Source organism: Methylophaga sp. F-2 (assembly GCF_056859315.1).
This window is the reverse complement of sequence record NZ_JBSXOF010000015.1, coordinates 1-57671: the sequence shown is the minus strand read 5'-3', so window position 1 is coordinate 57671 and position 57671 is coordinate 1. Positions and strand designations below refer to the sequence as shown.

The 57671-nt window shown below is 43.8% G+C and carries 54 protein-coding genes (1 of these 54 running past the window's edge); 31 read left to right on the top strand and 23 right to left on the bottom strand.

Annotation, left to right across the window (positions count from 1 at the left end):
- Both glmU and AC13DA_RS02585 read left to right on the top strand, forming a co-directional pair.
- Positions 1-46, top strand: partial view of a bifunctional UDP-N-acetylglucosamine diphosphorylase/glucosamine-1-phosphate N-acetyltransferase GlmU gene (glmU, locus tag AC13DA_RS02590; RefSeq protein WP_284451427.1) — the final stretch only. 1322 nt of this gene lie to the left of the window's left edge; only the last 46 of its 1368 coding nucleotides appear in the window; the start codon falls outside the window, past its left edge; its stop codon occupies positions 44-46.
- Complete coding sequence (locus tag AC13DA_RS02585; protein WP_139031820.1) at positions 16-885, top strand: FRG domain-containing protein; 870 nt, start codon at positions 16-18, stop codon at positions 883-885. The genes glmU and AC13DA_RS02585 overlap by 31 nt, the downstream gene beginning before the upstream one ends.
- Before the next feature lie 685 nt (positions 886-1570).
- On the opposite strand, the gene AC13DA_RS02580 is transcribed toward AC13DA_RS02585, so the two are convergent.
- On the bottom strand, positions 1571-1897 hold the full coding sequence (locus tag AC13DA_RS02580; protein ID WP_273179336.1) for a DUF1820 family protein: 327 nt from the start codon (positions 1895-1897) through the stop codon (positions 1571-1573).
- A 1369-nt stretch (positions 1898-3266) separates the two neighbouring features.
- Positions 3267-3749: a bacterioferritin gene (gene bfr / locus AC13DA_RS02575; RefSeq protein WP_284451430.1), complete on the bottom strand. Its 483-nt coding sequence runs from the start codon at positions 3747-3749 to the stop codon at positions 3267-3269.
- Positions 3750-3955: 206 nt separating this feature from the next.
- Between bfr and AC13DA_RS02570 the strand changes: the two genes are divergently transcribed.
- The 3 genes from AC13DA_RS02570 (at position 3956) to AC13DA_RS02560 (ending at position 7390) form a co-directional block, all read left to right on the top strand.
- Complete coding sequence (locus tag AC13DA_RS02570) at positions 3956-5293, top strand: ferredoxin reductase family protein (protein ID WP_284451431.1); 1338 nt, start codon at positions 3956-3958, stop codon at positions 5291-5293.
- Positions 5294-5377: 84 nt separating this feature from the next.
- The gene (gene corA / locus AC13DA_RS02565) at positions 5378-6331 is read left to right on the top strand and encodes a magnesium/cobalt transporter CorA (RefSeq protein ID WP_284451432.1); all 954 of its coding nucleotides are present in this window, start codon (positions 5378-5380) and stop codon (positions 6329-6331) included.
- A gap of 141 nt (positions 6332-6472) precedes the next feature.
- Positions 6473-7390, top strand: a complete 918-nt coding sequence (locus tag AC13DA_RS02560; protein WP_284451433.1) for a sensor domain-containing diguanylate cyclase — start codon at positions 6473-6475, stop codon at positions 7388-7390.
- Positions 7391-7432: 42 nt separating this feature from the next.
- On the opposite strand, the gene AC13DA_RS02555 is transcribed toward AC13DA_RS02560, so the two are convergent.
- A complete protein-coding gene (locus AC13DA_RS02555) occupies positions 7433-7786 on the bottom strand; it encodes an ester cyclase (protein ID WP_284451434.1) in 354 nt (117 codons plus the stop codon).
- Between the two features lie 251 nt (positions 7787-8037).
- On the opposite strand from AC13DA_RS02555, the gene AC13DA_RS02550 reads away from it, so the two are divergent.
- The 4 genes from AC13DA_RS02550 to AC13DA_RS02535 all read left to right on the top strand — a co-directional run bounded on the left by AC13DA_RS02550 (position 8038) and on the right by AC13DA_RS02535 (position 10519).
- On the top strand, positions 8038-8403 hold the full coding sequence (locus tag AC13DA_RS02550; protein ID WP_007144148.1) for a winged helix-turn-helix transcriptional regulator: 366 nt from the start codon (positions 8038-8040) through the stop codon (positions 8401-8403).
- Positions 8404-8465: 62 nt separating this feature from the next.
- Positions 8466-9461: a hypothetical protein gene (locus tag AC13DA_RS02545; protein ID WP_284451435.1), complete on the top strand. Its 996-nt coding sequence runs from the start codon at positions 8466-8468 to the stop codon at positions 9459-9461.
- Entirely contained in the window at positions 9458-9817 is a 360-nt protein-coding gene (locus tag AC13DA_RS02540) for a glutaredoxin family protein (RefSeq protein ID WP_284451436.1), read from the top strand. The genes AC13DA_RS02545 and AC13DA_RS02540 overlap by 4 nt, the downstream gene beginning before the upstream one ends.
- Before the next feature lie 57 nt (positions 9818-9874).
- A complete protein-coding gene (locus AC13DA_RS02535) occupies positions 9875-10519 on the top strand; it encodes a hypothetical protein (RefSeq protein WP_284451437.1) in 645 nt (214 codons plus the stop codon).
- Positions 10520-10633: 114 nt separating this feature from the next.
- Here the strand turns inward: AC13DA_RS02535 and AC13DA_RS02530 are convergent, their stop codons facing one another.
- The 4 genes from AC13DA_RS02530 to AC13DA_RS02515 all read right to left on the bottom strand — a co-directional run bounded on the left by AC13DA_RS02530 (position 10634) and on the right by AC13DA_RS02515 (position 14813).
- A complete protein-coding gene (locus AC13DA_RS02530) occupies positions 10634-12511 on the bottom strand; it encodes a TonB-dependent siderophore receptor (protein WP_482945845.1) in 1878 nt (625 codons plus the stop codon).
- The gene (locus AC13DA_RS02525) at positions 12465-13226 is read right to left on the bottom strand and encodes an STN domain-containing protein (protein ID WP_482945844.1); all 762 of its coding nucleotides are present in this window, start codon (positions 13224-13226) and stop codon (positions 12465-12467) included. Before AC13DA_RS02525 ends, AC13DA_RS02530 begins: the two co-directional genes overlap by 47 nt.
- Before the next feature lie 72 nt (positions 13227-13298).
- The gene (locus AC13DA_RS02520) at positions 13299-14291 is read right to left on the bottom strand and encodes a FecR family protein (RefSeq protein ID WP_284451439.1); all 993 of its coding nucleotides are present in this window, start codon (positions 14289-14291) and stop codon (positions 13299-13301) included.
- Positions 14292-14297: 6 nt separating this feature from the next.
- Positions 14298-14813, bottom strand: coding sequence for a sigma-70 family RNA polymerase sigma factor (locus AC13DA_RS02515; protein ID WP_273179360.1), 516 nt, complete (start codon positions 14811-14813; stop codon positions 14298-14300).
- Between the two features lie 355 nt (positions 14814-15168).
- Between AC13DA_RS02515 and AC13DA_RS02510 the strand changes: the two genes are divergently transcribed.
- The 5 genes from AC13DA_RS02510 to AC13DA_RS02490 all read left to right on the top strand — a co-directional run bounded on the left by AC13DA_RS02510 (position 15169) and on the right by AC13DA_RS02490 (position 19434).
- A complete protein-coding gene (locus AC13DA_RS02510) occupies positions 15169-17277 on the top strand; it encodes a TonB-dependent siderophore receptor (protein ID WP_284451440.1) in 2109 nt (702 codons plus the stop codon).
- A 113-nt stretch (positions 17278-17390) separates the two neighbouring features.
- A complete protein-coding gene (locus AC13DA_RS02505) occupies positions 17391-17729 on the top strand; it encodes a zinc ribbon domain-containing protein YjdM (protein ID WP_284451441.1) in 339 nt (112 codons plus the stop codon).
- 104 nt (positions 17730-17833) lie between these two features.
- On the top strand, positions 17834-18196 hold the full coding sequence (locus AC13DA_RS02500) for a nuclear transport factor 2 family protein (protein WP_284451442.1): 363 nt from the start codon (positions 17834-17836) through the stop codon (positions 18194-18196).
- Between the two features lie 12 nt (positions 18197-18208).
- Positions 18209-18634: a hypothetical protein gene (locus AC13DA_RS02495; RefSeq protein ID WP_284451443.1), complete on the top strand. Its 426-nt coding sequence runs from the start codon at positions 18209-18211 to the stop codon at positions 18632-18634.
- Complete coding sequence (locus AC13DA_RS02490; protein ID WP_284451444.1) at positions 18634-19434, top strand: DODA-type extradiol aromatic ring-opening family dioxygenase; 801 nt, start codon at positions 18634-18636, stop codon at positions 19432-19434. The genes AC13DA_RS02495 and AC13DA_RS02490 overlap by 1 nt, the downstream gene beginning before the upstream one ends.
- A 30-nt stretch (positions 19435-19464) precedes the next feature.
- On the opposite strand, the gene AC13DA_RS02485 is transcribed toward AC13DA_RS02490, so the two are convergent.
- Positions 19465-20643: an MFS transporter gene (locus tag AC13DA_RS02485; RefSeq protein WP_284451445.1), complete on the bottom strand. Its 1179-nt coding sequence runs from the start codon at positions 20641-20643 to the stop codon at positions 19465-19467.
- 101 nt (positions 20644-20744) lie between these two features.
- Between AC13DA_RS02485 and AC13DA_RS02480 the strand changes: the two genes are divergently transcribed.
- From AC13DA_RS02480 to AC13DA_RS02470, 3 genes are all read left to right on the top strand, one after another.
- Positions 20745-21614: a LysR family transcriptional regulator gene (locus AC13DA_RS02480; RefSeq protein ID WP_284451446.1), complete on the top strand. Its 870-nt coding sequence runs from the start codon at positions 20745-20747 to the stop codon at positions 21612-21614.
- Positions 21615-21697: 83 nt separating this feature from the next.
- The gene (locus AC13DA_RS02475) at positions 21698-22180 is read left to right on the top strand and encodes a hypothetical protein (RefSeq protein ID WP_284451447.1); all 483 of its coding nucleotides are present in this window, start codon (positions 21698-21700) and stop codon (positions 22178-22180) included.
- Positions 22181-22311: 131 nt separating this feature from the next.
- A complete protein-coding gene (locus AC13DA_RS02470) occupies positions 22312-23232 on the top strand; it encodes a DUF808 domain-containing protein (protein ID WP_284723479.1) in 921 nt (306 codons plus the stop codon).
- 37 nt (positions 23233-23269) lie between these two features.
- On the opposite strand, the gene gdhA is transcribed toward AC13DA_RS02470, so the two are convergent.
- Positions 23270-24595 carry an NADP-specific glutamate dehydrogenase gene (gdhA, locus tag AC13DA_RS02465; protein ID WP_284451449.1) on the bottom strand — a complete coding sequence of 442 codons (1326 nt, stop codon included), beginning with the start codon at positions 24593-24595 and terminating at the stop codon, positions 23270-23272.
- Positions 24596-24808: 213 nt separating this feature from the next.
- Here gdhA and AC13DA_RS02460 point away from each other — a divergent pair, with 213 nt between their 5' ends.
- A complete protein-coding gene (locus AC13DA_RS02460) occupies positions 24809-25396 on the top strand; it encodes a hypothetical protein (RefSeq protein WP_284723478.1) in 588 nt (195 codons plus the stop codon).
- A 41-nt stretch (positions 25397-25437) separates the two neighbouring features.
- Here AC13DA_RS02460 and AC13DA_RS02455 read toward each other — a convergent pair whose 3' ends face one another.
- Together AC13DA_RS02455 and AC13DA_RS02450 are read right to left on the bottom strand one after the other, a co-directional pair.
- On the bottom strand, positions 25438-26817 hold the full coding sequence (locus tag AC13DA_RS02455) for a DegQ family serine endoprotease (RefSeq protein WP_273179385.1): 1380 nt from the start codon (positions 26815-26817) through the stop codon (positions 25438-25440).
- An 18-nt stretch (positions 26818-26835) separates the two neighbouring features.
- Positions 26836-27726 (bottom strand): DnaJ C-terminal domain-containing protein, encoded by an 891-nt coding sequence (locus tag AC13DA_RS02450; protein WP_007144128.1) that lies wholly within the window; start codon positions 27724-27726, stop codon positions 26836-26838.
- A gap of 163 nt (positions 27727-27889) precedes the next feature.
- On the opposite strand from AC13DA_RS02450, the gene AC13DA_RS02445 reads away from it, so the two are divergent.
- Positions 27890-29959 carry a TonB-dependent receptor gene (locus AC13DA_RS02445; protein ID WP_284723476.1) on the top strand — a complete coding sequence of 690 codons (2070 nt, stop codon included), beginning with the start codon at positions 27890-27892 and terminating at the stop codon, positions 29957-29959.
- A gap of 67 nt (positions 29960-30026) precedes the next feature.
- On the opposite strand, the gene AC13DA_RS02440 is transcribed toward AC13DA_RS02445, so the two are convergent.
- Positions 30027-31502 (bottom strand): RimK family alpha-L-glutamate ligase, encoded by a 1476-nt coding sequence (locus AC13DA_RS02440; RefSeq protein WP_007144126.1) that lies wholly within the window; start codon positions 31500-31502, stop codon positions 30027-30029.
- A gap of 165 nt (positions 31503-31667) precedes the next feature.
- On the opposite strand from AC13DA_RS02440, the gene AC13DA_RS02435 reads away from it, so the two are divergent.
- From AC13DA_RS02435 to AC13DA_RS02410, 6 genes are all read left to right on the top strand, one after another.
- Positions 31668-32741, top strand: a complete 1074-nt coding sequence (locus tag AC13DA_RS02435) for a DUF2817 domain-containing protein (RefSeq protein ID WP_482945843.1) — start codon at positions 31668-31670, stop codon at positions 32739-32741.
- A complete protein-coding gene (locus AC13DA_RS02430) occupies positions 32719-33846 on the top strand; it encodes a GNAT family N-acetyltransferase/peptidase C39 family protein (protein WP_284451454.1) in 1128 nt (375 codons plus the stop codon). Before AC13DA_RS02435 ends, AC13DA_RS02430 begins: the two co-directional genes overlap by 23 nt.
- Before the next feature lie 46 nt (positions 33847-33892).
- Positions 33893-34354: a tellurite resistance TerB family protein gene (locus AC13DA_RS02425; protein ID WP_284451455.1), complete on the top strand. Its 462-nt coding sequence runs from the start codon at positions 33893-33895 to the stop codon at positions 34352-34354.
- A gap of 133 nt (positions 34355-34487) precedes the next feature.
- On the top strand, positions 34488-34979 hold the full coding sequence (locus tag AC13DA_RS02420) for a sigma-70 family RNA polymerase sigma factor (RefSeq protein ID WP_284451456.1): 492 nt from the start codon (positions 34488-34490) through the stop codon (positions 34977-34979).
- A gap of 3 nt (positions 34980-34982) precedes the next feature.
- Complete coding sequence (locus AC13DA_RS02415; protein ID WP_284451457.1) at positions 34983-35921, top strand: FecR domain-containing protein; 939 nt, start codon at positions 34983-34985, stop codon at positions 35919-35921.
- Positions 35922-36027: 106 nt separating this feature from the next.
- Positions 36028-38463, top strand: a complete 2436-nt coding sequence (locus AC13DA_RS02410) for a TonB-dependent receptor (RefSeq protein ID WP_284451458.1) — start codon at positions 36028-36030, stop codon at positions 38461-38463.
- 79 nt (positions 38464-38542) lie between these two features.
- On the opposite strand, the gene AC13DA_RS02405 is transcribed toward AC13DA_RS02410, so the two are convergent.
- Both AC13DA_RS02405 and AC13DA_RS02400 read right to left on the bottom strand, forming a co-directional pair.
- Positions 38543-38980: a hypothetical protein gene (locus tag AC13DA_RS02405; protein WP_284451459.1), complete on the bottom strand. Its 438-nt coding sequence runs from the start codon at positions 38978-38980 to the stop codon at positions 38543-38545.
- Between the two features lie 37 nt (positions 38981-39017).
- Entirely contained in the window at positions 39018-39683 is a 666-nt protein-coding gene (locus tag AC13DA_RS02400; protein ID WP_284451460.1) for a pyridoxamine 5'-phosphate oxidase family protein, read from the bottom strand.
- Between the two features lie 251 nt (positions 39684-39934).
- On the opposite strand from AC13DA_RS02400, the gene AC13DA_RS02395 reads away from it, so the two are divergent.
- On the top strand, positions 39935-40441 hold the full coding sequence (locus AC13DA_RS02395; RefSeq protein ID WP_284451461.1) for a sigma-70 family RNA polymerase sigma factor: 507 nt from the start codon (positions 39935-39937) through the stop codon (positions 40439-40441).
- On the opposite strand, the gene AC13DA_RS02390 is transcribed toward AC13DA_RS02395, so the two are convergent.
- From AC13DA_RS02390 to AC13DA_RS02350, 9 genes are all read right to left on the bottom strand, one after another.
- Complete coding sequence (locus AC13DA_RS02390) at positions 40416-40814, bottom strand: YbaN family protein (protein WP_284451462.1); 399 nt, start codon at positions 40812-40814, stop codon at positions 40416-40418. The genes AC13DA_RS02395 and AC13DA_RS02390 overlap by 26 nt on opposite strands.
- Positions 40815-40817: 3 nt before the next feature.
- Positions 40818-41426 (bottom strand): biliverdin-producing heme oxygenase, encoded by a 609-nt coding sequence (locus AC13DA_RS02385; protein ID WP_284451463.1) that lies wholly within the window; start codon positions 41424-41426, stop codon positions 40818-40820.
- A gap of 80 nt (positions 41427-41506) precedes the next feature.
- The gene (locus tag AC13DA_RS02380; protein WP_284451464.1) at positions 41507-42811 is read right to left on the bottom strand and encodes a tetratricopeptide repeat protein; all 1305 of its coding nucleotides are present in this window, start codon (positions 42809-42811) and stop codon (positions 41507-41509) included.
- Positions 42812-42823: 12 nt separating this feature from the next.
- Positions 42824-44332: a surface lipoprotein assembly modifier gene (locus tag AC13DA_RS02375; RefSeq protein ID WP_284451465.1), complete on the bottom strand. Its 1509-nt coding sequence runs from the start codon at positions 44330-44332 to the stop codon at positions 42824-42826.
- Between the two features lie 75 nt (positions 44333-44407).
- Positions 44408-45136 carry a Slam-dependent surface lipoprotein gene (locus AC13DA_RS02370; RefSeq protein WP_284451466.1) on the bottom strand — a complete coding sequence of 243 codons (729 nt, stop codon included), beginning with the start codon at positions 45134-45136 and terminating at the stop codon, positions 44408-44410.
- A gap of 80 nt (positions 45137-45216) precedes the next feature.
- A complete protein-coding gene (locus tag AC13DA_RS02365; protein WP_482945842.1) occupies positions 45217-48264 on the bottom strand; it encodes a TonB-dependent receptor in 3048 nt (1015 codons plus the stop codon).
- 199 nt (positions 48265-48463) lie between these two features.
- Positions 48464-49414, bottom strand: coding sequence for a FecR domain-containing protein (locus AC13DA_RS02360; protein WP_482945841.1), 951 nt, complete (start codon positions 49412-49414; stop codon positions 48464-48466).
- Positions 49411-50376 carry a FecR domain-containing protein gene (locus tag AC13DA_RS02355; protein ID WP_284451469.1) on the bottom strand — a complete coding sequence of 322 codons (966 nt, stop codon included), beginning with the start codon at positions 50374-50376 and terminating at the stop codon, positions 49411-49413. Before AC13DA_RS02355 ends, AC13DA_RS02360 begins: the two co-directional genes overlap by 4 nt.
- Positions 50373-50873 (bottom strand): sigma-70 family RNA polymerase sigma factor, encoded by a 501-nt coding sequence (locus AC13DA_RS02350; RefSeq protein WP_284451470.1) that lies wholly within the window; start codon positions 50871-50873, stop codon positions 50373-50375. Before AC13DA_RS02350 ends, AC13DA_RS02355 begins: the two co-directional genes overlap by 4 nt.
- A gap of 257 nt (positions 50874-51130) precedes the next feature.
- Here AC13DA_RS02350 and AC13DA_RS02345 point away from each other — a divergent pair, with 257 nt between their 5' ends.
- From AC13DA_RS02345 to AC13DA_RS02325, 5 genes are all read left to right on the top strand, one after another.
- Complete coding sequence (locus AC13DA_RS02345) at positions 51131-53527, top strand: TonB-dependent siderophore receptor (protein ID WP_284451471.1); 2397 nt, start codon at positions 51131-51133, stop codon at positions 53525-53527.
- 5 nt (positions 53528-53532) lie between these two features.
- On the top strand, positions 53533-54375 hold the full coding sequence (locus AC13DA_RS02340) for an alpha/beta hydrolase (RefSeq protein WP_284451472.1): 843 nt from the start codon (positions 53533-53535) through the stop codon (positions 54373-54375).
- Positions 54376-54713: 338 nt separating this feature from the next.
- Positions 54714-55367, top strand: a complete 654-nt coding sequence (locus tag AC13DA_RS02335; protein ID WP_284451473.1) for a competence protein CoiA family protein — start codon at positions 54714-54716, stop codon at positions 55365-55367.
- Between the two features lie 89 nt (positions 55368-55456).
- Complete coding sequence (locus tag AC13DA_RS02330) at positions 55457-56314, top strand: nucleoside 2-deoxyribosyltransferase (RefSeq protein ID WP_284451474.1); 858 nt, start codon at positions 55457-55459, stop codon at positions 56312-56314.
- A 141-nt stretch (positions 56315-56455) separates the two neighbouring features.
- A complete protein-coding gene (locus AC13DA_RS02325) occupies positions 56456-57649 on the top strand; it encodes an IS4 family transposase (RefSeq protein ID WP_482945840.1) in 1194 nt (397 codons plus the stop codon).
- Positions 57650-57671 lie beyond the last annotated feature (22 nt).

Below are 57671 nucleotides of genomic sequence, written 5' to 3'. Positions count from 1 at the left end.
GAAGACGGTTAGTGGGTGGCAGAGGCCGGTGAAGAAGAAATCATAATGATTACTAAACATATACGAACATGGAAAGGCTTTCTAAAAGCTATAGATGAAGTTCGTAGTATTTATTCGAAGACAATAAAAGAACTAGATAACGGAAAAAGATACGAACGTAATAATCTTATTTTGTTTCGAGGTCAGGCAAACACTAACTGGAAGTTAGAAACAACTCTCGAAAGAGCCACGAAAAAACAGTTTCATGTATTTGATTATGTTTTTGGTGCTATTCAGCAGTCACATGAAATAGAAGCATTTACAGAAAAAAATTGGAAGTTGCCGACTCATGAAGAACTCCAAAAAGACCTAAATGACAATATTGATCATTTTAAAGTAGATATACCAGCATATGAGTATCTGGTATATCTAAGACATCATGGTTACCCATCGCCTCTTTTAGATTGGTCAGAATCACCATTCATTGCGGCATACTTTGCATTGATTGAACGATGTACTGAGCCAGCAGCAATATATTGTTATATAGAGAGGCCGCATGGTGTAAAGGGTGGATTGGGAAGTAAACCAAAAATAACGTTACAAGGCCCATTTGTTAGAACTCATAAAAGGCATTTCGCTCAAAAGGCTTGGTATACAGTCGCAACGCAATGGGATTATGAGAGAGAAAGACATTATTTTTGCTCTCATGAATCAGTTTTTGATAATCAAACTCAGCGACCGAGCATTATTGAACAGGATGTACTGATTAAGATCGTTATTCCTGGCAGTTTGAGGAGTGAAATGTTAAAGAATCTAAATGATTTTAATATTAATCACTTTACACTCTTTCAAAGTGAAGAGTCTTTGATCAAGACTCTCGCAGATAAAAGGTTTCTTCAAAAGTAATCTTCCTCAAAGTTAAATATTTAGCACGGTAGGTTGGGTTGAGGAACGAAACCCAACGGGTAGTTTCTTGATTTAAAATCACATGCTGCCGCAGGGCGTTCATTTCTTTTGTTTGCCCAAAAGAAACGAACCAAAGAAAAAGGCACCCGATATTGCCTTATCTCTAAAAATTCACTGTATTTTATGGCGTGGACACCAACTCGCTACGCTCAAACACGTGTCCACTTAATCCATAAAATACAGCGAATTTTCAGCGGCAATAGACGGGACGAAAAGCGATCCCTATTTCCCCGTTTGTGCTGACGAGTAGCGCAGCTTTGTCTGGGTAACGGCTGGTTAGTGTTTGATTCGTGGCATCCATGCCACTCACCCTTTGGGCGCCTTCGGCGTCCAAATTTGTTCCAGACAAATTTGTGAGCGAAGCGAGTTTTAGCCGACCGCCTGAATCAATGTTATGACGAGTGGAGCCGCAGGCCAGCACTGTGGGGTGCCCTAGGGTTGTTAGGGAAATGGGCATGCACAAAATCTTCGGGAACGATTTTGAATTGCGAAGCAACCTGCTTGCAGTTGAGTCACAGGGAATGGCGAATATTTCCCTGACTCGCCATCAAGGCGAAATAATGACAGCATTAACTCGCGTAGGTTGGGTTGAACCTGTGAAACCCAACCTACTTTTTAAGTCATTCTATTTATTGGTTGGGGTATAAATCGGACTGGGGAAGTGGGTGACTTTGCCATCAAATTCGGTGATCTTGGCTAAACCTTTCTTTGTCACCGAATCAATTCTTAATACCGCATGCATGGGAATGTAGGTACGAGTCACATCAGCAAATTCGTCTTTGAGTTTTTCGTGGCTGGGATCTAATACTACCGAGGTGTGGGTATCCCACACGAAGTCACCTATCTCGATAAAACCAAATAAACCGCCTTGGCTGAGCTCGCGTGCGTAGAGTTCGTAACGTTGGCCGGCTTGAATAAATTCGACACGATATAAGAGTTCTTTTTTGCTCATGGTTTCTTCGTTTAGCTTTGTGGCTATTATTTACTGATATTAGTGGAAACTGTTTGTTTCAGTTGGGTGAGAGTTAAATGGGGTTAATGATGAGGTTTTCAAGTGTGGTTGGGGAAACCTAATAAGGCTCTAATTGTGAGCGGCGATCAATAGTAAGAAGGGGAGTTTTTCAAATCCCCGTTTGTGCTGACGAGTAGCGGAGGTTTATCTGGATCATGATTGTTCAGTGTCTGACCGAAGGGAGTTTTGACCAATCACCAGATAAAGCGAGCAACGCAGTGGAGCCTTAGGCCAGCACGGTGGGGTGCCCTAGGGTTGTTAGGGAAATGGGCACGCATTTCCCTGACTCGCCACTAAGGCGAAACTAATGGCTTTTAGACTTAAGATAAACCTCAATATTTAGAGTGAGTGTAAAAATTATTAGAACCTTCATCTTATTCAACTTCAGACGCTGCCGCGGGGCGTTCATTTATTTTGCATGCCCAAAATAAACGAACCAAACAAAAGGGCACCCGATATTGCCTTGTCTCTAAAAATTCACTGTATTTTATGGCGTGAACACCAACTCGCTGCGCTCAAACACGTGTCCACTTAATCCATAAAATAAAGCGAATTTTCAGCGGCAATAGACGGGACGAAGAGCGATCCCTATTTCCCCGTTTTTGCTGACGAGTAGCGCAGCTTTGTCTGGGTAACGGCTGGTTAGTGTTTGAGCGTTAGCGAGTTTTAACCAGACGCCAGACAAAGTGAGCAACGCAGTGGAGCCGTAGGCCAGCACGGTGGGGTGCCCTAGGGTTGTTAGGGAAATGGGCAAACATTTCCCTGACTCGCCATCAAGGCGAAACTAATGGCTTATAAATCTAAAACAATCCTTCTTATATTGATGATGTTTTACTTTCTTTCACACGCTGCCGCTGGGGCGTTCATTTTTTGCGTGGCCAAAAAACGAACCAAAAAAGGCCAGCCCAAAGCTTGCCCTATCGGGTTCCCTGCGCTTCTCAATCAGTTTGGAACACGACGAAAACTCGCTGCGCTCAGACACTTGTCGTGTTTGATCCAAACTGATTTCCGATGCTCGGCTGCGCAAAGGGCACCTCAATACTTTCCAGACTCGATATTGTTCCCAAAATCCCCCGTTTGTGCTGACGAGTAGCAGAGGTTTATCTGGATCATGATTGGTTATTGTCTGACCGAAGGGAGTTTTGACCAATCACCAGATAAAGTGAGCAACGCAGTGGAGCCGTAGGCCAGCACGGTGGGGTGCCCTATCGGGTTCCCTAGGGTTGTTAGGGAAATGGGCAAGCATTTCCCTGACTTGCCACCAAGGCGAAATGGGCGAGCTTGGAGAGCGTATCCAGCCTACCGAGAATTACTCCGCTTCCGCCAGTGTCATGGCTTGTAGATAATTTTCCAGACCCATTTTCTCAATCAGGCCAAGTTGTTGTTCTAACCAGTGGGTATGATCCAACTCGGTATCTTCAAGTTGCTTTTTCAGCATTTCGCGGGTTTCGTAGTCTTTTTCTGCTTCACATAGCGCAATGCCATCACGCAGGTTTTTGACGACGGCGTATTCCAAATCCAAATCATTTTGCAGCATGGCTTTGACGGTATGACCAACATGAAGTGGTTCGCGATGTGTCAGGTCGGGCATGCCTTCCAGAAACAGAATACGTTTGATCATTTGGTCAGCGTGTTCGGTTTCGTCCTGCATTTCATGGGCGATGCGGTTATAGAGGCGAGTCAGGCCCCAGTCTTCATACATACGTGAATGAATGAAGTATTGATCCATAGCCGTCAGTTCGCCTGCGAGTAGAGTATTGAGTAACTCAATAACTTTTGGGCTGCCTTTCATGTGTCGATCCTATGTTGTTTTCTATTGAGCACGCTGATGCGTGAATTGAACCATTGTAATAAAGCTGACGCTATTTTGCTGAGTGAATCGTCTGATTTAGATCAATGCATTTACATAATTTATAAATAATAATGGTTCTTGTTAACGTTCCCTTAACCTTGCCTCGTTTATATTCGCGCGATTGATTTAACGAATGATTGAGTTTTATGAAAAAGATTAAATATGCCTTACTGATAATTTTGTTGGTGCCCACAGGGTTGTGGTTATTGGCTGATACCTTGTTACCTGATCCCTTCAGCTATTTTTCTTTTCGCAGGGTATTTGTTCAATATAGCGGTGTAATTGCCATCGTGGTGATGAGCGTGGCCATGTTGCTTGCTCTCAGGCCGAAATGGGTTGAGCCGTATTTTAATGGTCTGGATAAAATGTACCGTCTGCACAAGTGGTTGGGGATTAGTGCATTAGTGTTTGCGGTGTCGCATTGGTGGTTCGCAAAAGGTACCAAGTGGATGGTCGGCTGGGGCTGGCTTGAACGACCAGAGCGTCGACCTCGAGGAAATGGTCCGGACTTGGGTTTTTGGGAAGGGTTATTTCGTTCACAGCGAGGGCTGGCGGAAACCATTGGTGAGTGGGCTTTTTACGCGGCTGCATTGCTGATCGTTTTAGCATTAATTAAGCGCTTCCCTTATCGCTGGTTTGCTAAAACACATACATTGTTGGCTGTTACGTATTTATTGTTTGTCTTTCATGCCATTATTTTGCTCAATTTCGATTACTGGTCTCAACCGATTGGTTGGTTAATGGCGGTATTGCTGGCAAGTGGAACATTTTCTGCGATATGGGTGTTATTGGAGCGGGTTGGCGCCAAACGTAAAGTTAATGGTGAGATCACTTCTCTTGAACATCATAAAGACATGCGTTTGATGGAAGTGACGGTGAGAATGGATGAAGGGTGGCCTGGGCATAAAGCAGGGCAGTTTGCCTTTGCAATGTCGGATAAAAAAGAAGGGCCGCATCCTTATACGATTGCTTCTGCCTGGGATCCTGATACCCGTTTGATACGATTTGTTATCAAAGCTTTGGGCGATCACACTAGTCGCTTGAGTGAACGTTTAACTATTGGCATGCCGATCACCATGGAAGGGCCGTATGGTGAGTTTGATTTTAATGATGATCAACAACGCCAAATCTGGGTGGGAGCTGGCATTGGTATGACGCCTTTTATTGCCCGCATGAAACGACTGGTAGACCAGCCTGACGGTAAAATTATCGATTTCTTTCATCCTACGATGCATATCAACGATACCATCAAAGAAAAGCTATCAGCCGATGTAGAAGCATCAAAGGTGAACTTACATTTACTGATTGATGAAAAAGATGGCTTACTGGATGCCGAGCGTATCCGTGAAACAGTGCCTGATTGGCGTATTGCCAGCATCTGGTTTTGTGGACCGCCGGCATTGGGTGAGGCTATCCGTAAAGACTTTATCAAACATGGCTTTCGAGCGGACCAATTCCATCAGGAGTTATTTAAGTTGCGATAAATAGATAAGTCATCGGCATTAAGCATGCATTACGTTACAATGCTTCTCTCTCACCCGCCTTAATACAAGCAATGAGGAGTACGCATGCTTCGTCTGTACAAAATCGCACAAGGTCTGATCAAAGAAATCCCTGTTGAAGGAGATATTTCTGCTTCCCAATTACGAGAAGCTGATTGGATTGATGCGCTTGAACCCGACGATGATGAGCGCGCATTACTCGGAACATTGTTTAGTGACGAAGTCCCTGATGTCGATGATGTCGAAGAAATCGAAGCGTCTGCACGCTGTTTTACCGATCAGGATGGTCTGCACGTGCATTCTCTATTTCTGGGGTATTCAGAGGGGCGACATCACACAGTTTCTGTTGCCTTTATCTTGCAGGAAGATCGGCTGGTGGCGATTCGTGATGGTGAGCTGAGTGATTTCCGTCTGTTACGAATGCGTGCGCGTCGCGGGCAAATTAGCTGTAAAACACCACGTGAGTTATTGATTACCCTGATGGAACAGAAAGTCGAAAACCATGCCGATAATCTGGAAGATATTCATCGTGAATTGGAACGGGTCAGTCATTTAGTGCTGGAAGATGAAGCGGCTGATCTGGAAGACTGCATCAGCCAACTGGCCAGACTGGAAGACAGTAATGGAAAAATCCGTCTCTGTCTGATGGATACCCAGCGTGATATTTCCTTCTTGCTCAGAAATTTACGTGAGGCAACTGAGTCTCGTGAAACCTTGTATGAAATTTTACGCGACTTAGAGACTTTGATGTCTCACACCACCTTTCTGTTCGATAAAATCAACTTCCTGATGGACTCGACACAGGGCTTTATCAATATTCAACAAGCTCAGATTATTAAAATCTTCTCTATTGCAGCGGTAGTATTTTTACCGCCAACGCTGGTGGCCAGTATTTATGGCATGAACTTCCATGTGATGCCTGAGTTGGATTGGCACTATGGATATCCCATGGCGATTGGTCTGATGGTTGCTGCGGGTATGGCACCTTACCTGTATTTCAAACGTAAAGGTTGGTTGTAATTCATGCTAATAAAGACGCCCCTAATATCCCAGAGGCGTTGTGCGTTCGTAAAGCTAAGACTACTATCTCATTATCTTGCTGATAGGTAACTGCCATGTGTGTCTCGGTACAACCCTGAGCTAGTATTGAGGGCAATATGAGTGATTGAAAACTCTGATTTTTTTAAAACGGTTCTAGATTCATTGCCTGAGCAAATTGTGGTGCTCGACAGGCAGGGAGAGATTGTATTTTGTAATCAATACTGGAATACATTTGCTGAACAGAATGGCTCAGAAATCACCGACTGGGTAGGGTTGAACTACTTAGACGTTTGTAATACCTCAGGCCGAAATGGCGACAAGATGGGACAAGACGTCAGTAAGGGGATTTATTCTGTTCTTCATGGTGAGGAGCCGACGTTTTATTATGAATATCCTTGTCACAGCCCGACTGAAAAACGCTGGTTTATGTTACGTGTTGTCATGTTCCATTTTCAAAATGCGGACTTCTTACTACTCACACACCACAATATTACAGAGAGAAAACGCTCAGAAGATCTGGCGCGCTCATTATCTCGAACAGATGCGTTAACACAAATAGCCAATCGCCGATATTTCAATACCTTTCTGAAAACAGAGTGGCGTCGTTGTAGACGATCTCAAACACCTTTTACCCTAGCCATGGTGGATATTGACCATTTCAAATTACTTAACGATACCTATGGTCACCAAAAGGGAGATGAGGTACTAGTCGAGTTTTCTGCCGTGTTGAGTGATTTTTGCCGAAGACCAGGTGATCTGTGCGCACGTTATGGCGGTGAGGAATTTGCATTGATATGGACAGATATCGAGCATACGGAAGCGGTAAAATTAGCAGAAGAATTGCTCATACAAATAGAGAGATTACAGATTGTAAATGAACACTCACCTACCAAGCCGATCTTAACTACCAGTATTGGCCTGGTCAGCCTACATCCCCAGGGAATGAATGAGCTAGAAATTTTAGCCAAAGCCGATGAGTTACTTTATGAGGCGAAACAGCAAGGCCGAAATAGATTAGTCGCTAATAAACTTAATTAAAAAAAGAAAAAAGCAGAGCCCAGACCCTGCTTTTTTATAAGATTACTTAACTTGTAACTGAGTGAATAAGGTATGTAAGTCCATAACATCCCAATGCTCTGCTAATTGACCATCTTCGACTCTGAAAATATCAATCGCATCAAACTTATACTTGGCATGTGTCGCTGGAATACCTAACCATTCATTATCATGTGTTCCAGAATATGTGCCGTATACCCAAACATACTCATCATTTGCAATGATGTTTTTTAACTCGTAGTTAAAGTCCGGAATAGCTGTGAACCAGTTACTGAAAAACGTTTTAAATCCTTCACTGCCCTGTGATACCGCTGGATTATGCTGAATATAATCTTTTTTCATGTATTTATTGAGGTTTGATAGATCTTTAATTAACAAAAACCTCGCCAGCAAAATTGCTCAGTAAGGTTAAGTTTGCTTTAGTTGCTGTGTCAGCCATGGCACTTGCTCCATTAAAAAGTAAGGTTGTTATTATGAGAATGTGTAAGAAATAGCGTTGCATAATGATGTCCTCTTAGTTGCATTTCATTGACAGGACAAATATTATGTTTGACAGTATCTTTCCGCAAGAAGGCACTTTATAGTTATATACATACAAAAAAGTAACTAATTAAGAGAAACAATGATTTATGATTGAATGGAATGTTTATAATCAACACTGCCCGACCCGTTTAGTACTCGATCGTATTGCTGATAAGTGGACAGTGCTCACTGTTGGTGCACTTGCTGAAGAAACAAAACGCTTTGGTGAGTTACGGCGCGAACTGGACGGTATTTCTCAGAAAATGCTGACCCAGACATTACGTGGACTTGAGCGAGATGGTTTGGTGAGTCGTCAGGTATATCCGACAGTGCCTCCGAAAGTGGAATATTCATTAACCTCACTTGGAAAAACGTTGATTGAATTGCTGGAGGGCATAAGAAATTGGTCGGAAGGCAATATCGAGCATGTTATCGAAGCCCAGCAAGCCTATGATGAACAAGCCACTCAGTAATCGATTTGAGTAGTCTATTTTCAGCTTTAGAGCAGAAGCCAGCGCGACAATGAAGGAAAACAATGTACACCGATAATGATCTGGAACAAGCGGTAGAGAAAGGAATATTTACTGCTTCAGCTGTTGAACAATTCCGCGAAGATGCACTGCAACGGCGTAATACCCACTTTGCAGATGAAGAAGATTTCAAACTAGTGTCCAGTTTTAACGATATCTTTGTATTGATGGCCTGTGCTTTATTATTGTTATCCACGGGCTGGGTTTTACAAGGCATTAGTGCACCATTAGCTGCGGTGGTGGTGGCTGTATTGTCCTGGGGATTGACTGAGTTTTTTGTATTAAAACGAAAAATGGCGCTGCCCGGTATCTTTTTGTTAGTGAGTTTTGTCGGCAGTATATTTGCTGCCGTTGTTTTAGCGCTGGGTTTACCCTCAGAGAATGGTTTTATGCTGGCGGGTTCGATTGCCGCTATTGCAGCATGGTGTCATTGGAAGCGGTTTAAAGTGCCGATAACGGTCGCTGCTGGCACAGCATCTGCAGTTGTCTTTATCGTCTCGCTGTTGGTTTCTCTTTTCCCGATATTAAAGAACTATTTGAGTTGGTTAATGTTCGGCGGTGGCCTGGTGGTATTTATGGTGGCTATGCAATGGGACTCGGCAGATTTAAAACGCGTGACCGGTAAATCCGATGTTGCCTTTTGGTTACATCTGACCGCCGCCCCACTGATTGTACATCCGATATTTTCTACTTTAGGTATCTTTGATGGTCAACATAGCAGTGCGACTCTGGCTTTGATCATGGGCTTCTATATTCTGCTGACATTGGTGTCATTGGTGATCGATCGCCGGGCATTTATGGTATCTGCGTTAGTCTATGTGCTGGTGGCATTAACGAAACTATTAGATACCTATGGTCTGGCTGGAGATAGTTTTGCTTATGTTGGTGTTTTTATTGGTTTTTCTTTATTACTTTTATCAGGTTTTTGGCACAAAGTCCGTTACCAGCTAGTGATACGTTTACCTGCGAGCTGGCAGGCTAAAGTGCCAGTGATTCAATGAAAAAGTTTCTGCTGTTTGTAGCTGTTTTTTTACTCTTCCAGCAGTGGCCTACGATAAAAGATGTCCTTTATCCGCCTAAAGATTACTCTTATTTACCCGCCACTTATGTGACGATGTATTCCACAGAATGGTGTGGTTACTGTGCAAAAATGCGTGCCTTTATGGCACGAAGAAATATTGCTTATGATGATCTGGATATTGAAAAGTCGGCACAAGCCAAACGTAATTTTGAAGCGCTAGGTGGGAGAGGCGTACCACTATTAGTAGTGAATAAGCATGTAATCCGCAGCTATAACCCCGATCTTGTTTTAAAGTATCTGGACGCCATCCCTGCCAAGTCTGCCGACATAAACTGAAGAGGGTTGGCACTGAGATTGCAAATTTGTCATTGAACTCCAGGACGAGGACATAAAATGACCATTTCAAGCCAATCATCACGAGATGTAACGGCAAATATTGCCACCTTATCAGATAAGTCGGTTGCCCTAATGCATCAACGAAAAATGTCGGATGATGCCGTAGAAACCTTCCAGAGTATTCTGCAAAAAGTGCAGCAGACCAATGATCCGAAAGCGGCATTGAGAAGTTTATCTGCTGATGAACTGGATATAGTCAGGCAGGCTCATAGCTTGGCTGAGCCTATTAACATTTCGGTGTTATCTGATGAAGGGGCGGCTAATCTATTGACTGCTCCCGGCCATACACGAGATTTAAATAATGACGGCCTAACCACAATTGGTGAGGGTAATATGCTTACTTTCCCTCCGGACAATGCCCCGGTTTCATTTAAAGCCGCTTGGGAAGAAGCCTCTGATGGGCTATCAATTATGGACATTCCAACTCACATGATTTTTGCCGTAGGGTTAGCAAATATTGGCCGTGAACCAGGTGACCCTAATTGGGTTAACCCTTATGCCAGCCCCGACTATGATTATGGTGCGGCGGTTTCAGAGATTATTGAGAGTGTGGAGTATCAATATAACCACAGTATGATTTCATTTGAGCAGTATCAAAAGAATATGGGCTTTTATAACAAGTTAACGGATGCTATGGCATAGTGAATAGAACCGACGGCTGTTTGAAACCATAAAAAACGGCAGGGCGCTTCCTTTTTTTCGGAGGGAGCGTGCCTGCCGTTTTGCTTAGCTTATCTCGTTTTCACCAAGGACCTTTTAAAATTCCAGTCGTGCTGAGATGTAGGCGGTTCTGGGTGCACCAACATTGATACGATATGGGCTGCCTAAGTTTGCTGGATAATAGGTTTTATCGGTGAGGTTTTTGATGCCTGCCTGTAAGCGTAACTGTTTGTCTTTCCCCATCGGAATGTAATACCAGGCTGCAGTATCGAGGATGGTATAGCTCGGTATTTTAAAACTATTTTCATCATCACCATAACGAGCTCCGACGTATTCTGCACCTAAGCCTAAACCGAAACTTTTTAATATGCCTTGTTGAAACTCATAAGAGCCCCAAACTCGGGCTTTGTTTTGAGGAATACCGTATGGGCTATTACCCTCTAACGTTTTTGTATCATCATTATCGTTGATAATTTCACTATCCATATGAGTATAAGAGGCGAGAATATTCAGACCAGGTATAAATTGCATGGTCGTGGTTAATTCGACGCCTTTGGTTTCTTCTTCCCCGTTGAGTCTGGCTTGCAGGTTCTCGAATGTCATTACGTTTTCACGTGTTAATTGATACAGCGAAGCCGTAACTCGCACTTTGTCATCCAAAAAGCTCGATTTAATACCCACTTCATATTGCGTGGCTTCTTCCGGTGCCATGCTATTTTCACCACTGATCTGACCTGCGGTGACATCAGGGTAGTTAGGGGTAAATGACTCAGACCAGGAACCATATACAGAAAAGGCATCGGTGAGATGGTATAACAGACCTACTTGACCACTCACATTATGATTATCGCCTTTGATATTTACTGCTAAAGGATCATCGAGTTTAGTGAAGAGTAGGTTGGCGCCTTGTTGGTAATAAATTTTGTCATTACGTTCAATTTCAAACCGATCATAACGAAGCCCTGCTAGTAGATTCAGGCGGTCAGTCAAATAAGCCAGGTTTTGAATAGACAGTCCGTACTCGGTATATTCCGCATCATTTTTACTGACGCTAGTCTGTGATTGTTTAGTATAGGCTGGGTTATTTGAGCTATAGATATCAATCACATCAAGATAGGGTGCATACAGGCTACCGGATATATTTTGCATGGCAAACCCATCAGTATGACGGATATTGCGTTTGTGCAGGTTTGCACCGATATAAAGTGTATTATCAATATCGCCAAAACGATAATCACCGGTCAGACTATTAGAAATAAAGAAGTCATCTTCTGTGACATCCAGATTGGAATCAGCCGTACGAATCAGCAGGCCGTTTGCTTGTACAGCCGCGCCATTAGCGGAAGTTCTAATTGCAGATAGATTACTTATATCAACTGGCCCAGTACCTAAAGTCCAGCTATCATTCAGTCCACGTAATGGTCGTGCCTGGTAATCATCAAACTTTTTCTGGTAATAACCCAGCTTTAATTGGTTTTTCCAGCCATTATCAAACTCATGGTCAAAATCAAACTGAATTTGTTTTTCTGTGCTGTCACGCTCATCAAACTGACTTCCCAGTCGTCGCTCTTCTGGAAGATTCGCAATGTGCAATTCACCACTGGCATCGGCGACGGCAACCGTGCCACGGTCAATCGGTAATGTTTGATCAACGTGTAATAAACTCAAGGTAAAGGTATTGTTTGCATCCGGGGTATAACTAAATGAAGGTGCGATAGTCAGGCCTCTGATATCAGCACGATGATCACCGGTTACAGTTTGTGTTTCACGGAAACTTTCTGAGTCTTCACCTGCGACAATCAAGCGATATTGGAGAACATCATTCAGTGGTCCGGTGCTGTCCAAGGTCAGTTTACGGCGGCCATGTTCATCAAAATCAGCTTGAAGGCTATTGCTTTTAATGGTTTGTGGCTTTTTAGTAATGATATTAATTAAACCACCGGGACTGACCTGACCATGCAAAGGCTGGCCCAAGAATGGCTTCCACACGGTCAATGGTGGCTACATCGACGTTATGGCGGTTACTCACCGGGTTTCCATCAACAAATAGACGGTTATTGGTAAATCCACGAATATTGACCTGAGTCTCAACGCCACCAAAACCATGAGCACGAGTAATGCCCGCCACATTTTGTAACACATCATCCAGATGAGTGGCGTTTTGATCCAGAATAAGCTGCTCTGGTAACACCTGTACTGAACGAGGCAACTCATTCACGTCCGTATCAAAGCCAGTCGCAGAGCCGGCGATATCGAATTCATAACGATTAAGGTCCGTTCCCATAACAACAAGCGGGGCTAAATCATGTACAGCCTGTTCTTGTTGTTGCTGTTCAAGCAGCGTCACAGTGTTAGCATCAATAAAACGATAAGATAACTGTGTACCCGCAAGAAGCGCTTGCAAGGCTTGTTCAGCCGTATATTGACCATTAACCGGCGCACTTGTTTTGCTTTTTGTGAGAGCACCATCACTACTCAGGAAAATACCTGACTGAGCTGAAAAAAGGTTCAGGCTCTTACTTAAATTATCTGCCGGGATATTAAAATGAATTAATTTTGCTGGGGTTGTTTGTTGTTCGGCTACATCATCAGCTATAGCTGTTGAAGGCATAACAGAAGTAGATGCCAGCATGATGAGTAGCGGTAAAGCCTTGAGGCTTGATGATATGAAACGTTGTTTAGCAGGCATAGTGTTCCTCTTTAAGGTTGTTATTAACAGAGGAAACGAATGAGTCTGAAAAAAGGGCAAATTTTTTAATAATTAATTCGCAGGCACTATACTGACCCACCATGGTGAGAGTGAGCGAACTTTTATGGGTAAAGAGGCTGTTAGCATCGATAAAACACGTGCTTGATCCTGGGTAGGAAAGCTGCCAACAACGGCTAAAGTGGCGACATCCGGGGAAACCCCAATATGACCACGATGGTATCGACCAAGCTGTTCGACGAGTTCAGCCAGCGTCATTTGATCAGCAACAATCACCCCTTTAATCCAGGCACTTTGCTGAATGTTCGCGTTTGATAGCCGAAGTTCACCGGTATCAGCGAAGATAGCCTGTTTGCCTGCAGCCAGAATGTGCTGCTGTGTTTTAGTCTTCACTGCAACGCGGCCTTCATAAACCGTTAATTGGGTTTCTGTTGCTTGTTGATAGACATTGAAACGTGTGCCAAGCGCCTGCATTTGACCTTGTTGGCTACTAACCCAAAAAGAACGCTGCTGACGATCCGGGGCTGTTTCTATCAGGATTTCGCCTTGAACAAGTTCGATATGTCGTTGCTGCTGGTTATAGTCAATATTGATGGCTGTGTTAGTGTTCAGCCAAATATGACTACCATCGGCTAAAATAATGTCTTTTTGCTCGCCAATGCCGGTACGGTAATCGGCACGCATTGCCCGAGCCATAGAAGACAGCGGTGGATATTGCCAGCTGACTAAGCCGGTGCCACCTACTGCAGCGGCAAATAACAGGCTGCGCAGCAGGGCACGTCTTCCAAGTGTATGCTGCTGTAATTTTGAGAGCGTGTTAGAAGTGTTATTTACTTGATTCTCTTGATGAATAATGGAAAAGCGTTGACTAATTTTTTCAACATAACGCCAGGCATGTTGATGGGCAGGGCTTTCTGACAGCCATGCTTTCAAACGCTGGTGATCCTCTTCAGTGGCTTCTGCTGATTCCAGATGTGCAAACCTACTGGCAGCCTCTTCCAGTATGTCGAAGTCTGGTAATTCATTTTCAACGTTGAACTGGCTCATTTCAGTTTATTGGCTGGTTTCTAATTCAAGTTGAACACGTAAGCAAAGTGACATTGCCTTTGCCATATAATTTTTTACGGTTCGTTCTGAGATGCCCATTTCGGAAGAAATTTCGCGGTAGGTTTTGCCGTGCAACTGCGATAACAGAAAGGTCTGCATAATTTTTTCTGGCAGCCTGCTCAGCATGGAATCAAGTTCATATATCGTCTCAACGAGGATGGCCTGTTGTTCGGCAGATAAAGCATGAACTTCGGGCTGCGCGGCAAGGGTTTCCAACCAGGTTCTTTCCACTTCCTGGTGGCGCCAATGATCCACACATAAACCCTGAGCAACCCGACTCAACCAAGCGCGAATACCTTCCTGACTATCGAACTCTTGGGGCTTGCGTAATAGCCGTAGAAAGGTGTCTTGTGCTAAATCAGCAGCCAATTCGTTACAGCCCATACGTCGATATATCAATTGTCTCAGCCAGCTGAGATTATCTACATATAAATAGTCAATGGCAGAGCTTGGATGATTCATAGTGTCTTTCACCTGCGACTCAGATCATAAATTTACAGACAGTCTACATTATAATGAGAACTATTTTTATTTGCAGACAAAATACACCATAAATTATGCTAGTCAGTGCTACCGTCCTTGAGCAAAGACCTCAGTTGGCTGAATAGGACAAGATAAGGTGTTTGCAGGCAAGGCTGAAAAATAGAAGAGACAGCGTCAGCTTGAGAAGACCTAAATAGATCGTAGGCGAGCAATCATCAGTTAACAAAACCGAGCTCAACTTTGTAATAGTCATATTTCACTTTGACAGAAAACGTTAAATTCCGTAAATTAATATAAATAATAATCATTGTTATTTAGTTTACGGAAAATTAATATGAAACAAGTCAATAGCACGGCTCTTCGGCCTGGCTCCTCTTTTCTATTGTTAAGCAGCCTGATTCTGGCGAGTTTACCTGTTCAATCTGAAGACAGTGTTGATTTGCCTCGCGTGGAAGTGACCTCGAGTCAATATAAACAAAAGAATGGTTATATTGATCTGGAAAAAGAACCCCAGGTTGGGAAAATGAGTGTTTCAGCAGAAAATACACCCTTTTCTATTGCCACGATATCAGATGATTTCATGGAAGATCTTGGGGCTAACTCGATTCAGGATGCATTAGGTTATACCTCCGGTATCTATGTTGGCGGCAGTTTTGATACGCGTATTGATTCAGCCAAAGTTCGAGGACTAGATCCGTCATCCTATGTTGATGGTTTGCGTTACAACTATGGTTATTACAATACCGTGCGTATCCACCCTTATGCACTGGAAAACATTGAAGTATTAAAAGGTCCTTCAGCAACGCTTTATGGTCAAGGTGACTTAGGCGGTATTGTGAATATGAACTCAAAAATGCCTAAAGCTGAACAGCAAGGTGAAGTCTGGGCGCAATATGGTTCTCATAATCGTAAACAATTGGGTGTTGATGTGACTGGCCCGGTTGATGAAGATGGTCAACTTTTGTATCGATTTGTGGGTGTTACGCGTGATAGTGATACACAGGTTGATCATGTAAATGATGATAGTTTTTTAATTATGCCTTCACTCACTTGGCGAATTAATGATGATACGAATTTATCTGTGTTATTTACTCGTCAGAAGACAGATAGCGTTGTCTCAACCCAGTTTTTACCCTCAGTAGGTACTTTATACGACGGCCCATTAGGTCATATCGATACTGATACTTTCGTTGGGGAACCTGGCTGGGATAAATACGATACCGAGATGACCTCATTTACGACAATGTTTGATCATCGCTTTAATGACAGCTGGAAGTTTTCTGCCGTTGCTCGTTATTTAGAGTCACAAAGCTGGACTCGTGAACACTGGGTCGATATTCCATCTGTGCCGGCAGCGGACGGTACCGTAAATCGCACTATCTACACGGTCGATAAAGAGGTGCGTGCACTGAATTTTGATGCAAGGCTGGAAGGTATTTTTGATTTGGGTATGACGAAACATACCTTAGTCTTTGGACTAGATCGCCAGGAAGCCACCTATGAAGAAGATAATTATTTTTATGGGTATGATAGTAACTTAAGATTGGGGTTGGGTGGCACAATTAATGTTTACAACCCGCAATACGGTAATTTACAAAGTGGCGTTATTTCTTACTCTAATCTCGATGATAATCGAATTGAACAAACCGGTGTTTATGTAGCCGATTCAATGGAGATTGGTCCAGTAGTTGTTTCAGCTGCATTACGCCACGACTGGGCAAAAAATATCTCTCTAGCCGAGACCGGTCCGGACACAGAAAGTAATGAGAAAGTGAATACAGGTCGGGTAGGTTTAATGTATCGTTTCGACAATGGTATTTCACCTTATGCCAGTTATACCGAAGCCTTTGTGATGAACTTGGGTACTGATGGGGCTGGCGGGACCTTAGAACCGACAACGGGTGTGCAGCGTGAATATGGTGTTAAATATTTATCAGATGACCGTAGTTTAGCTATCACAGCCGCTTACTTTGATATTACTCAACAAAATCGTGTAGAGCAGGGTTCAACACCTGGCGGGGTTTCTCAAACTGGCGCCACTGTCGACGGTTGGGAGATTCAAGCTAACAAACGCTGGGACAATTTTGAAACACAGGTAGCTTATACTCAACTTCATGCTGATGATGGCAATGGAGACCGTCTTGCATCAGTTGCTGAACGAAATGCTTCATGGTGGAACAAAATATATATAGGAACTGATTGGCGTTTAGGTGCTGGAGTACGTTACTTGGGTAGTCGAACTGGTAGATTCGGTACACCATATATTCCATCAGAAATTCTTGTAGACGCAATGGTAGGGTATACATATAAAAACTGGGACTTTACCGTTAATGCACATAATTTGACCGATGAAGTGTATACAGCTTGGTGTCGTGGTGCCGGACAAGATTGTGGTTATGCAGAGCGTCGTAACATTACGGGTAATGTTCGCTATCATTTCTAAATAGTATTGTTTGAGAATGAAAGGCTCCGAAAAGGGGCCTTTTTTTATGCAGATAAATCAGGTTTTTGGTCTGATATCGGTTAGAATAACCCTTTTGTTTATCTGGAAATTTTATGAGCGATCTGCCTAATTGTCCTGCCTGTGGTTCTGAATACACCTATCAGGATCAAGCCATGTTTGTCTGCCCTGAGTGTGCCCATGAGTGGCAGGAAGCTGAGAGTAATGCGTCTGTTGATGAAGGTGTCATTCGTGATTCAAACGGTAATGTTCTGCAGGATGGAGATACCGTCACAGTCATTAAAGATCTGAAAGTAAAAGGATCTTCTGCGGTGGTGAAGGTGGGTACCAAAGTGAAAAATATCCGTCTGGTAGGTGGTGATCACGATATCGATTGTAAAATTGATGGTATCGGCGCGATGAAACTCAAATCTGAGTTTGTTAAAAAAGCCTAATTCATACATTTATTGCCCTGTTTATTCTGACAGAGCAATTTTTCTTCTATCATTTTTGTCCAAGCTACTTCATAGGTCAGTAACTTTTGTTTTAGGAATAGCTGATGGATAAAAACGCTGCTGAGCAATTTGCACATGAGTGGATTGAGGCATGGAATAGTCACGATCTGACGCAAATTTTATCGCATTATGATGATGATTTTGAAATGACGTCACCGTTGATTGTGAAATTAATGGGGGAACCCTCGGGTAAGCTTAAGGGAAGAAAAGTGATAGGTGATTACTGGGCGAAAGGCCTGGAAAAATATCCGTCATTACATTTTAAGCTTCAGCATATTTTATGTGGTGCGGGCAGCCTGACACTTATTTACGATGGTATCAGTGGTATTTCAGCTGAGGTTCTACACTTTGGTCCATCAGGTAAGGTGTGCCGATCTTATGCTCATTATCTCCCTGATGAAGACTGATAAGACAACGACATGAATTCACAGTCAAACTACTGGGCAATAGTGCAGGAAGAGACTACGGGCTGTGGTATCGCCGCCTGCGCTAATCTTGCTCAGATAAGTTATGCCGAGGCTAAGCAACTTGCAAACTCGCTCGGCATTTATGCTGAGGATAAAACATTATGGTCTGAAACGGCCCATGTCAGACAGTTATTATCTGCGTTAAATATCTCTGCCAGCGAGAAACAAACAGCTTTTGATTCATGGGATAAATTACCTGAAAAAGCACTAATTGCGTTGAAATGGCATGAAAAAGCGGGAAATGCCTTCTGGCATTGGACCATTTTTATACGCCAAGGCGACGATGCTATTGTGATTGATTCAGCTAAACGTTTGAAATCACCCATCAGAACAGACTTTGGCAGAATGAAGCCAAAATGGTTTATTGAGGTTGAGTGATGGCGGATATTGTTTTTATTTCACACGGCGGTGGTCCTTTACCTTTATTAGGTGATCCAACGCATCATCAGTTGGTGGAGACGCTCACTCAAATTACTGAACGGATCAAAAAGCCAAAAGCGATTATTGTGGTGAGTGCACATTGGGAAGCCCGCCATGTCAGGGTAACTCATCAAAAAAAGTCGGATTTACTTTACGATTATTATGGTTTTCCTGAAGAGTCTTATAACTTCAAATATCCTTGTAATGGCCTACCTGAGTTAGCAGAAAAAATAGTGTGTACACTACAAAAAGCGCATATCGATGCTGAGTTAGAGGATGAAAGGGGACTCGATCACGGGGTGTTTGTGCCTTTGATGATTATGTATCCCGAAGCTGATATTCCTTGTATTCAAGTCTCTTTAGTGAAAGGGTTGGATCCAGATCTACATATAAGGATCGGTGAGATTATTGCTGATTGTGCAGATGAAGATGTATTAATTATTGGCTCCGGTTTTTCATTCCATAATATGCGCGCATTTTTCACAAAAGAGGATCTAGTGCATCAACAAATGAATCAATCTTTTGAAGATTGGCTGATGCAAACTTGCGCCAGTCAGAATATGACTGAAGAAGAGAGAAGGGCACGTTTCCAACAATGGCAAGAGGCGCCTCATGCACGCTACTGTCACCCCAGAGAAGAACATTTATTACCGCTACATGTTTGTTATGGCGCGGCTGCCAGAGCCTGTGATTCCGTTTACTCGCTCTCGATACTGGCTAAACAAGCGAGTCTGTATTTATGGTCATCTAATATCTAAACAACCAAGTATTAAATTCATTGTAAGTGCTTACTTCAGAGTATGCTTTCGCACCGTGAAATCCAGAATACAGGCAATCAGTGCGATCCCCGTTGCACCCATCACTACACCCGTCCATTCATAATGTTGATACAGCATCACAGAAAACCAGGAACCAAATGCACCACCAATAAAATAACAAGTCATATATGCAGAGGTAAGTCTGTTGCGAATGTCTGGATGTAGAGCATAAATCTTATTTTGATTACTCACGTGGACTAGCTGTACTGCTAAATCCAGAAGTAATACGCCGATTAAAAGAGCAACAAGTGAGATTGGTGCATTGAAAAGAATTACCCAACTCACTAATAAACTCAGTAAACCCAGCCGTGTACCCAGATCACCTTTACCAGCATCTGCTAACTTTCCTGCCCATGTGGCAGCAAATACTCCTGCTACGCCGACAAGCCCAAATAAACCGATGGTGGCATCGCTATATTCATAAGGTGGCTTGGCTAATAAGAAGGCAAGAGGCGTCCAGAACATACTAAAAAGAGCGAATGACAACATGCCGAGAATTGAGCGATAACGGAGTATAGGTTCTTTCACAAATAAACCAAACACAGACACCAATATCTGCCGATAGCTCATATCATTGTTATTGTGATAAGACGGTAGAAAGCGAGCTAAAGCTAATGTTGTGATGAACATAGCTACAGATGCAAACCAATAGATATAACGCCAGCTACCCATACTGGACAAACCGCCGGAAACGACCCGAGCTAGCAGTATGCCTAATAATAATCCACCCATAATGGTGCCAATCACTTTGCCACGCTGTTGGTCAGAGGCCAGCGTTGCTCCCAATGGAAGTAAAACTTGAGCAACAACGGAGCTGAGACCGGTTATCGCAGTACCAAGTAATAACCATGGCAGATTGGTTGAAAAGCCACTGATAAGCAAGCCGATAGTGGCAAATAGACTCATCACGATGATGAGCTTGCGGCGCTCTAGCCTGTCCGCCAAAGGCACCAGAAATAGTAAGCCAATGCCATAACTGAGCTGTGCCGTAGTTACGATATTGCCGGCTGATGAGTGGCTTAGCCCAAACTCAGAAGCGATTGTATCCAGTAGCGGTTGGGCGTAGTAATTACTTGCTACGGCAATACCGGTGGCCGTTGCCATCAGTAAAACCAGACCTTGAGTTAATACCGTTTGTTGCTTTGTCATAAAGATCATTTACTAAGTCAGTTAGGCATACTATGCGGTGTTCATATTGATGATTCAAATGTATTGTTATCATAAGAGTCATCTTAAAAAGAGATAGATAAATGAATCTCAGGCAAATTGAATATGTTGTCGCTATCGCTGAAGAGTCCAGCTTTACTCTGGCGGCACAGCGGTGTCATACGGTTCAGTCAGCGTTAAGCCATCAGATTGCAAAACTGGAAGAAGAACTGGGTGTTGTCTTATTTGAACGAACATCAAGAAAAGTCTCTTTAACTCTAGCTGGGCAGGCGTTTGTTGAGCAGGCAAAACGGACTTTAGACGCTGTACAGAAAATCTATGTGGACGTAACTGCGACTTCAGGGCTTGTCTCAGGTCGTTTGAATGTTGGCATGATTTCAGCGATGACAGCGGTGGATATCGTTTCCTCATTAGCCCAGTTCCATCAGCGTTATCCTAATGTCGAGGTTGGCTTAAAAACCGCAGGCAGTGAACGACTAATTGCCGATGTGTTGAATCATCGCTTGGATGTTGCCTTTATCGGTCTTTGGCTGGATGAAGTGCTATCAGGCTATGAATATATTCGTATAGCCGAAGAAGCGCTTGTTGCCGTTTTGCCAATGAGTCACCCCCTTTGTCAGCATAAAGAATTATCTCTTCACCAATTGGCCTCAGAGCCGATGGTGAATTACCCTAAAGATAGCAGTGCTCGACGTCAGACCGATGAGGCATTTCTCAGTGCTGGGCTGTCTTCAAATGTAAAGTTTGTGGTTGATCACATCAGTTTGATCGAACAGTTAGTAGCTCGCGGCCTTGCTTATGGCATTGTACCGGAGCCTGTTGCAGCAAACTTTTCTGGTATAAAAGCGATACCGATAAAAGAGGCACCAAAACGCGCTCTCTATATGATCTGGTCGCAAGGGCCGAGCCCAGCTGCCCAAGCGTTTATGTCACTTATTCATGAACTTTTATAGCTAGCCTAGGTCAGTTTTATGTTTTTGCGGAAAGCCAGCTCTATGCATGCTGACTCAGCATTTATTTGATTAAACCGACTTTAATGTTTGCAGAAATTTATCTGAGGTTTCTCCTCGAAAACAATGCCAAAGTGATTTTGAAATACACCAAGTCTGGTGTGAGCCAGGTTGCCAGGTTATGGAAAGCCACAGTTCTTACCAAAAATAAGAGGGCTGGGCTGCAAGAAGAAGGAACTAAAATAATGAGAAAAATACTTTTAGCGACAACATTTTTGTTGATGAATATCGGTACAGCTCAAGCTGCGTCGGTAGAAATTCCCATGCAACGTTTTGATTTATCACTTACAAATTCTGCAAGTTTTGCGAATGACTCAACAAGGCTTGCATCAATTATTGAAAATTTCGGTGGTCGATTGAATCAAGGTACGATGCCTTCGAACCTGATCATTCAGCTTTTTGACGCTCCAGCCCCAAGCCTATCTTCAGTAACTGCTCCTGCGGCCGTGTGGTTATTGGCTCCAGCATTAGGCCTGTTTGCTTTAGTGAGACGTAAAGTCGAAGCCTAATAACCCCTGTTCATAACATGAAAGCCATGATGAGAGTCGTGGCTTTTTCTTGCTTGCAATTTAGCAGCTCATAGACAGCTGTCCGCTAAACACATAGGCTATTGCAACAAAATTTTATTGGGATAGACAAGATGGCAAGTGTCGGTTTATTAGCGCTGGTGGATGACATAGCATCGTTACTTGATGATGTCTCATTGATGACAAAAGTCGCTGCCAAGAAGACAGCTGGTGTGTTAGGTGATGATCTCGCTCTCAATGCACAACAAGTAACTGGGGTAGACCCCAAACGCGAGTTGCCCGTGGTGTGGGCCGTCGCCAAAGGCTCGTATTTAAATAAGTTAATTTTAGTGCCATTGGCTTTAGTTATTAGTGCTGTTTTCCCCATTGGTGTAACCATCTTATTAATGCTCGGTGGTTTGTTTCTTTGTTACGAAGGTATGGAAAAGCTGGCTCATAAATGGTTACCACATGAAGAAAGTGATAACGAGCATAAGAAAAAACTGGCCGCAGCTACCACAGATGAAAACGTCGACATCAAAGCCTATGAACGCAAAAAAATAAAAGGGGCGATCAGAACAGACTTTATTCTGTCTGCTGAGATTATTGTGATTGCTCTTGGTGTTGTGCAGGGGGAGACTTTTCTAACGCAAGCTGTTGTCGTGTCTTTGATAGCCATTGTGATGACCTCAGGCGTATATGGCCTGGTAGCTGGCATAGTCAAATTCGATGATGCTGGTCTGGCCTTAATTAAGTATGGTCAGGGCGGTAGCAAGTTTGATGGTTTCCAGCGCAAGCTGGGTCAGGTCATTCTATTTCTTGCACCGAAGTTGATGAAGTTTCTATCAGTAGTAGGAATGATCGCCATGTTCTTAGTCGGTGGTGGTATTTTGGTGCATGGGTTACCTTTTTTACACCACCTATTAGAGGTATTGAATACATCGATGGGCGCAGTGATGAAGCTTATGATGCCCGTGTTATTTAACGGTGGTGTCGGCCTAATTGCTGGAGTGATTGTGTTATCCATTGTGACAGGCATTAAGAAATTGTTTTAAACAAATGGGCCAGCCTAATTTGGACTGGCCCATTTTTCTATATAAGACCAAACGCCAACATTGCATTCGCCACACGTCTGAAACCGGCAATATTTGCGCCCAGCACATAGTTATGTGGCTCACCAAACTCTTCAGCCGTCTGACAGCAGGTTTTATGAATATGGTTCATGATTTCATGCAAACGATCTTCACTATATTCATAGCTACTACTGTGCGTAGCATTCAACTGCATTTCTAAAGCTGATGATGCGACACCGCCGGCATTGGCTGCTTTACCGGGAGCAAACGCGACATTATTTTTCTGCAAAATCTTAATGGCTTCCGGGGTGCTGGGCATATTGGCGCCTTCACATACGGCTAAACAACCATTATCGACCAGCTTTTGAGCATCTTCGGCTTCCAGTTCATTCTGGGTGGCACAGGGCATGGCGATATCACAGGGAATGTCCCAGATATTCCCGTTTTCGATGTACTCAGCATCTGGATGACTATCGAGATAGGTGTAGATTCGTTGTCTTTCGACTTCTTTAATACGAATAATGGCATCCACATCGATGCCGTTTTGATCGATGATGACACCGCCCGAATCAGAACAAGCAATGACTTTTGCACCTGAAGCGCGGAGCTTTTCCATCGCATAAGTGGCCACATTACCCGAGCCCGACACCAGAGCAATTTTATCTTTTAGTTCTTCTCCATGAACTGCTCTGAGCATATCTTCACAAAAGAATACGGCGCCGTATCCTGTCGATTTTTTACGAATGAGCGTGCCGCCCCAACCTGGACTTTTACCGGTAATAACACCTGCTTCGTAACGTTGAGTAATACGTTTATATTGACCAAATAGATAGCCAATTTCTCTGGCACCCACACCAATATCACCGGCGGGCACATCAGTTGATTCGCCAATATGACGATAAAGGCTAGTCATAAAGCTTTGGCAGAAGCGCATAACTTCACGATCCGATTTACCTTTTGGATCAAAGTCAGAACCGCCTTTACCACTGCCAATAGGCAGACCCGTCAGTGCATTCTTGAAGGTTTGTTCAAAAGCGAGAAACTTGATGGTGCCCAGCGTGACGCTTGGGTGAAAACGTAAGCCACCTTTGTATGGGCCAAGCGAACTGTTGAAGCCCACACGAAAGCCGCGATTGATGTGGATTTGACCATCATCATCTTCCCAGGGAACACGGAAAATAATTTGTCGCTCAGGTTCACATAAGCGTTCGATAATTTTTTGTTCGTGATATTCAGGATGACGTTCTAATACCGGGGTTAAGGTTTCAAGCACTTCATATAAGGCTTGGTGAAACTCTGGTTCTCCCGGATTACGGCTGATGATTTGCTGATAGATAGATTCCATTGTTCTAGACTTAAGATCCTGTTTATTGGTTGGTGAAGAGTGACTATTTATTTAATAGTCAGTGAGTCTTCTGCTAATGACACCCAATATACGGATGAGTTTTCTACTTTAGCAAATTCACTTTAAACGCCATCAATGTGTCAGTTTAGTTTGACAACCCCCACTGAAAAGCATTTGATCCTAGTTCATAACGTGATAAATGGAAGTTCAGCAATGAAAAAATATTGTCTTCTGATGTTGATTTTGGGCTGGTGTTTACATTCGCCAGTAGCGGCCGCCTATGAGTGTTATCAAGCTTCACCGACATCTGAGTCACTGGAGGATGAGTATCGTAATAATGACAAGAGTCTGCGTGTGGATAAGAACGCTGAAGAGCTGCAGTTCTTGAAAAAACTTAAAGGGAAATGGAAAGGGACTGGCGAGGAAATTTCCTGTAAAGGCTCAGATGCTAACCCTGAAAAACTTCATAAAAACATGAATGTTGAAGCGGATGTAGAGGAAAGCAGCATTGTTTTGTTCAAAGCCCGCTTAGAAAAAGAGTTTCCTGCTGAACGAATCAGTCGTTCAGATACTCTGGGGCTGATTAATACGGAAAGTTTATATGCCCTAAGTGTGAACGGGCGTCATATTGAAGCCAATCAGCGAGAGTATGCGTCTAATGGTCCTGACGCGGGTGTGCGTTATCTGGAATATATGATTTCAATCGATGCACCGAGTGATGATGAAATACATGTAGAGTGGTCATTATTTACGAATGGTGTCTATGTTTTCACCCAAAAGCTTAATTTGACCAGAGATTAAAAAAGGAGCCTGAAGTGTTCAGGCTCCTTAATGGATTTGGCTTACTTCAGTAATAAGAACATCGCACGTCGGCCACGGATGATATTAAATAATAATTCCTTAGCGTCGCTGACCATCGGTTTGAACTGTTCCAGTGATGATACCGGCTGGCGATTCACTGAAGTGATAATGTCATCAGGTCTCAAACCGGCTTGCCAGGCTGGGCTACCACGTTTTACTGAATAAACCACCACACCTTCTACTTGCCCGTAATAAGGTGAGTCTTGCTCAATATCACCAAAGGTCGCACCAGATAGTTTCGGATGTACTAGCCCATCAGCAGCGGTTTTACGTGTCTGTTTGACCGTTGCCTTAATGGTTTTTGCTTTACCATTTCGAATAATATCGAGCTTGACTGTTTGACCGACAACCATCAAGCCAATGGTATTTCTCAGACTGTCAGCGTTCATTAGTGGCGTACCATCAACGGCGGTGATCACATCACCCACTTTTAAGCCAGCATCAGCAGCAGCTGAGTCAGGTATAACATGACTGACAACGGCACCTTGTTGAGATTGGATATTAAAGGCTTGAGCCAGCTCAGGTGTAATATCCTGCATCTGCACACCCAAATAGGCACGCTGAACTTCACCGTGCTCTAACAGTTGATCAGTGATCTGTTTGACTAGATTACTGGGAATGGCAAAGCCGATACCGATATTGCCAGATGAGGCACCGCCCGGTGAGAAAATAGCGGTATTAATACCCACCAGCTCGCCACGCAAGTTAACTAAGGCACCACCTGAGTTACCGGGATTAATTGAAGCATCAGTTTGAATAAAGTTTTCATAACCTTCAATGCCGAGGCCACTTCTGCCTAGTGCACTGACGATACCAGAGGTCACCGTTTGCCCCAGACCAAAAGGGTTGCCGATCGCCACAACAAAGTCACCCACACGAAGCGAGTCTGAGTCGGCCAGTGGCAAGGCAGATAAGTTTTCAGCAGGAATTTTGATAAGTGCTACATCGGTGGCAGGATCACTACCAACGATCTCAGCTTGGAAGGTCCGTCCATCATTTAATGACACTGTGACTTCATCAGCACCACGAATCACATGATTATTGGTGATGACCAGGCCTTCTTTGGCATCAATAATGACCCCAGAACCTAAACTTTGGCGTTGTCTGACTCTGGGTTGATCAGGCACATTAAAAAAGTGCCTGAAAAAAGGGTCATTCATAAAAGGGTTGTCTTGAACTCTGACTTCACTTTTCGTGGCAATATTGACCACAGCTGGTTTGGTGCGATCAAGCATTGGCGCCAAAGAGGGCATCTCGCCTTTATCAGAAAACCAGTTAAGTGGAAGTGCTGCAGATGCGACCTGGGCAATTAAAACAAATGCGGCTAACCAAACAATGGATGATTTAAAGCTGAACTTCACAACGCCTCCCGATAAAAATTATTCCAGCGACTCTCGCGGGTTAAAAGCCATTTCTTCTGCCATCTGCTGGTAAAGCTTTTTCGCTTTATCACTGTCAGCAGGCGGCACCATTATCTGCAAGACCACAAATTCGTCGCCAGGTTCTTTGCCCGGTAATCCACGTCCTTTCAGCCGCATTTTTTGACCACTACGAGCACCAGCCGGAATGGTCAGATTAATTTTTCCTGCTAAGGTGGGTACGGTAACTTTGGCACCTAAAGCCGCTTCCCATGGCGCAATAGGTAAATCCAGATACACATCTTTGTCTTCCAGACGGAAATGACGATGTGGTGCAATGTTTACTTCAAGATACAAGTCACCGGACTTGCCGCCACCGCCCGATTTACCCTGGCCTGAAAGGCGTATTTTCTTACCGGAGGCAATGCCTGCCGGGATTTTTACATTAATCGTGCCTGACTGACTGGCGCCGGCAGGACGACGAATTGTTTTGGTGGCACCGTTAAATGCATCTTCCAGAGAAATAGTAATTTTGGCATTCACATCTTCACCACGGGCAAAGAAGTTATCTCCCATGCCGCCGCCCATTCCTCCCATGCCGCCAAACATGTTTTCAAAGAAGCTGCTAAAGTTGCCACCACCAAAACCGGCATGATCATCCCAGCCTGGGGGCGGATTAAATGATTGGCCGTGACGGTAATTACTGCCGAATTGATCGTACTGAGCACGTTTTTGTTCGTCACGTAAGACTTCGTAGGCTTCACCTACTTCTTTAAATTTGTCTTCAGCGTTCGCTTCTTTACTGACATCGGGGTGATATTTTCTGGCCAGCTTCCGATAGGCCTTCTTTATCTCGTCCTGAGAAGCATCACGGCCGACACCCAAAATTTTGTAATAGTCTTTGTATTCCATAAATGGATTATGTACCTGAAATTGATCTTGATCATGTAATTGGGGATTTGAATGTCTATTTTCAATGGGTTTAGGGATTTTTCTGATGTATTAAAACCTTCTGTATGGGAAAATTTTCCCCAATCACGGGATTAATGATCATTTACAAGAGAGAATTTGGATTATGTTTTCAAAAAAACAACTCACATTAATGGTGGCTGCTGCAGCGACTACAATGTGGCAACCCGCCTTTGCCGAAGAAATGGGTGATAAAGAAGTTTCGCTTGGTGGCATGGTGGTGACAGGTACGCGTTCTGAGACACCATTACTTGAGCAAGCCGGGAATACTGGCAAAGTATCAGAAGAAGAAATCGATCTTGTGCGACCAGATCATATCAGTGAAATTCTTAATCGCGTTAGTGGTGTCAATATTCAGCACGGTAATGGTCAAGAGCATTTGACTTCAATCCGTTCACCTGTACTGACCGGTGGTGCAGGCGCAGGTTCATTCCTATTTCTTGAAGATGGTATCCCACTTCGTGCTGCTGGTTTTGCCAATGTGAATGGCTTATTTGAAGTCAACTATGAGCAGGCGGGAGGTATTGAAGTCGTTCGCGGACCGGGTAGTGCGTTATATGGTTCTAATGCGGTTCATGGCCTGGTAAACGTATTGAGTCGTGCGCCTTCTTTGGACTTAGAACGTCAGATTGATTTCTCAATCGGTCCACATGACTTATATCAAACTAAAGCCACGATAAGTGACACCGTTGGTAGACATGGTTACCGTTTGAGCGTGAATGGCACTACAGATGGAGGTTATGTCAGTGACTCAGGTTATGACCAGCAGAAAGTCAGTTTCAGACATGATTATCTGGGTGATGTTGATAGTTTCAAGACCTTATTCAGCTACACCAACCTGAATCAAGAAACTGCTGGTTATATTACGGGATATAAGGTCTATGAAGATGAAAGCTTGTCTCGTCAAAATCCCAATCCTGAAGCTTATCGTGACGCCAAGTCGTATCGTTTATCTACTGAGTGGATTCATGAATTAAGTGATACATCTTCATTCACGCTGACACCTTATGTTCGACATACTGAGATGAATTTCTTGATGCATTTCCTCTCTCCGGGTAAGCCAGTTGAGAGCAATAAACACAGTAGTGTTGGCTTGTTAAGCTCCTATACAAAAGAGCTGGATGGTGGTCATAAAATCATTTTGGGTACTGATTTTGAGTACACAGAAGGGCAATTAAAAGAAGTCCAAAATAATTCAACCACGGTCAGAGGCTTCATACCAGGCGTGCATTATGATTATGACGTTGATGCAACAGTTATTGCGCCATACGCCCATACTGAATGGCAAATCTTAGATAAAACACGCCTAATAGCAGGTGTACGTTATGAATACACCAAATACGACTACACTAACAATACAACATCTGGTGTGATAACAAGTCGATATTATCGCCCTGAATCACGCGATGACTCGTTTAATAATCTGAGTCCTAAATTAGGGTTAGTACAAGAGTTAACGGATGATACTTCTGCATTTATTAACTATGCTCGAGGTAACCGTGCTCCTCAGACAACCGATCTATATCGAATTCAGAACAATAATGGTGATCGAGCAGACTCTGAACAAATCGACAGTATCGAAGTCGGTGTCAGAAAAGTTGGGGAAGGGTTCCAGTATGAAATCACTGCCTATCATATGAGAAAGAAAGATTATTTCTTTACGGATAGCAACGATATCAACGTCAATGATGGCAAGACTAAACATACGGGTCTCGAACTCGGTATGTTCTATCCCTTTAACAGTCAGTTCGATGTGGCGGCTAATCTAACCTTTGCTAAACATGAATATGATTTCAACAGAGCAAGCTCAGATGACTACAGTACCATTGAGAGCGGCAACTATCTGGTAACAGCACCTAAACAGATGGCAAATGTCAGACTGGGTTGGAATTTCACGCCAAAAAGTCGTGCTGAGTTAGAGTGGGAACATATGGGTGAGTATTACATTAATGATGGGAATACTGCTAAGTATGATGGACATGATGTGTTTAATCTTCATGCCTCGCATCAATTAACTGAAAACCTAAAACTATATGGAAGAGTTCAAAACTTATTTAATACTGAATATGCCGAACGTGCTGACTTCAGACCAATTCCTGGTGTAAACCCTGATGGCTATCGCTACTTCGTTGGTGAAAAACGTTACCTTCATGTCGGGGCAAGTTATAGCTTCTAAGCTAGAAACGGCTTGTTAAACAAAAAAGGCGCTGAATTTCAGCGCCTTTTTTGTTTGTAACAGCAGGTTAATGGCTGGCAGCCCGGCGTTCTTCCAGCCGCCTTAAAAACTCTCGCATAATGTCATCGTATAACGCCATACCGAGATAATTATCTTCAACACCACTATCGATACTGGGGTTGTCATTGATTTCAATAATCACAATACGATTACCACTTTGTTTGATATCGAGGCCATACAGACCATTTCCTATCAACTTCGCGGCTTTTGTCGCAATTTTCAGTACTTTTTCAGGAACTTCGCTCATAGGGATAGCGGAAGATTTACCACTGGATGTGCCTTTCTTGGTGTTGTGATTGTAGATTTGCCAATGTCCTTTACTCATAAAGTACTGGCAGGCGTAGATAGGTTTGTTATTAAACATACCGATACGCCAATCATAATCGGTATACATAAATTCCTGTAACAGAATAATAGCCGACTGCTGAAAGAAGGCGGGCGCTTGCTCGCGAAGTTCATCCGCGTTGTTCACCTTAATCACACCTTTTGAAAAAGCGCCGTCAGGGATTTTCATTACCAATGGGAAGGTCGCTGTCTCACACAGTTTGTCCAGACCAGCCGTATCATTGCGATATAGCAGGTGTGAATCCGGCATAGGTAGATTGTTGGCGGATAGCAGTTCTTTTAAATAAATTTTATTGGTACAGCGAATGATCGAGGTTGGATCATCAATGACCACCAAGCCTTCACTTTCTGCGCGACGGGCAAACTTATAGGTGTGATTATGTGTGGCCGTGGTTTCACGAATAAACAAGGCATCATATTCAGCGAGACGGATGTAATCTTTCGGCGTGATCAGTTCCACATCAATACCAATACGGCGACCGCTGCTAATGAACTTCTTCAATGCGGCCATATCGCTCGGTGGCATCGTTTCTTTAGGGTTATGTAAAATGGCCATGTCGTAACGAAATTGACGGCGTTTGGCTGGTTTTCGCCATAAGCGATGACTAAAGCTATCCAGCGCTTCAGCAAAGAAGTCTTGCTCTGTTTCAGTCAGTTTATTAATCGCACCGGCTTTGATCTGGCTGATAATCCAGTGTGCGTTAAAACTAAACTCGACTTCCAGAATCGGGCAAGGGAATTGTTCAAATATTTGTCGGGCTAGTTTTTGTAATGAGGTGACGGGCGTTTGTCCAAAACAGATTTTTAATACAAAACTTTCGGCTGAGGTGGTACTGAGCTGCTTATCCAATTGTGTGGATAAGTCCGACAGATCATAGGCGTAAAGACTTTTACGGGACAGGTCGTTAATCGTCCGTAGACCGGGTAATACACGATGACCGCGTGCTTCAGCCACCATCGAGCAATAATAGCCGCGGCTGAGATAATCCAGACTTCGGCATAAATTAAGGATTTGCGCAGGTGAGTGTGTATTTTGCGACAGGGATTGTAGATAGGTATCGACATCAATTACTTGCTCGCTGGGGAAGTAAGGACTCCAGTCGTCAATATTTTCAACTATTATCAAGTGCTTAGTCATGGCTTGTCCTTACTGTTGGTCGCATAGTGGTGCTTTTTAAAAGCGAATCATAAAGTGAATAGACAGGGGATGTGATAAAAAATTTTGCATCCCTTTTTATTTGCTGGTCAAAATGGCAAAACTCACATATCCTTCGCGAAAATTTTGCACAGGAGGCCCGTTAAAATGTATGCAGATGCAGTTTTAAGCGTATTTTCGCAGCGCTATTCCAGCGCAAGAGATAAATTCATCAATAATGTTGAAACCAGCTCGATTATTGAAAGGTTAACGCATCATCCTCATCCACTCAAAGGCCCTAAAAACGAAAAGCTATTTTGTGACATCGCTTGGGCGGGCAATCCAAAAGCAGAAAATATCATCGTGTTAGTGTCTGGGTTGCATGGTGTGGAAGGTGGTGCTGGTTCTGCGATTCAAGCCGATTTTGTCACGCGTTATCGTCGTCTTCCTCCCGATGTGTGTGTGATACTTGTTCATGCCATTAACCCTTGGGGGTTTGCCTGGGCCAGCCGTGGTGATGATCAAGGTATTGATCTCAATCGTAACTTTGTTGATTTTGACAGTGAGCTGCCAGCATCGAAAGGTGCTGAAATCTGGAAAGAGCTTGAGCAGGGTAAAACGGATATCGCCACCGTGGCCCAAGATAGAGAAAAATTTGATTTACTATCTGAAGGTCAATACGAGCAACCATCAGCCCCTTACTTCGGTGGCAAAGAACCCACATGGTCACGTCAACTTATTGAGCAGCTGGCAGCACAAATTAAGCCTACTAAACGTAAACAAGTGATTGTGATTGATATTCATAGTGGTCTTGGCCCCTACGGTTTTGGTGAGCTTATCTGCGATCACCCTGTCGACAGTCAGGGGCATCAATATGCGGTCGAGTTATTTGGTGCAACGGTCACCGAACCGTCACTAGGTACATCGAGTTCAGGTACCAAATTAGGTTTACATGATTACTTTTGGCATCAACAAGGTGATAACGTGTGCTTCTTAACGCTGGAGTTCGGCACGTTTGGTACTCAGCAGATGTTGCAGGTGTTATCTGATGATCAAAAACTACAACAAAAAGGCAAAATTGACTGGTCTGATGATGCCACCATGGATGTAAAACATGCCATGCAGGATTTCTTCTGCCCCGATCAAAAACAATGGCAGGAACTGGTTCTTTTCCGTGGCCGCCAGGTTATCGAAATGGCATTAGATGGACTCACTGAACATGCTAACCATAACGCCCGCTGAGTTTTTACTCCGCGAGGCGACGCTTGATGACGTTAACGCGCTCAGCAAGTTAGAAGAAGCGTGCTTTGAAACAGATCGTATTTCAAGGCGCAGCTTCAAATGGATGATCAAAAAAGGCCACAATTTGTTGCTGGTGGCCACAAGCAACGACCAGTTGGTGGCCTATGTGTTGTTACTTTACTCACAAGGCACATCGCTTGGCCGTGTTTACTCATTAGCGGTTGATGCTCATTATCGCAAAGCTGGTATTGCTGCCAAATTAATGCAGGAAGCCGAGACGCAGGCACTGGATGACGGTCGAAGTTTTCTGCGTCTAGAAGTTCGTCCTGATAATTTTGGCGCTATCAAGCTATATGAGAAGTTGGGGTATCAGCCGTTTGATATTGTCAGCGACTTCTATGAGGATCATGCAGATGCTATCCGCATGATGAAAGTGCTGCATCATGTACCAGAAGTGACTCATCCTGAAGTTTCACATTACTCTCAGTCAACCGACTTTACCTGTGGGCCTGCTTGCCTGATGATGGCGATGAAAAGTATGGATAGTGAGCTAGCGCTCACTCGCCAGCTTGAGTTACAGCTATGGCGGGAAGCCACGACGATTTTTATGACATCCGGTCATGGCGGTTGTAGTCCTCAGGGCTTGGCTTTAGCAGCCAATCAGCGAGGTCTGAAAACCAATTTGGTTTGTAACTCAGATGACATTCCTTTTATCAATGGCGTACGTAGCGAGGAAAAGAAGTCGGTCATTGAATGTGTGCACCAAGATTTTATCGAAAAAATAGCTGAATCTGATATTCAACAAATCAAAGCACCAGTTGATGCGTCGTTATTAAGCGAGTATCTATCTAAAGGGTCACTGGCGCTTGTCTTGATAAGCTCATATCGTCTGAATCAAAGTAAATCCCCCCATTGGATTCTGGTCGTGTCTGTTTCTGACACCTTTGTGTATTTCCATGATCCGGATGTGGATTGGGATGATAATAAAAGCGTGACAGATAGTGGTTATATTCCCGTTACACATAAAGAATTTAACCGTATGATTGGTTACGGCAAACCCCGTTATCAAGCTGCTGTCATTGTAAGCCCATCCAATAAGAAATGAACTTTACTTCACTGCTGGCAGTCGGTTTTGCTTGCAGGAGATAACTATGATCGAAAAATTAAAACAAATGTTTTCATCTACCTTGGGTGATAACACCGATGTCTATTTAGCGAATCAACAGCAGTCTAAAGTGCTGGCGGCGGTAGCATTAATGATTGAAATTATTGCGGTCGATGATGAAGAGCATGAGACTGAAAAGGCCATGCTGCGGCAGATCCTCGCTAGTCAATTTGATGTCGAAGACAGCGACGCTGAGAAATTGATTGCCGAAGCAGAAACAGCACACAATGAAGCCACTGACTTTTATCACTTCACAGCCGGTATTAATCAGCAATATAACGAACAAGAGAAAATCGAACTCATCGAAATGCTTTGGCAAATAGCCTGGGCTGATCATGAACTACAAGATATTGAAGAACACGTGATTCGTAAGCTCGCCAGTTTGCTCTATGTCTCTCATAAAGACTTTATTGCTACTAAACTTAAAGTGGTTGGCGAGCCAAGTTAGAAGTGAATGGCTACAGCTTTTTTTATTAAAAATAATCCTTAAAAATCAAACGCACAGATAACACCACTATTGCTAAATAACTTTCAAAACGATAATGTATCTCATTATCACTTGTGAAGTAGTTCTATTAATAATGGCTGTGCAAACACTGGAATCACTTTATTCAGAGCATCATCATTGGCTTCAGAACTGGATCCGTTCTCGATTAAATAATGTTGAGCAAGCTCAAGATCTCACGCAGGAGACTTTTATCAAGGTATTGATGAAGGGGCGTGAGCATGAATTCAACTCACCCAAAGCATATTTAAGCAGTATTGCACGTGGTTTGCTGGTCGACTTTTTCCGCCGCCGCACCGTTGAACAGGCCTATCTTGACGCGCTCGAAGTTCAGCCAGAACAACACAGTATTTCTGCGGAACAGCATCATCTCATTATCGACACCTTATTACAGATCGAACACATGCTAGATACGATGAGTGAGCGGGGGCGACAAATATTTCTGCTGGCCCAGCTGGACGGGTTGACCTTCGCTGAAATTGGCAGGCAATTGAATGTGTCGGTAACGACCGTTCGAAAACATTTTATTCGAGCCATGACGCAGTGTCTGTTACTGATCGAAGATTAAACGATGAAGCTGAATGAAGATATTTTGACTCAGGCCGCCAGTTGGTTTGTGGATCTTCGCAATGCACAGCCCGGAGATGTCATCTACCAAGCTCATCAGGATTGGCTTGTAGCTGATAGCCGTCATTATGATGCTTGGAAACGGGTGGAACGTTTACAAAAACAATTGCAATTAGTGCCGACTGAAATCAGACATGAGACCTTGGAAAAAGCGCGTCACTCGCGCCGCCAGTTAATCAAAACACTGGTCGTGGTATTAACCGTGGGAAGTGCTGGAGGCATGGCTTATCAACAGAGAGCACTGTCGAGTCTGGTTGCACAACACCGCACGGGTACAGGCGAGCGTAAAACCATAGAGCTGGCTGACGGCAGCAAAGTGTATCTGAATACAAGTACCGCCTTAGACGTTAACTTCAGTGACAATGTCAGGGAGTTAACCTTATACCGTGGTGAAGTCATTATTGAGACTGGCAAAGGCTTGCCATCGCAAAATTTTATTGTAAAAACGGCACAAGGATCAGTGAAGGCGCTGGGCACCCGGTTTCAGGTTCGATGTAATGATGGAGAGACCTGGGTCGGTGTCAGTAAACATGCTGTGGAAGTGAAGTCCGAAAAAGCCAATAAAGCGGTCAAAGTCCAGGCAGGACATTGCATGAGTTTTGATGCATTAAAACATAGCCCGTTAAATTTAATGCCAGTGAATATGGATGCCTGGACACAGGGTATGTTGATTGTCAGTAATTGGCGATTGGATCAGTTTATCAATGAACTGGCTCGCTATCATAAAGGGGCACTGCGCTGTGATGGTGCCGTGGCTTCTCTGCGTATTTCCGGGGCATTTAATATCAACAATACGTCATCTGTATTAGAAAATCTCAGTAGTACCCTACCTGTTAAAGTCCGTTATTTCACCCGCTATTGGGCGCAAGTTGAACCTGCCTGACTATTTTTTTGTTTAAGGGGGTTAACGATTCTGGTTTCTCGTTCGGCCTGTTAGATAAGAGCGTTATCGCTAACCGTATTATCTAAATTAATTAACAGGACCAAGAATGAAACACGCCTCTTTCTTACCCTTAAGCTTATCGCCATTAAGTCGACAACTCGTCATGGCAGGAATGCTAACCACGGCTTTGGTGAGCACCGATCTTATTATCAACATCAGTCATGCAGATAGTGTGACTCAACAACAAAGCTTTAATATTCAGGCCGGCTCACTTGAATCAGCCCTCAATCAGTTTGCTGTGCAAAGTGGGATTACTGTCTCTTTTAGCCCAGATGTCGTCGCCGGTATTCAGGCCGACAGATTTCAGGGGTCGGCCGCACCATCCACGTTAATCACTCAGCTCTTAGCTGATACTGGTTTACAGGCGACCTTATTAGCCAATGGCAGTTATTCCATTAGCAAAAAATCAGCACCTGTTGCCGTCACACCCAAACAAAAACAAAGTGTTGAATTAGACGATATGTTGATCACCTCAACACGTTCTGACACCCAACTAAAAGATTCGCCACAAGTGGTCACAGTGATTAATCGTGAGCAGATTGAACAGCAAATGGAGATGAGTAGTGACACCTCTCAGATTCTGAGTAACTTGTTGCCTTCATTCTCGCCAAGTCGTCAGAAGCTCACCAGTGGTGGTGAAACCTTCCGTGGTCGTTCGCCATTATTTCTGATTGATGGAATCCCGCAAAGTAATCCTCTGCGTGACGGCCAGCGTGATGGCCACACCATTGATATGTCCATGGTCGAACGCGTTGAGGTGATTCATGGTGCCAGTGCCATTCATGGTTTAGGTGCGACAGGCGGCATTATCAACTTTATTACTCGTCGCCCAAGTCAGGACACACTCAAACAAAGCATGAATGTGCAAATGACGACACCTACCGGTGAGTTTGGTGATGAAACTTCAGGGTATCGCACGGATTACAACCTGAGCGGTAGCAAAAATGATTTTGAATATACGCTTGGTATGAGTTATGAAAGACAAGGTGTGTTTCTGGATGCGGATGGCACCGAAATTGGAGTAGATAATGTACAGGGTGACATTATGAACTCGAAAAGTTATGACTTGTTCACCAAGCTGGGTTACTGGATAGACGATGATCAGCACATAGAAGCTTCCCTCAACCGTTATCAGGTCAAAGGTGGCAACGATTATGTCAGCGTTGATGGTGATATTGAAAAAGGTGAACCGACTACATCAGTTAGAGGAACCCCTGTCGGTGAGGCGCCATACAATCGGGTGTTAACCACCAGTATGAAATACCAAAATTATGATTTAGCTGGGATGGAATTTACCGCCCAGGCATACAGACAAGAGTTTGAAGCATTGTTTGGTGCACTAGGATCTAGCAGTTTTTATGATCCGATATTGGCGCCTGACAGTATTGATCAAACCCAAATTGAATCGGTGAAAAAAGGGGCTAAATTCACCTTAGTGAAAGATGGTTTGCTGGATGACAAATTAAAAATTACAACGGGCTTTGATCTGCTTGAGGATAGCTCTTCACAGAACTTGGCTATGACAAACCGAAGTTATGTACCTGAAGTGGTATATAAAAACTATGCACCATTTTTACAGTTACAATTTCAGCCTATTGATGCGGTTGTGTTACATGCCGGTGTTCGTTATGAACATTCAGAACTAGATGTGGATGATTTTACGACGGTTTATAACAAAGGTAGTACCGATGTAAAAGGTGGCAGTCCCGATTTTAGTGAGACATTGTTTAACGGTGGGATTGTTGTCAGTCCACTGTCATGGCTGAGTGTATTTGCTAATTACTCAGAAGGCTTTGGGATGCCGGATGTTGGTCGGGTGTTACGTGAGGTAAATGTCGCTGGTGCAACGGTAGACGGATTGCTTGATCTTGAACCGATCATTACGACGAATAGAGAAGTAGGTATCCGACTAAATTGGGATTCAGTCGATTTTGAGGTCAGTTATTATGAATCTGATTCGGACTTAGGTTCCAGACTGTCGGCGAATGCAGATAATACCCAATATATGGTTAACCGTGAAAAACAAGAAATTAACGGTGCCGAAGCCAACTTAGGCTGGAAAGTAAACGATGGTCACAAGCTAAACTTGGCGTATTCCTATATCCGGGGACGTTATGACAGTGATGATGACGGTAAAGTTGATACCGATCTGAATGGCCAAAATATTCCACCCAATCGATTAATTGCCAGCTGGCAGGCTGAATGGACTCCAAAACTGTCCTCATTTGTGCAAGCCAGTTATAACTTTGATCGTAACTTCGACGAAGAAGCCGGTGATGATGAAGAACAGTTCAAAGCCTATGGCCTGATTGATGCCACTATGGCGTATAAACTCTCTACCGGTAAGATCCATGCTGGAGTAACAAACCTGCTCAATAAGGATTATTTCAGCTACTCATCCCAAACCAGTTATGGCTCAGATACCCGTAACTTTAAAGGCCGTGGCCGAACATTAACCATTGGTTATTCGCTGGACTTCTAGAAAGAGATGACATAGCCATCAATTTGATGGCTATGTCATTGATAGACCTATTTATTAATTAGACAGATAACGTTGTTTTCTATTTTGAATTAACGGCGTTATTAGTTTTATCTTTGCGTGTGAGTGCAAAGATGAGCCAGAGAATGAATAAAGGGATCAGCAATGGCAGAAGAAACGGGAAAGCCATAGAAAAAGAGACCAGACAGAATAAAACCAGAAACCCCAAAATGATCAGCCCAATGCCTGTGAACATAAAAGCTAATAATATACCCATACAAAGTAAGAGTATGGGCACAAAAACGATGCCACCGGCTTCGATGAGATGTTTTAAGGGGCCAGTAACTTGCTCGCCATTGTAGGTGATGGTCGCATTGGATGGCATCAGGCTTAAGGCTCCGATGATGAGCAACAGAAACGCAATCAACAAGGCCACTTTTTTCATTAATTTAAAACCTTTCCTGCTCAACTTACCTGAATGGTGATCTTCATAGTGTGTAATATGATCACGGCTATGCATCTTTGGACTTTGCTTTCAGCATCAAGTTGCTGAGACGTTATGCTCTTTCATCCCCAGACTGAATATAACCCATCCATTCTTCAATCGGCATGGTGCCACCTTCATCGGCGACTTGATTTAACTCATGCTCACGTAACACATCTTGCATCATATCAACGCGTTTCCAGGCGGCGACTGGTGTTTTGCATTCTTGTTTAGGAACATAACGGGAGTTTTTGACTTTCTGATAGCGGTGAACATAACGCGGGCAGTTTTGCCACAGTTCAGATACTGTTACCCGAACGATCATTTCAGCTTCTTTCCACTCTCCCATAAGTGGATCGTCACTTGAGGCGATGGCCTTACCTTGCACACGAATTCGATGTGGTTTCTCAAAATCAATAAATAATAAACCCACTTCAGGGTTGCCTTGAATATTCCCCATCGAGTAATACATGCCATTGCCGTCATAACTGGGGAAGGCAATCGTTTTTTCATCCAGCACTTTGATAAAGCGGCCAGCTTCGCCACCTTTATAAGACACGGTTGGCCGACCACGCTCATCTACCGTCGTCAGAAAAAACATATCGCGGCTTTCGATAAAGCCTTGGGCCATCTCGTCTACTTCGGTGACAAGCGCGACTTCTTCTACCCGGTCTGCCATGTCTCGGCTATTGAATAAATCCTGAAGGGCCCGATGTTTATCGTTATAGAGTCTGCTCATGATGGTGTCTTTAATGAATGGATGAATCTGGCAGACATTAGCATAGATGAATAGGGCGACCAAGAATCATCATATAAGACGGGAAATTTGCCCGGTTTCAAAGAACAGTGGCATTGGTGAATGGTGTTTAAATTATGATTAGCAATTGATTAAAAAGGAAAAAGCTAAAGGAAGACTTGCTAATTAAAACTTAATAAATGATAATGATTCTCGTTAAGATTTGTAAATATAGCTATTTTAAGGAGAACATCATGCGTGCCACCCACACAGCCACAATCGAGAATCTGTATCTGGAGCACCGTGGTTGGTTATCGGTATTTATTCAGCGGCGAATGGGTTGTCCAGAGACCACGGCTGATCTGATTCAGGATACCTATCTACGAATACTCACAAGTGGTCGGCTACCTGAGCAAAAAGATGCACGTAAATATCTCACACATATTGCCAAAGGGCTGGTTATTGATGTGTTTCGCCGTCGGCGTGTGGAAGAAGCCTATCTGGACTATCTGAAACAACAACCCGAGGACACAGCCCATTCGGTTGAAACTCAGGCGTTGATGATAGAAGCCTTGACCGAAATTGATAGCTTATTACATCGTCTGCCTGCCAATGTGCGTCAGGCCTTATTGATGAGGCAGTTGGATGGCATGAGCTACAAAGCCATTGCCGAGCGACTCAATGTGTCTGTCTCCTCGGTTGAAAAATATATCGCCAAAGGCTTACAGGCGTGTCTTACTGCTTCAATTTCATCTGACTAACTTCTGTATCATTTGATGGCTCTGGCCGGGTAATTAACCAGTACAACACGGCCACCATCATGCTTGAGCTTAGGCATTTCAACCACAGTGGCAGTCCACTTAAAAACAGTAAACAGCAGCTTATCGTCATCGACACTAGAGCTATCACTTTAGCGCGTCGGGGGATTGCTCGATGTTGCTGCCATTGCTGAATCATGTGACCAAATCGTGGGTGATGTAATAACCAGTGGTGTAATTGTGGCCAGCCTTTTGCCGAACACCAGAGCGCCATCAATAGAAACTCGGTAGTGGGTAAGCCCGGTAATATCACGCCTGCGAAGGCAATACCGAGAAAAATCAGTGCGAAAAAGCGCCACAATAACGTTATAACCATGGTTTAACTCGCTATAGCATCATCTATCATTACATCGTTAACGGCATCAGTGACAAAAATAAAAGCCTGTTTTGCCCCTGTTATTGCTTTTTCACGTTGTGCTGGAGTTAACTCCAGTTGGTCTAGCATCGCTTTAAACTGTTTCCAGTGAGTGGCGCGTCCGTCCGAGTGTGCTGCCATGTGGCTGGCACCAAAGGTTTCAGATAAGTTCAGTTGGTTTTTGACATGTTTGAGTAACATCGCCGCGCCCAGTGTTGAGCCCTCCAACGCATATAACCAACCAAGCCCCTCATATTCATCTGAAATCTTGATATAGCTTGCGATACGCTGATCTTCGCTCAGCAGCGTTTTATTTAATTCAACATCTTCACAGTCTGCTAAAACAGCATTAAGACGGCTGCGACCGCTGAGGTCAGGCAGTAAGTTTAAGAGATTGCTGTTGTGATACAGCGGTTCTGCTGCAGTATGAAGACGTAATTGCATACGCAGAAAGCCCCGATAATGTTCGCTATCTGCAAACGGGTTTAATTGCATCACACGCTTATCCAGTACTTCATGTAAGTCATGTGTTTCGCTGCGTAAGGCGTTTGAAAGAGTGAGTTGATCTGTCATCGGTTTATCCTGTAAATAAAAGTCTGTGTTATTTGATATACCGAAGCAGTTGCCAATTTCCGTAATGTATCCGCTGATTTTTATTGAAGTCTTTGTTTAAGGTCCTGGATGGTTAGATTGTAGGCTGCCGCTTTTTCAGATTTACCCCAGGCGATATAGAGTGACTGTAAATTTTGTAGCGCCAGCAATAAACTGTCATCATTTTCAGGAGTCGTTTTTTGTAAGTTTTCTACTGCCGTTAAGAAAGCGGTTTCGGCTTTAGCAAAGTCTCGCTTGTTGTAATACAGCGTGCCCAGATAGCCCGCTATACGTGCGGTTTGCACCGGATGTTCGCGAATGTGTTGGTACAGTTCTAAGCTTTGTTTTAATGAGGCTTCAGCCGCTTTAGCATTATGTTGGGCCAGTTGTATGCTACCCAGATTACCTAAGATAGTGGCTTGTTCGATGCTCTGTTGTTTGCCCAAAGCGGATAGTTGCGATAAGGCTTGTTGGTAATACTGTTCAGCTTGTTTTAGGTTATCTCGCTGTTGTTGGTATAGCCCCAACTCATTCAGTTGCATCACCATTGTCATGGAAGGTGTGCCCTGATTTTGTAATTTAACAAATTGTTCTCGGGTGGTGGCTGCTTTATCTGCTTGGCCTGATTTCTCATAAGCTTTGGATAGTAAACTCAGCAATGCTGGCAAATTCTCGGCTGCTGATGTTGTGTCATGACTAAGCTTCTTTTTCATGTGTTCAAGCGAGGTGATCGCTTGATATAACTGACCCTCATTTAGCTGGATATCAGCCGCTAATAGGACTAAATCGCTTTCTATCGATAACGGTAACGGGATATCTGCTTTATCCGTTGCGTCGGATAATGTGTCTGAAATCAGGTTTAATGCCTGTGGCTGCTTCCCAAGTGATATTAAGATCTGCGCTCTTAATAAAATAGCCTGCCATAATTTACCACCACCATCACTCTGACTGAGCTGGAACTGTTCTATGGATTCATCCAGCACACTATCAGCCTTATTTAACTGATTATTTTTTTGCAGTAATACGCCCTGATTAAATAATAAGGTGGCTATTTGCTCATCTGGTGAGGCTAGGACTTGTTTTGCCAAGCTCACCGCGGTTGATAAGCTTGTCATTGCCTGTTCATGTTGACCTTGTGCCTCCTGAATAAAGGCTAATAAATTAAGACTGCTGGCTTTATAGGCCGCCCCATTATCAGCTTTTTCTGTAATGGCAATCGCTTGTTTTATGGTTGTTTCAGCTGTTTGATAATCTTCTGCTTTAAATGCGTCAGTCGCCTGTGTTTGTAGAGTTTGCCAGCTATTATCGGCAGCGCTGGCATATAGAGAATAAAACGATAAAAACAGATAAAAAAGGATGCGTGACATAAATCTTCCCGATTAAAATTGTTTCTCAAGTCGGAGGCTCACAGCATTACGTTCATAGGAATAAAGCCAGTTCACATTGCTATGCACTTTTCGATGTTTCAGGGTGAGATTAGGTTCCAGCCCATAAAAACTCAGTCCGGGGAAACGCACGATAAGTGTGTAGTTTTGCTCAATATCTTCACGCTGCTCACCAAGTAAGGCATTAAATTCATCATGTTTGCGTTGACGCACAGAGGCAAAAAGCACGGCGTTAATGTCTTCATTGAATTCTTTGGACAGACCAGCTCTGATGCCTATTTGCTGATAGGTATAGGGGTCCACTTCAGCCTGTTTTTGCGTCCAGTCCACACCGCCAAAGACAGTCCAGCGGTGAGGAAATACATACCAGGCGGTGGCGTAAGCTGACCAGATATCACCGTTATAAGCAGCATAGTCTTCTTGTCGATACTGCTGATCTTTGTAGTCGGCTTCGAGTTTAAACAGCACACGATCAGACACATAATGTAACCACTCACTATGTAAACCCCAGGCACCGTACATGGAGCGCTGACCATAACGTGAGAAATCAAAAGAAGGGGCGAATGAAAACTGATCACGTTGAGCATGATAGCTATAGCCTAGCTGTGAGGTGATTTGGCTTTCATTGAAGTCAGAATGATCTTTATAACTTTGACCAAATAATAATGAACGGAAAAACACACCATGATGGCCTGATAAAGCAAATCGTTTATTCAGTGTGGCTTCGTAATCCAGGCCATGTGCTTTCACCGCTTCGGGTGTCTCGCGTTCGTAGAAGCAGACATTGCCAAAATAGAGTAAGCAACTGTAGCTTTCGGAGGATTGGTTCAAATTATCGGCCCAGGTTGGGCCAATGGAAAAGGAACCTTGCCATGACTGGCGTTTATCTAAAGCCTGTAAAAAACTATCTACCGTGGTGCTAACGCCTTGCTGACGTGCATCGGCAGGATTTAATGTCTGTTGAATGCTGCCAAACACCTGATCTGACTCTACATCTTTCCTATTTTCAAATAGCACGCGTGCGAGTTCTAACTGACCGGGCAAAAAGTCGGGTTTTAAGTCGATAAGCTGGCGGTATTCAGTTTCTGCCTGTTCCAGATTACCTTCCATCCGGGCAATAGCACCCCGTGCATAGGCGAGCAGCATAGGATCTGCATCAGCAAATTCTTCATATTCTTGCAGAAAAAACTTCACCGACGACCACTGTTTTTTCTGCAATGACACATACAAGGCACGGCCGACATCATTACTGTTGCGCTGAACGGTGTATGACTGACCATCGATGATTAAACTGGGGCGTTCTCCTCGTAGATAATCCTCATCTTTCAGGATTTCCTGCTCTTGTTGATCAGCGCGTAACTCAATGCCCTGATTTAAGCGAAGTGAGGTGTCTTTATCATCTGCCCAACTATCCGGGCTGCTTATGCATAAAACCATAAGGCATAAAAACGCTATCCATCCTGAAGTGGGATAGTGGTGAGATCGGTATACATCAAACATCATGTTGAAACTCATGAAAAGGAAAAAGCCAGATGCCCGGAAGCATCTGGCCATGTTTCATCCTTGAACTAACAATGATTATTTAGCACCACCAAAAGCAGTGTCGTAATCACGGTTAGTAAATTTAGCAATCCCTGCTAAAGCGGCAGCATCAGCCCCATAGAAGTGACCTTCAGTAGTACCTATAGTTGAGCTATTAGCTAAAGCGGCACCTGAGAAGCTGGCATCTGTGCTGTTAATTGATGCATTGATAGCAATGCTTAGACCGCTTCTGCTCATTGAGCCGGATAGGTTGCCAGTGCCGAAGTTAGCGTTCAGCGTACCGGTCAGTAAGTTAGAGCCGTTGTAATTGTTGATACCTTTAACGGTATAGGCCGCTGTACCAGTAGTTGGCATAGTGGTGCCTGTGTCATCACCTGAGTAATAAACCACACGGGTTGGATCGTTTGTGGTGCCATTTTGTGACCATTCACCAAAATAGACTTCCTGTCCTGATACTTTAGCGAAATCAAAATTACCCAGAGATGCGTGAGAAGGCGGCATCATGGCCGGTGTAATGGTGTAGATACCATTGCCATCAGCACTAACCATGCTGGTAAGGTTTGAGAAACTTACCATTGCACCACCATAAAAAGCAGTAACGCCAACACCTGGTGCCCCGATGGTTCCAGGGTGTGAAGGAATAGTACTAGTGATTCCACCCACAGTTATATCACCTAAATAGCTTTGACCTGATTCTGTCGCATGAGCCATACCACTTAGACCTAAAGCTAAAGCAAGAATTGATAGTTTTTGTAATGTTTTCATCATATTGTCCTCGTATTTAAAAAATAGTTAGTTATTCGGTAACACTGCTTTTTTTGAGAAACCACCTCCTTGTCTCATGATTAAAATTTAGCCGTGAGGCTGAGTTTGAATGTGCGTCCTGGAGCTGGAATGGCAGAACGACTCATCGGATCGATGTAATATTCATTGCTGAGATTGGTGCCGGTCAGCTCTACACTGATGTCATCGTTTAACTGGTAGCTGGCATAGGCATCAAATAATAGGATGGTGTCCCATGACAGTGGCGTATTAGCGAAGAAAGTGATGTCTGAAGGATCACGATAATTACTTTCAAACTTGTCCTGATGTTTGTAGTAATAGGTGACACGGCTTCCCAGCTCTAATTTACGATTGAAAAATCGCCCACCTAACGTCCAGTTAGCGGTGTATTCCGGCATAGCCATGCTCACCAGGTATCCGCCGACAAAGCCATCTTCAACACAATCACTGGTGGAGCGGTAATCTAATACAACAGCAGATGATTCATCACAGACTTCATTTTCGAAGTTATAAGCAAGGCTCAGGTTGGTGAAAAAGCCGCCATTGTCATAGCGTCCCTGAAACTCAATGCCTTCCAGTGTTTGTTTTTCCAAATTACTGAAGTGACTATTAGGATCACGTTCGATAACGTTTTCAGTACGGTTATAAAAATAGCTGAGTTTGATATCGGCATAATCCGCATCAAAAACCCCTGCCAAGTTATGCACATAACCCACTTCATAGTTATAAATATGCTCTGGTTTTAACTCATAATTTGGATTGGGCAGTGAGGCTGAAAAGCTAATGGTATTTTCAAATAAACTGGGGAAACGATAAGCCTGACTATGACGAGCATAAATGCGACTATCGTCATTCAGATCCATCGCAACCGACAGAACCGGAGCCCAGCCATCCCCTTTGAGGTGTTTCACCTTTTTAATGGTTTGCACATTACCAATGACCTGCGCCCCGTTATGACATGCCGTCACATTGGCTTCTATCGTTAAACAGGGGTGATTATTTCTATAATATTTTCCATCTTTACCGACTTTCCAGACGCTCTCATAGGATGCCGTTTCCGTTGTACCTACAGTATCTTGAATCTGCTGGATGAATGCGTCTACGTCAGCGCCCATTGACTCCCAGAAGGCACGGTTATCCTCCCAATTCTGTATTTCTGGATCGACATCAGCCTGAGTAATCACTTTGTCATATTCAACGTGGATGGTTCTTCCTATCGTAGGCGCATAACTATTGAGGCTGGTGTTACCTGCATCCAATTGGCTTTTACGAAAATCATCAAACGTCCAGAAAGAGGAATAACGCATACCGGCATCCACACTAAGAAAGTGTGTCGGTTTCCAGGCAAAGTTGAAGTTCATCTCTTTTTCCTGACGACGCCCAGCTTTGGGAAACATTCTGAAAACACTGTCTAGTTCAGGGTCACCGTATTGATCATCTGAGCGTAATTTTTCATGTTGATAACGACCGCCTACGGTGAGATCAAGGTTATCCATCAAAGCAAAGGTATTGCTTAAGGTGACGCCTTTACGATCTTCTTTGGCATTTCTGATTGCCGTATTCCGCAAGCGAGTATCACCAGAAGCATTTCGGTCATAAGGTTCATTGGGGTAACCGCCACCGGTATAGGTATCACTGACGGTATCCGTTCTCCAGACACTCGCGTAAAAGTCGACCCAGCGATTGGTTTCAGGGTTGAGTTCGTATTCGAGGTTGTAGGCTTTTGCTTTGACCTCACTTAAAGGCCATTGCGGTACGCCTTCATCGACGGCTCTTTCCCATGAAATACGTGACGGGAATATTTCACCATAAGTGGTAGAGGTATCCCTATAACCGAATGACAGGCTCTCAACATCACTGAATTTGAGTTTGGCTTTGGCTAACCAGGATTCCATTTCACTGGAGGTGTTGGGTAATTCATCTCCTGGCTTATAGATATTTGCCAAGTCCGGAATCATATTGTCTTGAAGATTATCTGAGCCGCGGGAGTAGAAACCATCCTGATGTTTACCGGCAAAATGGTTACCTTTTTTGCGATAAGCGTAAGCCCCCATCAGATCAAATTTTTCCTGACGCGTACCAACGGCCAGACGATAGGCATAGTCAGCGAAGTAGTCTTGCCCACCAGAATGAGGTTCGACATAAAGCGTTGGATCGTAGATATCACCGACAGGATCGAATCCAGGAATATCGGTATAAGACTGACCCGTTGATAACCGGGGCACATTTGCATCCACGGCATTATTGCTACCTTCAAGTTTGAGCTCACCGCCAAATGCTTCACCTGGTTTTAGGATGTCATCCACCGTGAGCGTATTTGCTACGATGGCACCACCAATGCCGCTATGGACATTACGTTCCAGGTTGGGGCCTTTGATCGCTTTGATATTGCCGATGAGGTTGGGGTCGATATAACTCCGGTTATTGGCACCGTTGTAACCACGCCAGATAGTAATGGCCTGCTCGGTACCATCGATTGTGAGTGGCACACGGCCAGGGCCTTGAATGCCTCGGATATTCGGATCAATCCCGCCACTGTTTCGGGCATCGGCGCTATAAACATTGAGCATGCCACTGAGCATATCGGCGGGTGATGAACCTTTGAATCGCTCTAACTCTTGTTTTCCGACATAGGTGCTGGAGATATTTTTATCAAACACATCGTTGTAACCAATGGTGTCTTGAGTAAAAAGTAGTGTGTCACCCACAATGTCGATTTTGCCTAAATCCACGCTGCTTTCATCTTCAGATAAGGTGAGTGTGGGTACAGGTTCGATACGGAAGCTGCCGTCAGGTTGTTTAACGGCAGTGAGTCCAGTGCCAGCCAGCAAGGTTTGCAGGCCTTGTTGAGCGCTATAGTCACCCACCAATCCATTGCTGTGCTGGTGATTGACCAGAGAGGAGTCAACATACAAGGCAATACCGGCATTGAGACCAAATTGACGTAAAACCTGATCCAGGCTGCCTGCAGATAAAGAAAAAGACTGAACATCCGTGTTGCTGTCTTGTGCATAAACGCATTGGCTGACACCGGCGAACAAACCTGTGGCAGCACACATATTAAGCGTTATGAATAAAGTGGGTAGTCGCAAGAAACGACGTAACGGCATGTTTCAGTTCCTTCAGTATTAGTCAGTAAATATGGTTTGTACTTGTAATACCGAATGTGGAGTGAAAACCCGTAATAATAATTATTCGCATTAACTGATTGTTAGGCGAGCTGATCCATGTGAAGTGATTATCCATTTGTTTTTATTGGGGAAATTTAACGGGTGTGATTAGCTAAGAAAGTCGTTAACCACAGAAAAATTAGGACGTCAGTGGTTTGATACTGACCCAGTAAGGAGTGAAGTAGCTGACTCTGACAGGCAAAATTTCAGTGAGCTTTTCCAGCACGCGATCACTATCTTGTACAGAAAAAATACCGGTAATCGTTAAACGATTGAGTTCGGGGCTAACGCGAACAATACCTGTGCGGTATCTGGCTAGCTGTTGGACAAACTCATTTAACGGCATATCTGCTACCGCGAGTTTACCTTCCTGCCATAAGCTCGAGATAGGATCCGCCTGGAACGGCTGAGCGATTTGGACTGCTGAAAAGTTAACACCTTCACCAGCAGGAACTATGGTATGTAAGTCAGGTGTTTCTGTTGGTGTGATTCTCACCCGACCTTCAAAGACCGTTAACTGTGTTTCTAACTCAGATTGCTGCACATTGAAACGTGTTCCCAGTGGCTCTATAACACCATCGCGACTAACAATTGACAGAGGCCGGGCATCTTTACCGGTATCAATCGAGATTTCACCATGAAGTAAAATGATTTTACGAGAGACAGCGTCAAATTGAACATCAACCTTACTGTCCGTATTGAGTGCTAATGTGGTGCCATCGCTTAATTGCCAATGACGAATCTCGCCTTTGGCCGTGACATAAGAAGTGCCATTCACCTGTGAAGGCAACCAGCGATCCATGCTGATTGCTCCGACACCGATCCCGACACCAGCCACGGTTAGCAGTTGACGACGACTGATACCACTACGATGTTGTAAAACTTTGCTGCCGACATGTCTGTCGGGCACCGCGTTAAATTGCTGTTGCAGGTTTAACACTTGTTGCCATGCTTTTTCATGAATGGGGTCAGCTTCAAGCCACTGGTGAAAAGCTTGTTTATCCCCTTCTGATACATCATCTGCCCAGAGTCTAGCCGCCCAAATACAAGCTTGATTGATCGGATCGGTTTTTGTGAGAGGCTGTGTCATAGACTTGTTTCTCTCGGCACAATTGTGACCCAATAGCGTGTGCGTGAATGAATCGAGACGAGGAGGGCCTGTGCCATTTGTTGCAAGGCTTTATCCGTGTCATTGAGTGGAAAAACCCCGCTAACCTTCAGATCGGCGACCGCGTCATCACAGCGTAAAATGCCAGAGCGATAACGTGATAGCTCATTAATGAATTGCGACACCGGCATTTGTTCAGCGACCAGCTTATTTTGTCTCCAACTGGTGATGGTCGGATCCGCTGTCACTGTTTCAGTAAGTTGATGATCATTAAAACGAATTCTTTCACCTGCGTTTAAGGTGAGCTGTTGCTGTGCATGATGAATTAACACGCTGTCTTGAATTACGGTCACTTCGGTGGTGTTAGCATTTTGCCTGACATTAAATTGTGTGCCCAGCGCTTCGATTTGACCTTGTGCCGTCATCACAATAAATGGCTGATTAACAAACTCGGCTGCATGACCCGTAGAAATAAACACTTCACCCTGATTGAGATGAATCAGGCGTTGTTTGCCATTAAACACAACATCAATAGCCGTATCGGTATTCAGTTGCAAGTGACTGCCATCTGCCAAGTGCACTTCTCGTGTTTCACCAATACCGGTACTGTAGTCTGACATGGCCTGTTGCCAGACATCCGTCTTGTGGATACCAAAGCCCACACTGGCTGAGCCAATAAATATTCCCACCCACTGTAAAAACTGGCGACGACTATTCTGTTTCGATGTCAGTAAAGCACTGTTGGCAGCATGTTGGGGTAAGCGTTCAAACCGCTCAGACATGGATATTAAGACTTGCCAGGCTTGTTCATGCTCTGAACTTTGCTGACGCCAATGTTCACAAGCCTGTTTATCTTCAGGGCTGGCATCCTCTGCCCATAATCTGGCCATCCATGACGCCGCCGTCTCGATAATGTCTGAGCTTGGGTGCGGTGATGCACTCATGATGGCACTTTCACACTATGCAGAAAACAGGCGGTTAATGCTTTAGCCACGTACTTTTCTACTGAAGAAACTGAAACATTCATGACGGCGGCAATCTCCCGATAACTCATACCATCCAGCTTTCTCATTAAAAACGCCTGGCGAACATGATTCGGCAGGGTTTGCAGCATTTGGTCAATTTCCAGCAAAGTTTCCACCACAATATGCTGAGTTTCTTCACTGGGTATATCTTGTTCTGGAAGGTGGCGAACAGTTTCCAGATAAGCCGCCTCAATTTGTCGCCGCCGAAACAGATCAATGACCAGACTTTTGGCAATACGAGTGAGATAGCGCCGCGGCTGATCATCTGTCGGAATCGTATTAGACAGCATCACCTTAATATAGGTGTCGTGAGCGATATCTGCCGCACTGTGCTCACATCCCAAACGGCCACGCAGCCAGCGATGTAACCAGCTATGGTGCTCCCGATATAAGGTTTCAATATTGTGTTGAGACATGAGTAGAAAACAATGACTTACATTTGATAATGAGATACATTATCGTTTAAAGACCTGCTGATCAAGTTTTTTTACATATCTGAAAATCTTCCTGTGACATTGTTATTTATTCGTTACTAGGTAGGTTTACTTTTCTTAAAACCAATGTGTTTTCATAGTGTTAAAAATTATTTTCCAAAAAATGAAAATTTCTTTATGGGTTTTTGTTTGTTCAATCGAAGTACAGGTAAAGACAATTTATTCACTAAGAGGTTGATATGTCCTACCTGAAAACATCTAGCCAGAGTCGATACGTTTTTAAAGTTTTACCCTTAAGCGTAATGATGGCGGTAGCCATTGGCTCAGCGGTTATCACCGTCTCAGACCAAGCCCATGCTGAAACATCACAAGCTTCCACTCAGGCATTTAATATTGCTGCTGGGCCACTTGATCAAGTATTAAACCGCTTTGCTCTAGCTGCGAATATTGATCTGTCCGTGAATTCGCAAATCACGGCGAACAAACGTAGCAATGGCCTGGTAGCGAGTGTCGATGTACAGACAGGCTTGCAACGTTTGTTGTCATCTCATGGTTTAGTTGCCATAAAAACATCCGCCACCAGCTACACCGTAAAACAAGTCACAGATGGTTCAGAAGCTGGCGTGGATTTGCCGGTGGTCAATATCGATGCTGATGGCGTGAGTGAAACAGCTACAAGTCCGGTAGAAGGTTATTTAGCGACACGTAGTGCTTCAGTCACCAAAACGGACACACCACTGATTGAAATGCCTCGTTCCGTCACGGTGGTCACAGCGGATCAAATTAAAGACCGTAAAGTGCAAACCGTTGAAGATGCCGTGGCCTATGTCGCAGGGGTAAGAATAGGTAACTCAGGTTATGACCCACGCTTTGATCAGATCACAATTCGCGGGTTTGATGTCACCACTGATGCTGATTATCGGGATGGTTTACGTCAGTCGAATTCTGGCTGGCTATCTTATTTACGCACAGAGCCGTATGGTTTGGAGCGAATTGATGTCGTTAAAGGACCGGACTCTGTTTTATTCGGGCAAATCAGCCCAGGTGGTTTGGTCAACCGTGTCAGCAAGCGCCCAACAGCCGAAGCTATTCATGAAGTAGAAGTACAAGCAGGGACCGATGATCACTACCAAGGGCAGTTTGATTTTGCCGGTAAAGTGGGTGACACCGATGAATGGACCTATCGCGTTGTCGGGCTGGCTCGTAAAAGTCGTTCAGACATTGTTGGCGTGATAGACGACAATCTGTATTTTGCCCCTTCATTAACCTGGCGTCCTAATGATGACACCAGCCTGACATTGTTGGCACAACGTCAACGCTATGAAACAGCAGGTTCACCACGACCTTTCGCCATTGATGGTGAGCATGTCACCGATTTTTGGGGTGGCGATGTCGATTTCGATAAGTTGCTACAGACGCAAACATCTGTGGGTTATGAATTTGAGCACCGTTTTAATGACACATTTACCTTACGTCAGAATGCTCGCTATAGCTATGTGGATACAACAAATCAGTATGCAGATGGCACCTTAAACGCAGACGGTCATACGCTCGATAGAACCGCTTATGGTGTCTATGAGGATATGCATAATCTGGTGATGGATACGTCGCTCGAAAGCCAATTCTCTACGGCCATGTTGAGTCATAAATTATTAACTGGGCTCGACTACTATCAAGTAAATAGTCGTGTCAGATACGCCTATGGCGATGCCCCGACCATCGACATGTTAAACCCTGACTACCGTCAGTCTATCTCTCGTCCATCGACATTGATCTCAAACGATAAAAATGAAGGTGAGCAGGTCGGGCTGTACGTGCAAGATCAAATCGCGCTTAATAACTGGCGCTTATCGCTTGGTTTGCGTCATGACAAGGTTGAAAAAGAAACGCATGATTATTTAGCCCAAACGCGAAAAAGCCTGGATGATCAACAAACAACCGGCAGTGCCGGTTTACTCTACGCCTTTGATAATGGCATTAGTCCCTACATCAGCTATGCGACCTCATATATTGCTACTTTTAGTAGTAACGTAAATGGTCAGCAGTACAAGCCAACAGAAGGTGAGCAATGGGAAATTGGGCTTAAATATAAGCCAGTCGGATTGGACAGCTTTTTTACTGCCAGCGTCTTTGATTTGACACAACAAAATGTGTTGACGCAAGACCCGAATGACATCAATAACCAGATTCAAAAAGGTGAGAAACAGGTTAGAGGTCTTGAATTAGAAGCGAATACTCAATGGGAGTCAGGCCTACAACTTGTTGCTAGTTATACCTATCAGAGTGCCAAAGTGACAAAAAGTAATGATGGCGATGAAGGTAAACAGTTTGTCGGCATACCGAGACACATGGCCTCATTATGGACAAACTACCCTATGACGACGAATTGGAAAGTAGGTGGTGGTGTACGTTGGGTTGGTGAGTCATATAGTACCAGTGATAATACGCAGAAAAATGGCGCTTACACCATCGTTGATGCACGCACTTCTTATGACCTGACGCAGTGGGTTCGCGGTGCAACCGTCGCTATCAATGCCACGAATTTGTTCAATAACGAATACGATACCTGTGAGTATGGCTATTGCTACCGCGGTATTGGTCGTAAAGTCATCGCCAGCTTTAACTACAACTGGTAAGTCTGATGTTGAGATTAAGACAGATACTTAGTTTTTTCATCGTCATGTGCTGCTACCTGCCTTTGCAGGTAGTGGCTCAACCCGTTTCTTTACCAGCCTCTGAGCAATTCACCCTGAAAAACAAAGCAGGACAGGATTATCAGATTATGGTGAGCTTGCCTGGAAACCAAACTCCCGATGAGCCTATGCCGGTGTTGTATATTCTGGATGGTAACTCCGTGTTTGCTGCCTTTCATGACGCTAAACGAATGGAATCAGACTATGCCGACACACTGATTGTAGCGGTGGCTTACCCCACCGATAAGCCGTTTGATTTTTATCGACGTTCTTATGACTTTTCACCCCCTGTACCCAAAGAAGTGAATGACCCACCACAAGGTGGGCAAGACGAATTTATCGACTTCTTAAAAAACACCTTACAGCCTGAAATCGCTCGTCGTTATGACATTAACCAAGAACGGCAGTCACTCTATGGTCACTCTTTCGGTGGCATGTTTGCCCTTTATGCGCTGTACACCCAGCCAACCCTGTTTCAACATTACATCGTCTCCAGCCCCAGCCTGTGGTGGGCACATCGTTATCTCATGCCGCATGAGCAAACGTTTATGAAACAGGTTAAAACCGATGAAGTCTCAGTGGTCGATAAAAGCTTGTATCTGCTAGTGGCAGAGGGTGATGATGTGCAGGAACGGCAGGATATTGAGCTGCTGGCAGACCGAATGAAAGCCCTGTCAGCCTATGGTTTCCGAAGTGCCTATTACCTGCAAGAAGGGGAAGATCATATGTCTTTACCCGTCACTATAGCTCATCGTGTATTACGGCAAGCATTTAATCCAAGGCTTTATTAAAATTTCGTTTGTGACATTTGATGCTGAATTAAGCCCTGATAGGTTTTTACCATCGGGGCTTATTTATATCGAGTCACTAATCGACAAGAAAAAGTGACCGTTGTACTATTCGTGAGAGCTGATATTTTTGCGTCATGCGCTTTTCAATAATAGCGGCGAGTTATGCAAATGGATTTAACGAGATAAGAAATGGAGTGCTTGTCATGGTCGTTACCCCACCCCTGAAATATCTTCATTCCACAGACAATAAAATCAGAGAAATAAAGCTATCCATAATGTTATTCCATATTCCGTGTAACAGCCGTAAAGCGCAGTTTTAGACGTAGGAGGCCCCGAATATGAATGTGTACGCTTACCATCCAAGTGATCCAACGAAAAAACCAGTTCATATGGATGAGTGGATGGTTGAATATGGTCCAGACTGCGATGGTTGCTGTCGTATTTGTAACACGTCAGTATTCGTTAAGGGCGACAAATCACAAAAACAGACGCATTTTGCACACTACAAGGATTCTGGCTGTCCAACTGTAATAGAAAACCACAAGCCATATGATTGTTTTAAAAATCTTCCTAGAGATCCAGCTTTAGCGGAGTCGGCAAAAGAATGGGCTTTTCAAAATATCGATAGCATATATGAAAAACTAAAAAAGTTTGTCAAAGCTCTCTCTTGGCTAGAATTACACGACTTGCTCGAAGTCGCACGACGGGAAGATATTTGGTCGCTCAAGGGGATGCCGCACGATTATATTCCATATGTGCTGCTAACCTGCACAAGTAAATTCGAAGCAAATAAAAAATACAGAAGAGAAAAATCCTGCTGTTTTGTTCTTGAGCCATCACCTGAGAGCGGTGAGTTTTGGAATTCAGAAGGCATACAAAAACGGTATCTCTGGGAAATAACTCTTCCAAGTAAAGATGTAGTTCATCATCAAATTAAACTTGAAACTCCAGAGCCGTGGTATATGCATCGGATTAATGATCTACTGTCATAATACCCCTAACAATCACGTTAATGGGATTGGTTTTCCGCTCTCCCTCCAAATCAATTTGCTACATTGGCGTTAGCTTTAAGAGGATTCCTATGGATAAAGCAGACACAAACATATTTGCCTTCGTTCTAATGCCGTTTAATGAAACATTTGATGATGTATACAAATTGGGTGTCAAAGATACGGCAGCTCAGCTGGACATTAAAGCTGAAAGGGTAGATGAGCAGATTTTTCAAGAAGGAATATTAGAAAGGATATATAGACAAATAAAAGCAGCCGACCTTGTCATTGCTGACATGTCAGGACAAAATCCAAATGTTTTTTACGAGGTTGGGTATGCACACGCTATGGGCAAACTTTGTGTCCTGATGACTAATAATGCTTCTGACATTCCTTTTGATTTAAAACACCATAGACATATCGTCTATGGTGACTCTATAAGCAATCTTAAGGAGAGGTTGGCAGAAGAACTAGCTTGGGCAAAAAATGAAATAACAAATGTGCAAGCAAGTAGGGTTAAAGTTGTTCTCAAGGAAATCTATGGGAACCTAGAAAAAACGAAATATTTTGCTAAAGGTGTGGTCGAAATAAAGATTGACCTTCTCAACGATTCAAGCACACCTTCTGCAGACATCGAAGCAATATATTTCTATTCAGGTAAAGGCTGGACATTGATTCAGGATGGGCGCGAATGCCCAACAACTGACTCTGACATCTCAGATTTTGGTGCAAGACATTTTTTGACGCCACCATTAAGAAAATTACATAAAAATTCTTGGGCGCAATTAAAGTTTGAGGCCAATAAAATGCTAGCTTGGGCAATAGAAGGAGATGAATTGAAGGATTCATACCGTGTAACAGGTCGAAGTGTAGTTCGTCTAGTTACATCTGAAGGGAACTTTGATTATGAGCTCTCACTAGACGTTACCATTGATGAAATCCCATTTTAAAAATCAGAGAATCAAGGGGGCAGCCACTGACCAATCCCCACGAAAGGCATATTAAAAACAATGAGTTAAAATCAAAAAAAGGAACTCTCATGATATTTAACGATCGGATCAGTTACCACACTTATCAAATCAGGAAATACCATGAGAGCCCAGACTATTCTGAATACATTCTTAAACGATGTCACGCCCAGCATGCATAAAGTTCGACGAGCCAGTTTATGTGCGGTATTGAGTAGTGTACTGTCAGGTAGTCAACTATCCATTACCGCTATTGGCCGTAATATTGATAGTAAAACAAGCGAGAAACATCAAATAAAACGTAGTATGCGTCTCGTGAGTAATCCTCATCTTTATCATGAAAGCAGAGCCATATATTCGGCTTTGGCGATGCGGTTAGTTGGTCAACAAACTCATCCTGTTATTTTGGTCGACTGGTCTGATTTAGATCCACGCAAACAACATTTTTTATTACGGGCATCAGTGGCAATTGATGGCCGCTCACTGACCCTGCTTGAGCAAATCTATACCGTAGCTGAAAAAGACAAACCCACTATTCATAAACAGTTTATGGAAAGACTCAAAGCCATGTTGCCGGTTGATATTAAACCTATCATCGTCAGCGATGCGGGGTTCCGAGTACCGTGGTTTCAGCTCATTACTTCCCTAGGCTGGGATTATGTTGGACGGGTTAGAAACAAAACCATGTGTAAACAACACGAGGAGGATGACTGGTTTTTAACGCGAGAACTTTATCAACAGGCCACCACACGAGAAAAGTATTTAGGCCAATATAGGATGCGACGCAAGAACAGCTTTATAACGCATCTTGTCGTTTATAAACAAATAAGCAAAGGCCGTAAAAAGCTCACAGCAACAGGGGAACGTTCACGTGCCAGTTCCAACTCACGTTCTAATGCCAGCCGTGAACAAGAGCCCTGGTTACTCGCCACTTCATTAACGTGTAATAAAGTAAGAGATACCAAAAAGATAGTGAAACTCTATCGAACACGAATGCAAATTGAAGAAAGCTTTCGAGACTTAAAAACAGGGCTCAATTTTAATGTAAGCAAAACCCGTAAGTTAAATTATCTCTGTGTTTTATTACTGATTGCCATGCTAGCTCAATACGTTCTATTTTTGCTGGGAATGGTCATGACACTGACGAAAAGTCATCTTGGTTATCAAGCGAATTCGATTAAAACACGGTCTGTTTTATCCTATCAATATATTGGATTGAGGGCATTTCGAGACCGACGATTACGATTAAAAAAACGAGAGTGGGAAGCAGCGAATAAAAAAATACAGTTGTTGATGCAGGTGCCAGTTTATGACTAGATTATTTGTGGGGATCCGTCAG

Excerpts from the sequence above, each read along its gene's own strand:
- AC13DA_RS02580 (WP_273179336.1), bottom strand. The coding sequence starts at position 1,897 with ATGAGCAAAAAAGAACTCTTATATCGTGTCGAATTTATTCAAGCCGGC.
- bfr (WP_284451430.1), bottom strand. The coding sequence starts at position 3,749 with ATGAAAGGCAGCCCAAAAGTTATTGAGTTACTCAATACTCTACTCGCA.
- AC13DA_RS02570 (WP_284451431.1), top strand. The coding sequence starts at position 3,956 with ATGAAAAAGATTAAATATGCCTTACTGATAATTTTGTTGGTGCCCACA.
- corA (WP_284451432.1), top strand. The coding sequence starts at position 5,378 with ATGCTTCGTCTGTACAAAATCGCACAAGGTCTGATCAAAGAAATCCCT.
- AC13DA_RS02550 (WP_007144148.1), top strand. The coding sequence starts at position 8,038 with ATGATTGAATGGAATGTTTATAATCAACACTGCCCGACCCGTTTAGTA.
- AC13DA_RS02545 (WP_284451435.1), top strand. The coding sequence starts at position 8,466 with ATGTACACCGATAATGATCTGGAACAAGCGGTAGAGAAAGGAATATTT.
- AC13DA_RS02540 (WP_284451436.1), top strand. The coding sequence starts at position 9,458 with ATGAAAAAGTTTCTGCTGTTTGTAGCTGTTTTTTTACTCTTCCAGCAG.
- AC13DA_RS02535 (WP_284451437.1), top strand. The coding sequence starts at position 9,875 with ATGACCATTTCAAGCCAATCATCACGAGATGTAACGGCAAATATTGCC.
- AC13DA_RS02525 (WP_482945844.1), bottom strand. The coding sequence starts at position 13,226 with ATGCCTGCTAAACAACGTTTCATATCATCAAGCCTCAAGGCTTTACCG.
- AC13DA_RS02520 (WP_284451439.1), bottom strand. The coding sequence starts at position 14,291 with ATGAGCCAGTTCAACGTTGAAAATGAATTACCAGACTTCGACATACTG.
- AC13DA_RS02515 (WP_273179360.1), bottom strand. The coding sequence starts at position 14,813 with ATGAATCATCCAAGCTCTGCCATTGACTATTTATATGTAGATAATCTC.
- AC13DA_RS02510 (WP_284451440.1), top strand. The coding sequence starts at position 15,169 with ATGAAACAAGTCAATAGCACGGCTCTTCGGCCTGGCTCCTCTTTTCTA.
- AC13DA_RS02505 (WP_284451441.1), top strand. The coding sequence starts at position 17,391 with ATGAGCGATCTGCCTAATTGTCCTGCCTGTGGTTCTGAATACACCTAT.
- AC13DA_RS02500 (WP_284451442.1), top strand. The coding sequence starts at position 17,834 with ATGGATAAAAACGCTGCTGAGCAATTTGCACATGAGTGGATTGAGGCA.
- AC13DA_RS02495 (WP_284451443.1), top strand. The coding sequence starts at position 18,209 with ATGAATTCACAGTCAAACTACTGGGCAATAGTGCAGGAAGAGACTACG.
- AC13DA_RS02490 (WP_284451444.1), top strand. The coding sequence starts at position 18,634 with ATGGCGGATATTGTTTTTATTTCACACGGCGGTGGTCCTTTACCTTTA.
- AC13DA_RS02485 (WP_284451445.1), bottom strand. The coding sequence starts at position 20,643 with ATGACAAAGCAACAAACGGTATTAACTCAAGGTCTGGTTTTACTGATG.
- AC13DA_RS02480 (WP_284451446.1), top strand. The coding sequence starts at position 20,745 with ATGAATCTCAGGCAAATTGAATATGTTGTCGCTATCGCTGAAGAGTCC.
- AC13DA_RS02475 (WP_284451447.1), top strand. The coding sequence starts at position 21,698 with ATGTTTGCAGAAATTTATCTGAGGTTTCTCCTCGAAAACAATGCCAAA.
- AC13DA_RS02470 (WP_284723479.1), top strand. The coding sequence starts at position 22,312 with ATGGCAAGTGTCGGTTTATTAGCGCTGGTGGATGACATAGCATCGTTA.
- gdhA (WP_284451449.1), bottom strand. The coding sequence starts at position 24,595 with ATGGAATCTATCTATCAGCAAATCATCAGCCGTAATCCGGGAGAACCA.
- AC13DA_RS02460 (WP_284723478.1), top strand. The coding sequence starts at position 24,809 with ATGAAAAAATATTGTCTTCTGATGTTGATTTTGGGCTGGTGTTTACAT.
- AC13DA_RS02450 (WP_007144128.1), bottom strand. The coding sequence starts at position 27,726 with ATGGAATACAAAGACTATTACAAAATTTTGGGTGTCGGCCGTGATGCT.
- AC13DA_RS02445 (WP_284723476.1), top strand. The coding sequence starts at position 27,890 with ATGTTTTCAAAAAAACAACTCACATTAATGGTGGCTGCTGCAGCGACT.
- AC13DA_RS02440 (WP_007144126.1), bottom strand. The coding sequence starts at position 31,502 with ATGACTAAGCACTTGATAATAGTTGAAAATATTGACGACTGGAGTCCT.
- AC13DA_RS02435 (WP_482945843.1), top strand. The coding sequence starts at position 31,668 with ATGTATGCAGATGCAGTTTTAAGCGTATTTTCGCAGCGCTATTCCAGC.
- AC13DA_RS02430 (WP_284451454.1), top strand. The coding sequence starts at position 32,719 with ATGCTAACCATAACGCCCGCTGAGTTTTTACTCCGCGAGGCGACGCTT.
- AC13DA_RS02425 (WP_284451455.1), top strand. The coding sequence starts at position 33,893 with ATGATCGAAAAATTAAAACAAATGTTTTCATCTACCTTGGGTGATAAC.
- AC13DA_RS02420 (WP_284451456.1), top strand. The coding sequence starts at position 34,488 with ATGGCTGTGCAAACACTGGAATCACTTTATTCAGAGCATCATCATTGG.
- AC13DA_RS02415 (WP_284451457.1), top strand. The coding sequence starts at position 34,983 with ATGAAGCTGAATGAAGATATTTTGACTCAGGCCGCCAGTTGGTTTGTG.
- AC13DA_RS02410 (WP_284451458.1), top strand. The coding sequence starts at position 36,028 with ATGAAACACGCCTCTTTCTTACCCTTAAGCTTATCGCCATTAAGTCGA.
- AC13DA_RS02405 (WP_284451459.1), bottom strand. The coding sequence starts at position 38,980 with ATGCATAGCCGTGATCATATTACACACTATGAAGATCACCATTCAGGT.
- AC13DA_RS02400 (WP_284451460.1), bottom strand. The coding sequence starts at position 39,683 with ATGAGCAGACTCTATAACGATAAACATCGGGCCCTTCAGGATTTATTC.
- AC13DA_RS02395 (WP_284451461.1), top strand. The coding sequence starts at position 39,935 with ATGCGTGCCACCCACACAGCCACAATCGAGAATCTGTATCTGGAGCAC.
- AC13DA_RS02390 (WP_284451462.1), bottom strand. The coding sequence starts at position 40,814 with ATGGTTATAACGTTATTGTGGCGCTTTTTCGCACTGATTTTTCTCGGT.
- AC13DA_RS02385 (WP_284451463.1), bottom strand. The coding sequence starts at position 41,426 with ATGACAGATCAACTCACTCTTTCAAACGCCTTACGCAGCGAAACACAT.
- AC13DA_RS02380 (WP_284451464.1), bottom strand. The coding sequence starts at position 42,811 with ATGTCACGCATCCTTTTTTATCTGTTTTTATCGTTTTATTCTCTATAT.
- AC13DA_RS02375 (WP_284451465.1), bottom strand. The coding sequence starts at position 44,332 with ATGATGTTTGATGTATACCGATCTCACCACTATCCCACTTCAGGATGG.
- AC13DA_RS02370 (WP_284451466.1), bottom strand. The coding sequence starts at position 45,136 with ATGAAAACATTACAAAAACTATCAATTCTTGCTTTAGCTTTAGGTCTA.
- AC13DA_RS02365 (WP_482945842.1), bottom strand. The coding sequence starts at position 48,264 with ATGCCGTTACGTCGTTTCTTGCGACTACCCACTTTATTCATAACGCTT.
- AC13DA_RS02360 (WP_482945841.1), bottom strand. The coding sequence starts at position 49,414 with ATGACACAGCCTCTCACAAAAACCGATCCGATCAATCAAGCTTGTATT.
- AC13DA_RS02355 (WP_284451469.1), bottom strand. The coding sequence starts at position 50,376 with ATGAGTGCATCACCGCACCCAAGCTCAGACATTATCGAGACGGCGGCG.
- AC13DA_RS02350 (WP_284451470.1), bottom strand. The coding sequence starts at position 50,873 with ATGTCTCAACACAATATTGAAACCTTATATCGGGAGCACCATAGCTGG.
- AC13DA_RS02345 (WP_284451471.1), top strand. The coding sequence starts at position 51,131 with ATGTCCTACCTGAAAACATCTAGCCAGAGTCGATACGTTTTTAAAGTT.
- AC13DA_RS02340 (WP_284451472.1), top strand. The coding sequence starts at position 53,533 with ATGTTGAGATTAAGACAGATACTTAGTTTTTTCATCGTCATGTGCTGC.
- AC13DA_RS02335 (WP_284451473.1), top strand. The coding sequence starts at position 54,714 with ATGAATGTGTACGCTTACCATCCAAGTGATCCAACGAAAAAACCAGTT.
- AC13DA_RS02330 (WP_284451474.1), top strand. The coding sequence starts at position 55,457 with ATGGATAAAGCAGACACAAACATATTTGCCTTCGTTCTAATGCCGTTT.
- AC13DA_RS02325 (WP_482945840.1), top strand. The coding sequence starts at position 56,456 with ATGAGAGCCCAGACTATTCTGAATACATTCTTAAACGATGTCACGCCC.